Consider the following 57,391-nt stretch of genomic DNA (forward strand, 5'->3'; position numbering starts at 1 on the left):
GTTGGTGTTTTCCAGTCAGATTGATGTTCTTTTGCTCAGCGATCCGGTCACTGAGGTCAGCAAGCATGAATGCATCATTAAAACCCGGCTGGCGGTGTTACCCAGTCTGCGTGACACTTCTCAACTGACGCGTTTAATTAAAGCCGGCGAGCTTGAAGTGCAGGGCGAGTTGGCGATAGCCCAGGATTTTTCGGCGGTATTGCAAAACCTGAACATTGATTGGGAGGAGCATCTGGCGGTTAAAACCAATGATGTCGTTGCCCATGAGGTGTTTTCGCTAATGGCTAAATTTGGTGAACGGTTGAAGTTAATGTCAGGTAAAGCCGAAGCGATACTTGGCAGTGCATTAACCGATGAAAAGCAGATAGCCGCTCACCGCCTGGCGGTGATTCATTTTTCTGATCAGGTCAGTGCGCTGCGCGATGACACTGAACGGTTAGCAGCACGCCTTGCCAGACTTGAGCGGAGTAAACAGTAAATATTATGCAGTTACTGAGGATTTACCAGATAAACCGGGTCATGCTGGAGCATGGTTTGGATGAACTGATCCCAACCAAGTGGCTACCCTGGTATGCACGTATTCTGCGCAAATGTTTGTTTTGGATCCGCAACCAGCATAAAGACAAAAGCGCCGGTGTCAGACTTACTCTGGCTCTGCAGGCTCTTGGGCCGGTTTTCATCAAATTTGGCCAGATGCTGTCGACCCGTCGTGATCTGCTCTCAGTGGATATCGCCAATGAACTGGCAATGTTACAGGACCGGGTGAAGCCGTTTGACACCGAACGTGCTCAGGACATCATAAAGCAGTCACTACAAATTCAATCCTTAAATGAGGTGTTCGCCACCTTCGAAGCCACCCCTCTGGCGTCTGCCAGTATTGCTCAGGTTCACGCTGCCCGGCTTAAAGAAGGCGATATTGATGTGGTGGTTAAAGTGCTGCGTCCGGACATTCGTAAAACCATCAAAGCGGATACCGAACTGATGTTAACCCTGGCCAGGGTTTTACAAAAATGGTTGCCGGACGGCAAACGCTTGCGGCCGGTAGAGGTGGTCAGAGAATATGAAAAAACCATCGTTGATGAGTTGGATCTGACACGTGAGGCCGCCAACGGTATGCAGTTAGGCCGCAATTTTGACGGCTCTGAAGCCCTTTATGTGCCACAGATTTACAGTGATTACTGCCGGCCCAACGTGTTGGTTATGGAACGCATATATGGCATCCCTATTTCCGATATCGATGCGTTAATTGCCCAGAACACCAATTTACGCATTTTGGCCGAACGCGGTGTTGAAGTGTTTTTTACCCAGGTATTCAGAGACAGCTTTTTTCACGCTGATATGCACCCGGGCAATATCTTTGTATCGCGGGACAATCCGGGGAACCCCCAGTACATTGCCATTGATTTTGGTATCGTGGGCACGCTGAACCAGGAAGACAAGCGTTACCTTGCGGAAAATTTCATTGCCTTTTTTAATCGCGATTATCGCAAAGTTGCGCAGTTGCATGCCGATTCAGGCTGGGTACCCTCCGACACTAACATCGACGAATTTGAAGGCGCGATACGCACAGTTTGCGAGCCCATTTTTCAAAAACCACTGGCTGAAATATCTTTTGGTAACGTGCTGGTGCAGCTATTTAATACCGCCCGGCGTTTCAATATGGTAGTGCAACCGCAATTAGTGCTGTTACAAAAAACCTTGTTGTATGTGGAAGGTCTGGGCAGACAACTGTATCCGCAACTCGACCTGTGGCAAACCGCCAAACCCTTTTTAGAAAAATGGATGCGTGAGCAAATTGGTGTAAAGGCAGTATTGACCAAGGTAAAGGCAAACCTGCCTTATTGGAGCGAAAAACTACCGGACATGCCGGAGTTGCTCTACGACACGCTTAAACAGGCAAAATACTTTCCGGAAAAGCAACTGCGTGCCAATGCACTGCTGCTGCAACAACAAAAGCAGGCGCAAAAAGCGCAGCATCTGAGTATCGTGGGGGCAACCTTTATTATTGTGGCGGCCATTGCGCCGCTTTATCCGCTCCACTGGAGCGTGTCTGGCGGGCTTGTGCTGCTTGGTTGCGGCTGCTGGTTGCGAGCCTGGTTGAAGGGGCGAAGCTAGCTACACTAAGGCTTTGCCGATTACTTTTATGAGTAAAATCAGCATCCCGGATTAACTCTCTAAATTAAATTTTGATGAAAAGTGCTTACTTTTTGTGATTTTAGTATCAATTTCTGTAGTGTGTGGTTATAGTGGTAATGTTCTTTAAGTAGTTGTGCTTCCGTTCGTTATTAACGTGGCGTAGTTGCAACCGTCGGATTGTTCTGGCGATGTATGATCCTGTAGTTAGTTTTGCCGTGAATCACCCCTAATTAAAGATGCAAGTTAGTGTCACGTGACACAAAGGTTTTAAGAGTTTTTTTGAGGTTTTTCATGTCTAAAGTAACTGGTACCGTTAAGTGGTTTAATGCTGAAAAAGGTTATGGCTTTTTAACGCAAGACGACGGCGGTAAAGACGTTTTTGTTCACTTCCGTGCTATCGTATCCGAAGGATACAAAACGCTGGTAGAAGGTCAAAAAGTTCAATTTGAAGTTGAACAAGGACAAAAAGGTCTGCAGGCGGCTAACGTAGAAGCCATCTAATGATTTATGAGGCCTCTACCGTTGGTAGGGGCCTTTTCTATTCTGAATGACCAGTCTGGGAATTCATCAGGATAAACTTCACGTTACCTCGTGAGTCATCGTCCTTCGCCTCGCTCGGTGCGTACAAATAGAGTATTGCAATATGATACGGCGGCTTTCCTGTTTATTCTTTATTTATAGCGTATTTGTTTCTGGCTTGGTGGCCGGTCAAAGTGAAGTTGTGGTGTCTTTTGCGGGCCAGCAACTGACAGCACAAGATATTCAGCCTGATGAACCCACCCGGCAAGCATGGCAGGATGATCCCATGCGCGCGGCGCGGCTCAATATTTACCGTTTCAGTAAAGCCTCTGAATTTATAGAGCGTCAGCTAATTAAAGATTACGCTGTCCGTCATGATCTGAGTGCAAACCCGGCATTTGTTGAATCCTTTAAAGCGGCCTTTGCAAGTGACACCTTAACCGGTGAACGGCTAGCCAGTCTGGCAGAATTTTCAGCCTTGCAGTTCGCCGTTGACAAGCATTTGTACGAGCGCCACGGTGGCCGCGTGATATTCGACCAGGCGCACCCAATGATGCCTATTGAAGGCTATTTTAATGTAGTACAACAGTATGTGGCAGCTGAGCAATTGGTGATTAATGATGAAACCATAGCGAAGATGCTGTGGCAGAGCTTCGCCCGTCCGAACGCCATTACCATGCAGCCAGATCAAATTGACTACACTGCGCCATGGTGGAATAAGATCACCCGATAACACTCGCGCATGCCTGTATCGCAGCCATACTGTACAAGTGAAAACGGTTACTCACAAAATAACGCGGTTGAGAAATACCGCTCTGCACCATCGGCTAAAATGGTAACAATATTTTTGCCATGATATTGCGGCATCGCCGCCAGGCAAAGAGCCGCATGTACCACTGCACCTGATGACAGGCCTACGGCCAGTCCTTCCTTGCGCGCCAGTTGTCTGGCCATGCTGATAGCATCATCGTCACTTACGGTAATAACCCGGTCGAGTATTTCTACCTTCATCCCTGCCGGTATATGACCCGGATTGATGCCCTGAATCTTGTGCTCACCACCGCGCCCCTGACTTAACAGCGGGCAGCTTTCAGGCTCGGCGGCGACGATTTGAATTGCCCGGTTACGGGCTTTGAGAAAAGTGCCGATGCCCGTTAACGTACCGCCAGTGCCCATGCCGGCAACGACGACATCAACCTTCCCGGCGGTATCATCCCATATTTCCTGACCAGTGGATTGCTGATGCGCCAAGGCATTGGCCGGGTTAGCAAACTGATCCATCGATACCGCACCGTCAAGTTGCTCAATCAGGCGTTCTGCCCTGGCGATAGCGCCGGGCATACCCTGCTCACGCGGTGTGGTAATCAGCGTGGCGCCATAGTGGCTAATGAGCTTTTGTCGCTCCACCGACATATGCTCGGGCATCACAATGGTAACGGCTATGTCGTATACCGCGCCAAGCCAGGCGCAGGCCACACCACTATTGCCCGAAGATGCTTCGACAATATGAGTCACCGGCGACTGATTATCTTGTTGCAGCGCGTTCAGCATCGCCAGCGCAGCACGGTCTTTTATTGAGCCTGCAGGGTTAAAATACTCTAATTTAGCCAGAATAGAGGCAGGATTGCTGGTGCCATTATGGATCCGGTTAAGCTTTACCATAGGCGTATTGCCAATCGTCTCGACAACACTGTCGAGTACTCTGTCTTGTCTGATAGGTGTTGTAATATTTGGATTAAGCATAACACTCACTTATTCATGCAGGGTAACAAAGCATTATTATGAGGGGATAGGGTTAGAAGGATTTGCTAATCTTTTTTGTAAGTGGCAATATTTGTGCAATATATGGTCTTTTGGTGTTGTTAAATTGGAAAAATTTTCTATAGATAAAATTGATAGGGGAATTCTTAACCTTTTACAGCACGACGCGGATCTCTCCGTTCAGCATATTGCAGAGCAGGTTGGACTTACCGTTACACCGTGCTGGCGAAGAATACAGCGTTTACAACAAAAGGGCGTTATCACCCGCAAAGTAGCATTACTCGATGCAGCACTACTGGGGCTTAACCTAACCGTGTTTGTGCAGGTGAAAGCCGGCCGCCACGACGAGCAGTGGCTGGCCGAATTTGCCCATCACTGCGCAGCCTTCGAAGAGATTGTTGAGTTCTACCGGATGTCTGGTGAATATGATTATATGCTCAAGGTAGTAGTGGCCGATATGCAGCGCTTTGACCACTTCTACAAGCGTTTGATCAAGGGAATGCCCATGGGGGATGTCACCTCGAGCTTTGCGATGGAGCAAATAAAGTATACTACGGCACAGCCGTTAACCGGGTTATAAGTGGTGTGCGTCACTGACCGTGGCCGTTGCCACTAATTTAATTGCAATAATTGACAAAAATGAGGGCCCACTAATGTCGGTTAATCCCTATTGGCAGGATCTCCTGTTACTTGATAAGCAGCTTAACGAAGATGAACGCCTGTTGCGCGATGCAGCCCGGGAGTTTTGTCAGCAGGTGCTGCAACCCGGCATCTTACAGGCGAACCGCGAAGGGCGTTTTGACCCTTCCCTGATGCGCCAGTTCGGTGAGCTGGGATTGCTGGGTGCTACCATCGAAGGCTATGGCTGTGCCGGTGTGAGTTACATTGCCTATGGCCTGATAGCCCGCGAGGTCGAGCGTGTCGACAGTGGCTATCGTAGCGCTATGAGCGTGCAGTCGTCGCTGGTAATGCACCCCATTTACCAGTTCGGTAGTGACGCCCAGAAAGCACAGTATTTACCCCAGCTCGCCAGCGGCGAGCTAATTGGGTGTTTTGGTTTAACCGAGCCTGATGCCGGCTCAGATCCGGCGAGTATGAAGACCCGGGCGACGCCGGTTGAAGGGGGGTATCGGTTGAATGGCAGTAAGATGTGGATCACTAACTCGCCGATTGCCGATGTGTGTGTGGTATGGGCGAAAAACGCCGCCCTGGACGACGCCATTTGCGGATTCATTGTTGAGCGTGGCATGCAAGGGCTGAGTACGTCAGAAATTGAAGGCAAAATGTCGCTAAAGGCATCGATTACCGGTGAAATTGTTATGGATAACGTATTTGTGCCGGAGGCTAACTTACTCCCGAAGGTGACCGGTCTCAAAGGCCCGTTCAGTTGTTTGAACATGGCGCGCTACGGCATAGCCTGGGGCGCCATGGGCGCTGCAGAGTTTTGTTGGCATGCGGCAAGACAATATGGTTTGGACCGCACGCAATTTGGTAAACCGTTGGCGCAAACGCAGTTGTTTCAGACTAAGTTAGCAGACATGCAAACCGAAATAACTCTCGGTTTGCAGGCTGCGCTGCGCGTCGGTCAGTTAATTGACAGCGGGCAGTTTGATCCGGCGATGATCTCCCTCATAAAGCGCAACAATTGCGCTAAAGCGCTCGATATTGCCCGTAAAGCAAGGGATATGCACGGCGGCAATGGAATCGCCGATGAGTACCATATAATGCGCCATATGGTGAACCTGGAAACGGTTAACACCTACGAAGGCACCTATGATATTCATGGTTTAATTTTGGGCCGGGCGCAGACCGGGTTGCAGGCCTTTTTCTGACCGCCGGGCAATCACCTAAACCCACCCCGGGCCAGTGTGCTTTGCCGGCCCGGGGCTGTTTATAGCATTACCGTTGCATTCATTTGGCAACGCTCAATTGGCAGCCATCATGAGGGCCAGTCACCAGGCTATTTACCAGCGCTTTAACATTCCTTTGTACACTTCATGGTCGAGCAACGATGGGCGCGGCAACGCGCGTGTGTTGGATAAGGCCTGTTGGGCGGATTGCCAGTCAGGGTAGGCTTTACCATCAATATAAAATAACGATGCCGTGCCGGTAGGGGTCTTGTCGAGCGGTACCACCTCTTTCAGTGACATCGGCGCCGGACCTTCATGATGTGCGTCAGCTGTGGTAATCCAGTCTGCAGTGCCATCAGCGTTAATGTCTTTTGACGTCCAGGTGATAGCCATAATCTTATTAAAGCGCCCGTCTTTTTGTATGGTTGCTATGTAGGCGTCAAAGTCGTTGAGGATCTGTTGCGCATTGGGATAGTCTTTACGGATACTGAGAGTAAAACCGCTTGTAATAAGTGGTTTGGGCGATAAAAACAGCGGCTGCTCGGCGCTATCGGCCAGCAAGCGGTTAAATTCAGCGAGAATCAAACCATCCTCCAGGGCATAGTCTGCACGGCCTTCTGATAGCTGTTTAAACATATCCAGCACAGTGGGGTTGCGGGCCCATGAAACTGCTTTAACCCGGCGTAGTTCGGTTGAGTTAGCAATGCTATTGGTGGTGGCAACGCGACTGTTGGGGATGTGCGAGAACTGGCTTACCTCATCGAGCGTATGCTCACGACTGGCCAGATAAAGATGTGAAGGCAGGTAGGTCTTACTAAAGAGCAGATTGTCGCGGCGATCCTGAAGATTAAAATGGGCATACTCGCCATCATAACGGCCCGTCAGCAGGCCGCTGCCGGAGAAGGCCGGCCGGTCTGTCTCAAGGAGCACGTCCACATTGATGGCGGCAAATGCGTTGGTGATGAGTTGGTTAAGTCGTGCCGAGGGCGCACCAGGCTCTTCCGCTACCATCGTTGGCAAGGGGTTGGCCACTAACTTTAGTGGCGACTGGGCAATGCATTGAAAGCCCCACAGACTACATAAGAGCAGGCTGCCGAGCTTGCCAGCTTGCCTGAACTTACCAACCCATACCATGTTTATCATATACAGCCTATATCTGATTGTTTACTCACCGAAAGCACCTGCCGCGCCCGGGAAGACCACCGGACTTTCAAAGCCCTCTTTACTGACACTGGCGACCCCGAAAAAGTAGTTATCAATAACAATGTTTTTCAGGGTGAATTCATTGACGTCGCCAACGAAACGGCTGAACTGCCATTGCGGTGCATCGGTATATCGCCAGTAGATTTTGTAACCGGCTAACTGTGGGTTCTGGGATTTCTCCAGCGGTGCCCAGCTCAGGGTAGTCGAAGGCTGTACTGCGCCTTTTATCGACACTTCCTGTGGTGGGCTGGGGGCCCAGGCCATGCCCGCCAGACTTACTGCGTTAAGCGCGGTAAGTTTTGCTGCATAGTCAAAGTTAACGCCGTCGAGGGTATCGCCATACTCAATACCATTTTCGGTACGCAGATCCTGGTGTTGACGAGTGTAGTTTTCGTTGGTTTCCATAATTCGTACACCCGGGTAACCTAAATCGTTGAACGGGCGATGATGACCGCCGCGGCCAAAACGATCGAGCCGGTAAATTACCATGGTGTCGAGGTTTTCTATATAGCGGTCTGCCATTAAATCAATGTAGCGCGCCAAATTGCGGCTTGGCGAGTCAACTTCGCCACCGGTAAAGCGGCGGATCCGGCCTTCGCGCTCGGTTTCAGTCTGACGGGTACCTTCGGCAAAGATGCGTGCAGTGGTGTTATTTATCACCCCGTTAACGCCTTCAATATTGCCAATCATGTCATTATTAAGTACGGCTTTTAAACGCCAGCCTTCTTTTTGGGCTTGTTCGGCCAGAATTTTACCGCCAAATAAACCCTGTTCCTCACCGGAGAGGGCTGCGTAAACAATGCTGCCATTGAAGCGGTACTGACTCAGCACGCGCGCCGCTTCGAGGGTGCCGGCCACACCAGAGGCATTGTCATTGGCACCGGGGGAGTCCGCTGTGGCGTTCATCACATCGGAGACGCGCGAATCAATATCACCAGACATTAATACGTAGCGATCCGGATCGCTAATACCTCGTTGAATGGCAATGACGCTGACGACTTCTACGGGTTCAGGAATTCGACTTTCATTGTCGATGGTGGCTGAGCTGTAATACACCTCAAGGCAATTACCGCAGGCGGCTGATATCCGCTCAAACTCGGCTTTAACCCAGCGTCGTGCGGCGCCGATCCCGCGCGTGTCAGACTCGGTTTCAGAAAGAGTATGGCGGGTGCCGAAACTCACTAATCTGGTGATATCCTGCTCAATTCGTGCCGCTGATATATCCGCGGCAATATCGTGCAGCTGTGGTTGGTCAACGTAGTCAAGCTGATCTGCCTGCAGCGTTAAACTAACGCCAGCGGCCATGAGTAAGAGTGGGCGTATTATTGTCATTGTTACCACCTGAGTGTGTATAGTTTAAAAATTTAAATAAAAGCGTAAGCGTCGCCAAACAGCGAATCCTTGCCCAGGCCGCGGGCAAAGAAGTCGTCACGGGCGACCTTGGCCATATCGAAGCGGCCAGCAATATAAACCTGAATACCTGACATATCTGCATAGTCGGCGAGCACAGCATGGTGAACCCACCCTTTGCGGCCTTGCCAGTCGTCGCTGGCGTTTTCCACTACCGGAATAAAGGTAAGGTGTGGATGATGGGCTGCCAGTGACACCAGTTCGTCGTGGTAATACAGATCTTCAACGTGCTTAGCACCCCAGTACAAAGTGATGTCGCGCTGAGGATTATCTTTTAGTGATTGCATCAAAATTGAATAGGTGTACGAAAAGCCGGTTCCGCCCGCAACGAGTACAATCGGCGTATCGCCGTCTTGCAACACGGCCTGACCGTGACCGCCGGATACAAAAATGGCCTTTTCCTGACGCATACGTTCAAGCACTTCGCCAGCGTAAGCATTACCCGGCTCCGCCCCGATGTGTAATTCCAGACGGTTATTGTCGTGCGCCGCATTGGCAATTGAAAACGGGCGTTGATCGTTTTCGTCCATGTGTACTAAAACATACTGCCCTGACTGAAAATCGAAAGAAACGTCGGGGGTTAAATCCACCCGGAAAACAGTTTTGGTCAGTGGGGCTATTCCCTCAACCTGGCATCTAATTTGTGACATGTATACTGAATCTCTTAATGTTTATACCCGGCGCAAGGGCGGGTTGTTGTGTTTACTGTGTTCGTTATGACGTGACTAATCCGCAGTCGCTTTGCCCGGCATAATGCCAAGCTCGTCCCAGATCTCATCGACCCGGCGTTTCACCGCTTCATCCATCACAATGGGCGCTCCCCACTCCCGATCGGTTTCACCCGGCATTTTGTTCGTGGCGTCCAAACCCATTTTCGAGCCTAAACCAGAGACCGGCGAAGCAAAATCAAGGTAGTCAATCGGTGTGTTTTCAATCATTACTGTATCACGAGCTGGATCCATTCGGGTAGTAATCGCCCAAATCACGTCTTGCCAGTCTCTGGCGTTCACATCGTCATCGCATACCACCACAAACTTTGTATACATAAATTGACGTAAAAAAGACCATACGCCCATCATGACCCGCTTAGCATGGCCCGGATATTGTTTTTTCATGGTGACCACCGCCATACGGTAGGAGCAACCTTCGGGGGGTAAATAAAAATCGACAATTTCGGGAAACTGTTTTTGCAAAATAGGCACAAAAACTTCATTCAGCGCAACACCCAGAATCGCCGGTTCATCAGGCGGTCTGCCGGTGTAGGTAGAATGGTAAATCGGGTCGTGACGATGGGTGATATGCGTCACGGTAAAAACCGGGAACTCGTCTACTTCATTATAATAACCCGTATGATCGCCATAGGGGCCTTCGGGGGCGGTTTCATCTTGCGCGATGTAGCCTTCCAGCACTATTTCGGCGCTGGCGGGCACCTGCAGATCGTTGCTTACCGATTTTACGACTTCGGTTTTATCGCCGCGCAATAGTCCGGCAAAAGCATATTCAGACAGCGTATCGGGTACTGGCGTAACCGCCCCCAGGATAGTTGCCGGGTCGGCGCCCAGCGCCACTGATACCGGATAGGGTTCGCCCGGATGAGTTTGACACCACTCGCGAAAATCAAGCGCGCCGCCGCGGTGTGAGAGCCAGCGCATAATAAGCTTATTTTTGCCCAGTACTTGCTGGCGATAGATGCCCAGATTCTGGCGTTTTTTGTGCGGCCCGCGTGTCACGGTGAGTCCCCAGGTAATAAGCGGCGCCGCATCACCTGGCCAGCAGTGTTGTACCGGCAGCTTGGTTAAATCCACATCATCGCCGCTAAGCACAACTTGCTGACAAGGGGCTTTGCGTACTTCTTTGGCCGGCATGTTGAGTACCTGCTTAAACACCGGTAGCTTATCCCACAGATCTTTAAGCCCTTTAGGCGGCTCCGGTTCTTTTAAATAAGCGAGTAATTTACCGACTTCGCGCAGCGCCGATACCGAATCCTGGCCCATGCCAAGCGCCACGCGTTCGGGGGTGCCAAACAGGTTCATCAATACCGGCATATCAAAGTTCTCCGGATTTTCGAACAATAATGCCGGGCCTCCTGCACGAAGCGTTCTGTCGGCAATCTCGGTCATCTCCAGTTTGGTGCTTATCGGGCGGGTAATGCGCACCAGATCACCGTTTTTTTCCAGTTGACTAATGAAGTCACGTAAATCTTTGTATTTCATAGTGCGTGGTTACCCCAACCGCTGTTTTAAGGCTATCGCATGAGTATACCATTATTGCTGGTGAGCCGATCACCGCTGGTGGACAATTCAGCGTAAAGCCAAAAAATTTACCTTCGCATAATCAGCTTCTACACTTAGCTGTGAATGCATGTTTTATGCTGTCGTGTGTCTTTGATTTAGGTTAAATAAAAGTAAATATCATCATGACTTGTCACCTAAACAGGCGCATACTAAATAAAAATAGAATGACAATTACTGCCTGGAGTGCCTATGGCTTTTTCCCACGACGTTATCGAAGAATTAAACCTGCTGCTAAAATTTCCTGCTGAAAGTTTGATGCAGGGGCTGAAAATTCACCACGATGCTACGCAGTCGATAGTAGAAGCCGCCGCCCGGCTTTATTCAAAGGGATTGATTACCCAGGTTGATGGCGGTTACCTGACCGATTTGGGTATCGATGTGGTTGAACATACCCGCCGTATAAACAGTGCAATGAATATTAAATTTAATTAGGTTTTTGCGCCGCTGGCCGATAAAAACGGATGTCAGCGGTCATTAAACTGAAAGAAGGTGTTATGCAGAGCAAAACTTTATCATTATTGATCATTATATTATCTGGTCTGTGGTTGAGTAGTGCAGAGACGGTTAATGCACAGGAAATTAAAGCGGTTCAGCTGTATACCCAGGATGAGCTGATTAATTTGATTAACCGTAATGAACACCTCGATCGGGTTGTGCTGGACCGGTGTCAGCTAAATCGCGACATTGAGGCGCGCGCCGAAGTGTTAAAAGTGCCGGCATATCAGTTTTTGTGGGGCGATATGTTAGCGTGGGGCGTTTGCCTGGAAGCCGATCCTGAGCGCGGCGTCGACTTTATGCGCCAGGCGGCTAATCAGGGATTACCCGCTGCCCTGGAACAACTGGGACGCTACTACAGCCAGGGAAAGTTAGTGCAACAGGACCGCAAGCAGGCGGTTATTTACTTACGCGAAGCCTCCGCGCTGGGTAATCTCAAAGCACAAATGCAACTGGCAGAGTTATTCATTGATGGCCATGGCTCACCCTATGATTATCAGGATGCCTACCAATGGCTTTACAATGCGGTCACCAACGATAAACAAACCCATCAGACAATTGCGAATTATTTAGCACAACTCGAAAAGTTAATGCATCCGCGTGCGGTAAGGGCGGCGCGTACGCCGCTGGACTCATAGCAATTTACCCACTATCGCGCTGTTAAAGCCCGGCTAAACAGCAGGCGCTGGCGCATGCTACCAGATGTAATTTAACAACCTTGCAATTGTGTAAAAAATAGTCAATATTGAGTTTTATTACCACGTGACGATTTTAAGCAGGGAGCGAGACAATGGAACTTGGCGCATTTTCAGTGAGTTTGGCGGTTAAAGATATCAACGCGTCCAGGGCATTTTACGAAAAGCTTGGTTTTACTGAATTCGGTGGCAATCTTGCGCATAACTACCTGATTATGAAAAACGGCCCGCATGTTATTGGCCTGTTTCAGGGTATGTTTGAAGGGAATGTTTTAACCTTTAATCCGGGCTGGGATCAGGATTGCAACAGCCTGTCGTCATTTACCGATGTCAGAGATATCGAGTCCGCCCTGAAAGACGGTGGCGTGACCTTAACCAAATCAACCCAGCCAGGCACCACGGGGCCAGAAAGTATTGCCGTGCTGGATCCTGATGGTAATGCTATTTTAATCGACCAGCACCTGTAGCGACTGGTCATTGTTCACGACGCTCGTCATGGTAATCACACTTTTCCTCAGTTTAGCCAGCTGTTCGCTGGGTCCTATGCCGTAATCAAACTTTCGTGCCTTCAGGTCAGTCGTTTTACTGACATATTTGTTTACAATCGATTTATAAGCCAGAGTAGCGTGCTGCAATGCTTTAAATTATGGTGTGTTTTGGTAAGTACCCACCAATTTTTCAGAAAGTTGTAAAAGGTAACAATATACATGAACAAATTTATTATCGCCGGCGCTGCGTCGGTTGCTTTGTTAGCAGGCTGCGCAGCAGAAAAAGCGCAGCAAACACAAGGCGCAGGCACCGCACTTAAAAGCACACCGGCAAGCGTCATTGTGTCGCCTAACGATGACCGGCAATATGCCACTTTTACCCTGCCAAACCAGTTAGAAGTGATGCTGGTTTCCGATCCGGCGGCTGAGAAATCGGCGGCTTCTTTGAGTGTGAGTGTAGGGTTGTTGCACGATCCAATGACACAACAGGGGATGGCGCATTATTTAGAGCATATGCTGTTTTTAGGCACAGAGCGTTACCCTGATACCAAAGGGTATACAGATTTTATGACCGCCAACGGCGGTCAGCATAACGCCTACACGTGGTTAGATATTACCAACTATATGTTCAAGGTGAATAACCCTGCATTTGATGAAGCGCTGGATCGTTTTTCTGATTTTTTCAAAGCGCCCAAACTGTATCCGGAATATACCGATAAAGAAAAGAATGCGGTTAATGCAGAGTGGTCAATGCGCCGTGAAATGGATTACTTTGGTCAGTTTAAACTGGCCCGCAACCTGATGGGCGAGCATCCGGCAAACCGGTTTTTAATTGGCAACCTCGAAACCCTCGGTGACAAAGAAGGAAGTGTATTACACACGGAGACCGTTGAGTTTTACGAGCGTTATTATTCGGCCAATATCATGAAACTGGCGATGATCAGTAACCGTCCACTGGACGAAATGAAAGCGCTGGCCGCGGAATATTTTGGCGCCATTGAAAACAAAAATATTGAAGATCCCACGGTTACCGACAAGCTGGATTTTTCAGTTGTTGGCGGTAAGCGCATCCATTACGTCCCGAATGAAGATGTTAAGCAACTCAATATTGACTTTACCATCGAAGACAACAGCGATCAGTTCGCGTATAAACCAAATCGGTTTCTGTCTTATCTGATTGGTTCTGAGATGCCCGGAACGCCGGCTTATCAGCTTAAAGCAATGGGCCTTATTTCTAATTTAAACGCGTCGGCGTCGCCGACCATGTACGGCAATTATGGCTCTTTTAGTATCGCCATTGATTTGACCGATGCCGGTATGCAAAACCGTGAGGCGATCGTTGCCACGGTTATGCAGTACATCGAGTTGATTCGTGAGCAAGGTGTCGATGAAAAATACTTCAGCGAAATAAAAACCAGCCTCAATAACCGTTTCCGTTTCCTCGAAAAGTCCGATGAGTTTGGCTATGTGTCGAACCTCGCTGCGGCGATGCAGGAGGTACCCGCTCAGCTGGCGGTTGCCTCGCCTTATTACTACGAAGCGTTTGATGCCGATGCTATTGAGAATGTGCTGGATCAGCTAACGCCGGAGCGAGTGCGAATTTGGTACATCAGCAAGAATGAGCCGACCGACAGTCAACTGCATTTTTATGACGGTAAATATCAGGTCGCCACTATCAGTGAAGAAGAAAAAGCCAGCTGGCAACAAGCGCCGCAGATTGCGCTGAGCTTACCTGCAGTGAACACATTGTTGCCCGAAGAATTCACTGTGAAAACCCAACCGCCACAGGACAAACCCGAACTGGTTATTGATAATAATGACGTGAAGGTTTGGTATTACCCCAGTCAGGCGTTTGGTGAGCAGCCCCGTGGTGAAATGACGGTATATATCAATAACGGTATGCCCGAGACCGATGCCAAAGCCACTGTTATGACCGCATTGTGGACCGATTTATACAACCTGCAACAAAGTGCGCTGATGACGGAAGCGGGTATCGCTGGTATGTCGATGCGCCTTAGCGATGGCAACGGTATTAGTTTACGCATCGGCGGCTTTACTGACAAACAGCCAGAGCTGTTGACGACTGCATTGGATGCGCTGGTGGTCGACGTTAATGCGCAAAACTTTGCCCAGGCAGTGGATCGCTATATCCGCGGGCTGCAGAACCAGGGCAAACGGTTCCCGTTCTATCAGGCATTCGATGCGTACAACAACATTATCCGCGAGGGGAATTTTAATACTGAGCAATTAATTGAAGCGGCTCAGGGGCTGACTCCCAAGGATATGCAAGCGTTTATGCAAGTATTGCTGAGTCGTAATCAACTGCGCATTTTTGCCTTTGGCAATTATGACAAGGCTGATTTGAACAATGCGGTAGAACGTGTGTTAGCGGCGCTGCCGGACGAGCGCACCACAGTGCCCTACGATTTTCGTCAGTACTGGCAGCCGCAACCGGGCCAAAAGCTGGTGTGGCAGGAGGATCTTAGCGTCGCTGATGTGGCGGTCATCGATATGATGGTACACCCTGAACCAGGCTACGCGACGCGCGCCGCGGCGACCGTGTTACGTGGTCACTTCAGAAGTGCCGCGTTCGATAAATTGCGCACCGAAGAACAGTTAGCCTACGCAGTAGGCGGCTTAGCGGCGGGAATTGGTGATTACACGGGTTTTGCCATGTATATCCAAACCCCGGTTAAAGACGTAGCGGCCATGCAGCAACGCTTTGAGCAGTTTAAAACTGAGTACGTAGACATGCTGGGCGCACTGACCGAGGAAGAGTTTGCTCAGCTAAAAACCAGTGTATTGGTCACACTTAAAGAAGCGCCGAAGAATATGCGCGACGAGGTAGTGCCATTTATGACAGACTGGTATCGCGAAAAGTTTGACTTCGACAGTGAGCAGCAGCTGATTGATGCCGTTGAAAAGGTCACCATGGAAGATATTAAACAGTTTTATCAGCATACTATGCTAAATGATGAGGCTGCCCATGTGTCGGTGCAATTGCGCGGAACCAGTTTTGTTGAGCAACCCTTTGCCGATATTAAAGGCGCGACAAAGATAACCAGTCTCGCTGAATTTCATGCTGACATGAAAACACAATAGCCATTACTAACATGCTAAAAACACCCCCGGTACGCCGGGGGTTTTGTTATCCGGCGGTTATTTTCCCTCAATTCGCAAATTGTCTTGCTCATTGAGTGTTTAACCACCGCAATTAGTATTATACTGGCAGCAATTAAACAACAAATTGAGTTTATATGACTGATGATCCGCACTACGAGCGGGAAAAAGCGAAATATGAAAATCCTGTTGCCAGCCGAGAGTATTTGCTGGAAACGCTAAAAGAACATGGCAAGCCCATGAGCTTTATGGATATTTGCCAAAGTGTTAACGCACAAGATGAAGACAGCCGTATCGGCATTCAACGGCGTCTGCGGGCCATGGAACGCGAAGGCCAAATACAGTTTACCAAGCAAAAACGCTATGCTGTCCTCAAACAGGAGCAGTTGATCCGCGGGCGCATTATTGGCCACCGCGACGGGTTCGGTTTTTTACGACCCGATGACAATTCCGGTGACTTGTTTATCAGTGCCGGACAAATGCAAATGTATTTGCACGATGACAAAGTAGAAGCCCGCGAGAGCGGCACAGACCGACGTGGTAAACGTGAGGCCTATATTAACCAGGTGGTCGAGCCACGCAGCGAGCCAATCGTCGGCCGCTATTTTACTGAAGACGGTATGGGTGTTGTGATTCCCGACGACAGCCGCATTAACCACGAAATTATTATTCCCCCCGAACATACCCATGGTGCCCGACAGGGCCATGTTGTTGTGGTAGAACTTACCCAGCGCCCACGACGGCGGGTGAGCCCGGTGGGGCGCATTGTCGAAGTACTTGGCGAGCACATGGCGCCCGGCATGGAAATCGAAATGGCGTTGCGCAGTTTTGATATTCCTCACGAGTGGCCCAAAGGCATTCAGCGTCAGATCGAAGGGTTAACTGATTCGGTTAACGAAGACGACAAAATTGGCCGGGTTGATTTGCGCCAACTGCCGTTGGTAACTATTGATGGTGAAGATGCCCGCGACTTCGACGATGCAGTGTTTTGCGAACCGCTGGATGACGGCGGATGGCAGCTTTGGGTGGCAATTGCTGATGTCAGTCAGTACGTGACACCGGGCAGTGCACTGGATGCTGAAGCCATTAACCGGGGCAACTCGGTTTACTTCCCGGAACAGGTTGTGCCCATGTTACCGGAAGTACTATCGAACGGCTTGTGTTCACTCAACCCGCAGGTAGACCGTCTGTGTTTAGTGTGTGAAATGACCATAAGCGCCGCCGGTAAACTCGATAGCTATCAGTTTTACGAAGCAGTAATGAACTCGCACGCGCGTCTGACCTATACCAAAGTGGGCCAGATCCTCGACGGCAACAAAGAATTGCATCAACGTTATGCAGAACATGTTCCGCATTTACGGCATTTGCATGACTTATACCGGGCCCTTAAAAAAGCCCGTGCGCAGCGCGGTGCCATTGAGTTTGAAACGCAGGAAGTAAAGTTCGTCTTTAATGCGCAGCGCAAAATCGAGAATATTGTGCCGATCGAGCGCAATGACGCGCATAAGCTCATTGAAGAGTGCATGATCATGGCAAACGTCAGTGCGGCGCTCTACATTGAAGATAACAAGGCTCACGCGCTGTTTCGTGTGCATGATAAGCCCGATGCTGATCGCTTGACGACCTTTACGTCCTATCTGAGCGAAGTGGGTGTATCCCATCGCATTGTCGAAGGCGCAACGCCGGCCGATTTCACCGATGTGGTGAAAAAAACCCGGGACCGTCCGGATCAGGAATTGATCCAGACCATGTTACTGCGCTCAATGAAGCAAGCGATTTATGATGGCGACAATCTTGGTCACTTTGGCCTGGCGCTTGAGGCGTATGCGCATTTTACATCGCCAATTCGTCGTTATCCTGATTTGGTTGTACATCGCACCATTAAAGCCATTCTGAAGAAACACGGCCACACGGTGCATGGCGCAAAAGCCTACAGTGAGGCTGAGATCGATCAACTGGGCGAACAGTGCTCCATGACCGAACGTCGGGCTGATGATGCCACACGCGACGTTGCAGACTGGCTGAAATGCGAGTTTATGCAGGATCATGTCGGTGAAACCTTTGAAGGCGTGGTAGCTTCGGTCACTAACTTTGGTTTGTTTGTACGCATTACCGAATATCATATCGATGGCCTGGTGCACATTACCTCGCTGGACGATGATTATTATCGCTATGATGACGTCAAGCAGTGCTTAAGTGGCGAAAGTGGCGCAAGGCAATATCGCCTCGGTGACCAGCTTGAAGTCAAAGTGGCCGCGGTCAACCTGGATGAACGCAAGATAGATCTGGTGTTAGACAACAAATGGTTGCAGGCACAAGGCGGCAAAAAAGGTAAAGGCGGCGGCAGACGTGCAAGTGGTGAAACACCCCAAAAAGGGAAAGCGCCGGCTAAGCACAGCAGCAGTAAGCGTAAGAGCGAGTCAGGCGGTAAATCACGACCAGCCTCGAAGAAGCGTGGCTCCAGCAGTAAGAACAAGCAATCTAAAGGTACAAAGCGCTAATGGCACAGCAAGAATGGTTGTACGGTTTGCATGCAATGCAAGCCGTGGTGGAAAATGAGCCTGAAAGGCTGATCGAAGTGTGGGTACTGAAAGGCCGCAACGACGAACGTTTGGTTAATATTGTTAATCAGGCGCGCCGCTTTGGCGTGTCAGTTCAGTTTTGCCATCGTAAAGCACTGGATGAAAAGGTTAACGGCGAGCAGCATCAGGGCATTGTAGCCCGGGCTAAAGCGGCACGCACGCTGGACGAAAAAGACCTCGACAAGCTGATAAGTAATACCGCGTCCCCGCTGCTTTTGGTGCTCGACGGTGTCACCGACCCGCATAATATTGGCGCCTGTTTACGCACCGCTGATGCCGCTGGTGCGCACGCGCTCATCGTACCCAAAGATAAATCAGGTGGCTTAACCGCGACGGCGCGAAAAGTCGCCTGTGGCGCGGCCGAGATTGTGCCATTTATTCAGGTTACTAACCTTGCCAGAACCCTTAAAGAGCTTCAGCAGCAAGGGGTTTGGGTTATTGGTACAGCCGGCGAAGCAGAGCAATTGATTTATCAAACGAAAATCACTGGTCCGACGGCGCTGGTGATGGGCGCTGAAGGTAAGGGGATGCGTCGTTTAACCCGTGAAACCTGTGATGAACTGGTTAAACTGCCCATGGCAGGCAGCGTATCGAGCCTCAATGTGTCGGTGGCAACGGGCATCTGCCTGTACGAAATCGTTCGACAACGCAGTGTATAACGAATCCCAGAGAGTAGCAGTCAATGAAAACGCTTGTTGAACTTGAACGTTGGATTCATGCTATCGATGAGCCGCATATTGTATTGGGCTATGGCAGTCTGATGAACGGCGATTCGCGTCGCCGACACTCAGATATTCCCCATCAGGGCATTGAAGTAGAAATCTTCGGTTTTGAACGAGCCTGGATCACCCGCTCTCAATCAGAAATGCAAACCTATGTGGGTGCAACGGCAAAGCCAGACAGCTGGCTTAATGCACAGCTGGTGCCCACCCTGCTAGACCCGGCTTTACAAAAACGCGAGCAGGACTATCAGTTTACGCCGGTCGCGCTGGAGCAGCTTAACTTTGAGCTTGAAAGCGATGTTACCAAACGACTGACCGAGTGGTTAAGCCAACGTGATATCTGGATTTGCGAGTCGTTAGCAATGCAACCGCCTGAACCTGATTTTCCGGTTAATCAAAGCTATATCGATACCTGTCTGGCGGGCTGCCTTGAGCTGGGCGGTATGGCGGCAGCGCAGCGATTCATTGATTCAACCCGGGGTTGGGATCACAACCGCTGCAATGATCGCAGTGACCCTCGCTATCCCAGAGCCGCTAACGTCAGCAGCGAAATGCAGGCAGTCATTGATACCATGCTGCAAGCGAACGGATGATGGACAGTCATGAACGGATGACAGACAGTCATCATCACCATGGCCGAATCCGTTTGCGACGTCTGACCCGGCACGACATTGATTTTATTCTGGCTGTTACCAGTGACGCTGAGTGGCTTAAATTTATTGGTGATCGTGGGGTAAATGATAGCGTTGGCGCACAGCAGTACATCAGCGCCTCGGGTGACAGCTTTGCTGACAGTGGTTATGGACTATGGGTGGTTGAGACCGAACAGGTGGCCGGCGATAGTCGTATTGGCTTGTGTGGATTCATCCGGCGCCCATTTTTGGCCTATCCGGATCTGGGCTATGCGTTTTTACCCCATGGTCGCGGTCAGGGCTTTGCCACCGAAGCCGTGCAGCTGGTACTCAACTGGGCGAGGGACACGATACGCTGCCAGCGTGTAAGCGCAATTTGTCGCAGCGACAATACCGCCTCTGTGCGGCTTTTAACGCGCGTGGGATTTACCCGAATTGGTCAGCTATATCAACCTGATTTGCCTGTTCACGAGCTGTACCTGCATTCAAAATAAGCGCGTTGCTGTGCGTTTTTTGTTCATCTCGTATGCTACACTGAGATAAAATACCAGTCATTAATTGTTGTGGTGGGCTGCTACCTCTACCATTGTGTCTGCAAATCAGGAGCATGGATAGCCTTGAGTTTATTGATCGCTTTAAAAAATCGATTAACCCTCATAAGTCAGCAACATGGCCGCAGGCTGACACTGGTGGCAATATTGCTGTTTCTTACTTTCGACTTCATTGCCCTGTCGCTCAATGTCTGGCTGTCTTACCGAATCGAAAGTTCAGCCATAAATATCAATCTCGCCGGTCGACAACGAATGCTTAGTCAGCGGCTGGTAAAAGGGCTGTTGATGATGGAACAGTCTCGCCTGAATGAGCAGATGTACCTGTCTTCGCTTAGCGAAGTAAATGATGCATTTGTCCGCTTCGACCAGACCTTAGACAGCTTTTACCGTGGCGGGACTACGTTATCAGCCGCCAGAGATACGATTCAAATTGAGCCGCTCAAAAGTGATGCCACAGTAAAGCTTGTTCATGAAGCAATGCGGGAGTGGACACCGTTAAGACAAAAAGTGCGGCAGCTTATCGGCCGTGAGTTTGATGATCTGCTGCTGCGGCAGGCCATTGAGGTGGCACAGCAAAAAAATAATATTCTGCTAAAAATAATGAACCAGCTCACCATTGAACTGGAGCGGGAAACTAAGCAGGAAGCTATGGCAATCCGCTTTTATCAGGGGTTAGCGTTTTTCCTCGCCATCATCAACGTTTGTGTTGCTATTGTTATGTACCGACTGCGGGTGCAAGAGGCTGACCATTCCGTTGATTTGGTGCATAACATCATGAACCGGATTGCCTCAGGTATTATCGTTGTTGATCAGAACCAGACGATCATTCGGGCAAATACGGTAATTGCTGATATGTGCGGGTACGATCTCAATGAGCTCAGTGGTTACAAGCTCATTCGACTGCTGCAAGAGCATGACGGAGAAATGTACGGGGTCAAAAAGCAGGGCGAAAAGTTTCATTGTCAGGTAGAAAGCAGTGACGTATTTATTGGCAATAACCCCGTCATTGTTTACACCATTATCGACGATAGTCAGCAACTTGCCCAGCAACAAGCGTTGACGAAGCTGGCCTACCATGACCAACTCACCGGCTTACCCAATCGCTACCTGTTTCATGACCGTCTGTCGGTTGAAATCAAGCACGCTCGCCGGCGCGTCGAAAACATGGCACTGGTCTTTATTGATTTAAATGGCTTTAAGGTCGTCAACGATCGCTACGGGCATAAATTCGGCGACTTATTGCTGGCTAAAGTCGCCAGACGAATGAAAAAAACAGTCCGTAAATCTGACACGGTAGCCAGGCTGGGTGGCGATGAATTTACCCTGTTAATGACAGATGTGAATTCCCCGACACAGTGTAAACAAATGATTGAGAAATTGCTGGCTGCAGTGTGTAAACCTTATCTTATTAATGACGCTTTGGTAGACGTTGGCGCCAGTGTAGGGGTGGCTTGTTTTCCGGCAGATGCCGATAACGAACAGGATCTGCTCAGTCTCGCAGATAAGGCGATGTATGTGTCTAAAGCCACCGGCGAAAGCCGCATTACTTTCGCCAATGAGAGCCTGCTGCAATAATTCTGCTGCAGCGCGAGTGGTTGAGATAGTGGCACGCACCTACATGATTGGGGGCAGAACCGTGGCCTTTTTAAGGATGACATTTTCGACCGGGGCGTCGGCAAAGCCTAACAATGCTTTATATTCAGTTTCTACTTCGCCCATGGCGTCTACCACGTCATAACCCTCGACGACAGTGCCAAACACGGTATACCCCCACGTGCGGCCCGGATCCAGATTGTCGTTGTCATCAAGGTTAAAAAAGAATTGCCGCGTCGCGGTATGCGGATCGTTCTGACGCGCCATTGCCACAGTGTAGCGTTCATTTTTCAAACCATTTCCCGACTCGTTAAAGATAGCCGGATACGAGGACTTTTCTTCGTAATCAAGGGTGTACCCGCCGCCCTGAACGATGTAGCCGGAGATAATCCGTTGGAACAGCGTGTCGTCATAGCTGCGCTTATCGACATAGCGCAAAAAATTATTCACAGTGATAGGCGCACGACGGCGGTCAAGCTCGATTACGATGTCGCCCATGGAGGTTTCCAGCTTTACCCGTGGATAGTAATTGTCAGGCTGAACGTGAGAGCCATCGTCTGTTTTTTTGGCAGCGAGGCTCGGAGCGGAGAGTAGAATGAGCGAAAAAAAGAGTGCTTTTAGCATGGTTCGTCCTTATCGTTTTGCAGCGCTAAAAATAACAAATTTGTTGTGACTGGCCAGCGTGGTGACATTACCGAATAAACGCTTAAGTGTATGGTAATAATCCAAATGGCGGTTGGCTACTACAATCAGGTGGCCTCCCTTACCAAGCAGTTCGTAAGCATCGTGAAACATTTGCCAGGCTATATGATCGGTCACCGCATTTTGTTGGTGAAAGGGCGGATTACAGAATACCTTGTTAACCAGAGGCGCGTCGCTAAGCAATGTTTCCAGGCAGTTACTCACAACAAAGTGGCACTTTGCCAGCCGGTCAGGAAAGTTATCCTGTACATTTTGCCGGGCAGATTCAACGGCCATATAAGACTCATCGACAAACGTCACCCGACAATTCTCTGACATGCTCAGCGCATTGAGTCCCAGTACACCGTTGCCACATCCCAGGTCGACCACATTGTCGTGAGGGTTTACCTGCATGTTATCAAGTAAGAATCGCGCGCCAATATCCAGAGACTGGCGGGAAAACACATTGGCATGGTTGCTGACTGTTACAGACTGCGCGGTTGGCAGTTGGCATTGCCAGCGTGACGGGTAAGGGTTATTTACAGATTGGTTCAGAATATTCGCCTGCGGTTGGCAAAAAATCAGCCGTGATTTCTTTTTAGCCAGCGAAGTGGAAGTTGGGCCCAGCAAGCGCTCAAACAAGTTGAGTACCGAACGGGTAATGGTTTTTACTTTACCGCCGGCAATCATTACGGTGTCAGGCGTTGCCACCTCGCGCAGCGCCAGCAGTTGGCTTTCAAGCAAAGCCAGAGTGCGGGGTATTTTAATCATGACGATGGCTGGATTGGCTGGCAATGGCGCAAGACAGTCTTGTGTCGCGACAGAAGGTCGCTGATTATTAACCAGATTTTCGTTGAGCGACAGTTCTGCAATTTTAGAGTCGGACACCCACACCGGCTGCCTGTCGGCAAATACACAACCTAAAGCGCCAAAATCATCGTTAATAATTAGCCACGGCTTAGTGGCCAGGTTATTTAACTCTGGTTGGCTGTGCACCTGCTCAATGATATATTCATCAGCACTGTCCCACGCCTGCAAGCTCTTGTGCTGATGCTTTGCCGGGTAGCGAATCAACTCAAAGTCTTGATCAAACAGGCTAAATTTGGTTGTCATGATTACAAGTATTTCCGATGTTAGCGTCAATGCAATTTAATTTATTTGCCAATCAGGTGACCTCGCTGGCTGCACTGCCATTGCCCGATGCCGATGTGTTGTATCAGGCCGGCTGGCTGTCCGCAGTAGAAAGCAATCAGCTCGCGGCGCAATTGCAGAAAGAATTACCCTGGCGGCAGGATAGTATCAAATTGTACGGCAGAGAGGTAAAAATTCCGCGCCTGCAAAGCTGGCACGGAGCCCCCCATTGCCATTACCAATATTCTAATTTAAGCCTGACGCCACAGCGCATGACGGCATCGCTCAGTCACATTCAACAGCGGCTGCAGCGGGAATTAGCTTGTCAGTTTAATTGTGTATTGGCTAACTGGTACCGGGACGGCCAGGATGGCATGGGGATGCACGCCGATGACGAGCCTGAGCTTGGTGCACAGCCAGTCATCGCATCGTTATCATTAGGGGCGGCGCGTAAATTCAGCTTTAAGCACCTGGCCAGCGGTAAGCGCACAGACTTTATTCTGGAGCCGGGCAGTTTACTGGTGATGCGCGGGGCGACGCAACAACACTATCATCATGGTCTAGCCAAGACGCGCAAACCGGTAAGTGATAGAATCAACCTTACTTATCGATACATTATTGATCCCGGTGCTAACCAGTAGCCGGGTAACCCCACGGGCAATCTCACAGGTAACCCAATGCAAGTAAAAGTCTTTATTGAACAACAGCTCAGCGACAATCTGGCCCCGCTATTTTTAGAGGTGATTGACGAAAGTCATATGCATAATGTGGCCGCTGGTGCGCAAAGCCATTTCAACGTCACTGTCGTCAGTGATGTTTTTAGCGGTCAGCGTTTAATTGCGCGTCACCGTGAAGTCAACGGGTTATTGGCTGAGGCATTAGCGGGCCCGGTGCACGCTCTGGCACTGCATACGTATACGCCGGAGGAATGGCAGGCACGCCAACAGCAATCCGTTGCCTCACCACCTTGTATGGGTGGCAGTAAAGCCGGTTAATAAATAGCCGTGCAGCGCCTGCGCTATTTCAAAGTAGCCGAAGTGCCGACAGCCAGTCAAAGGCTAAAATAGTAAAGGGTAAAGACAGTAAAGTTGTTACGGCGATGATGCTGGCGGCAAGCCGGTGATCGCCGCCCAGCGTTCGCACCATCACATAACTGGCTGCAGCGGTTGGCGCAATCGTCATGAGCAGTACAATGCCCAATGGCATGCCACGCAAACCGGCCATGTACGCTAACCCGACCATCACCGCAGGATACACCACACACTTGCTGACGCTGCTCAGGCCGATATTAAACCAGTCAGCACTAAATGAGCGAAACTGCAATGACGCACCAGTGCACAACAGTGCCAGTGGCAGTGTGAGTTGAGCAAAGTAGCCTCCGGTCGCCGATACAATTGCTGGCAATGTCCAGTTAAAATAGGAAAAAGGCAACGCCAGTAATATAGCAATAATTAATGGGTTTTTAGCAATACTTGTGAGTTGTGAGGTAAGTGAGCGCTTGCCATCCTGGTAGAAGTTCAGGACAAATACCGACAGCACGTTAAATAAAATCGTGACCAGTCCCAAATACACCGAGGCCGCGGCTAGTCCGGCATTACCGTATGTCTGAGCACAATACGCCAAACCAATAATTCCCATATTGGCGCGAAAGCCTCCCTGAGTCACCACGCCTTTGGCGTCGCGTTTTTTGACCAGGTAGTGACTGACCAACATCAGGAGCACAAAGTAGCCAAAGGTACCAATTAAACCTGTGATAATAAGTAGAGGATTGGCGGCCTGGCTAAAGTCTGCCTGACTGATAGAAATAAACAGTAAGGCCGGTAAGGCAACCGTAAATACCAGCTTTGAGGCTGTTGCAACGAACTCGTGGTTTATTAGCCTGACTCTGAGCAGTATGTTGCCCATGAGCAGTAACATCAACACGGGACCGATGACCGTGACAGCGAAGTGTAAAGTAGAAGATTGCATAAAAAAGTGGGTCAGTTAACGATAACAACAAACGCCAAGCATATCACTTTCGCCTGCGATATGTGATGCATAGCCGGCCGCAACGCTCTCACTGATTAAATGCCAACGCTGACTGGCAGATAATTAGTGAGGTAGCTAAAGGAACAACAAAGTCAGCGTCGCCCGGCTGTTGGGTTTAGTGCTGGTCCGATGGTGTCAGTACCTGCTGCAAACCGCGCTGGATCAGGGCTTTGCGGCGTTGGTTGATCATTTGGCGGGAAATAATCAGGCCAATCACGAAAGCGGCCACGGGCAACCAACTGCTGTAACCAAACAGTGAATACAATAATCCACCCAGACCGATAATCATGAACACAGGCAGCAACCAGCAATACATTTGAAATAAACGCTTTGCCGCTGGTGTAAAGCTGGTATCACGAGCTTGTTCGAGCAAGGTAAATTGTTCGTGCCTTTCACGGTCGGCAATTTCCGGAAAGTAATCGATATATTCTTTAATATCCATAACCGTACATTTGTAGATTTTTGTATGCGGCTAAGAGTGTAGGGCTGACGCTGAAAATTTACAATTTAAAAGTAGTGCAAGCGCGGCGATGCGGAGAGATCAGGGGTATTGAGCGCGGAATTTAACAATCTGTTAAAGGACAAACGATACTGTCAATGGTAGAATCCGCGCCTGTTTTTTAATCACCTCGGTGCTGAGAAGTTAATGTTTGATATCATCACGAGTAAAGAGAGCAACGTAAAAAATGACGTGCTGTCGGGAATCACAGTTGCCCTGGCGCTGGTACCTGAAGCGGTTGCGTTTGCGTTTGTCGCCGGTGTAGAGCCAATGATTGGGCTTTATGCTGCATTTATGATGGGCCTGATTACGTCTGCTATTGGCGGTCGTCCAGGAATGATTTCAGGGGCAACCGGCGCGATGGCGGTGGTCATGGTTGCCCTGGTTGCCCAACACGGCGTGCAGTATTTGTTTGCGGCGGTGGTGTTAGCTGGCCTGTTGCAAGTCATGTGCGGCGTATTCAGGCTGGGTAAGTTCATTCGCCTGGTACCGTATCCGGTGATGCTCGGCTTCGTCAATGGCCTGGCGATTGTTATATTTCTGGCCCAGTTAGGCCAGTTTAAGGTTACCGGTCCACTGGGTAATCAGGAGTGGATGACTGGCAGCATGCTTTATATCATGCTGGGTCTGGTAGGCCTGACTATGGCAATCATTTATTTGCTACCAAAGTTAACCAAGGCAGTGCCTGCCTCGTTGGCGGCGATTATTACCATTACTCTGTTAGTTCACGGGCTGGATTTAGAAGCGCGCACAGTGATTGACTTTGTGCGGGATATGCTGCCGGCAGAGCAGCGGGATACCGCCACCCTGGCGGGGGAACTACCCAGCTTTGCGATTCCTATGGTGCCATTTACTATGGACACATTGATGATCATATTGCCGACAGCGGTGATCTTGTGTCTGGTGGGCTTAATTGAGTCCTTGCTTACGCTGACCCTCATTGACGAGATGACTGATACCCGTGGTCGTGGCAACAAAGAATGTATCGGTCAGGGCGTGGCTAATACCGTTAATGGTTTCTTTGGCGGCATGGGTGGCTGCGCGATGATAGGCCAGAGTATGATCAATATTAACTCTGGTGGTCGTGGGCGTTTGTCGGGCATTACCGCAGCGCTGGTATTACTGGGGTTCATTTTATTTGCCGCACCTTTGATTGAAATGATTCCGTTAGCCGCACTGGTTGGCGTGATGTTTGTGGTGGTTATTGGCACCTTTGAGTGGGCCTCTTTCCGCATTGTACGTGGTGTAAATAAGGAAGATGCCTTCGTGCTGTTTTTGGTAACAGCCGTGACAGTGATTGCCGATCTGGCGATTGCCGTAGTGGTCGGGGTGATTGTCTCTGCCCTGGTATTTGCCTGGAAAGCGGCGCGTTATATCGATTCCAATACGCATATTGATGATGACGGTTGGAAGGTGTACGACTTACGTGGCCCGGTATTCTTCGGCTCAGTTTCCCACTTTAAAGACCTGTTTGATGTGGCAGGTGACCCTGAAGACGTGGTTATCGATTTTAAGCGAAGCCGTATCTGGGATTCTTCGGGCGTTGACGCCCTTGACGGCCTGGCCGATAAGTATGAGCAGGCAGGTAAAAAGCTACACATTCGGCATATCAGCCCGGAATGTCGCTCGTTACTGAATAAAGCGGGTAAGTTTGTTGAGATTAACGTTAACGAAGATCCGCGTTACCGGATTGCCACAGATAAGCTTGCTTAATGGGCTATGAGGTTAAATAACAAGGGGGGCTGAGCAGCCCCCTTTTTTGTCTGTGCACGGATACGTGTTTGGCCGATTACTGCCTGGAAATGGTGATATCAACTAAAGCCGCGCTGTGGCGGGCTTTAGTAACGGCTTGCTCGGTTGAATCGGCACGGGCTAATGCCACGCCTAAGCGTCGTTTGCCGTTGATAGCGGGCTTACCAAATAATCTGATATCGGTCAGCGGTTCGCTGAGCGCCGCATCCAGATTACCAAAGGTAATATTGTTACCTTCACCATACCCTAAGATGACTGCCGAAGCGCTCGGACCGTAACAGCTGATGGCAGGAATGGGGAGTCCGAGAATAGCCCGGCTGTGCAAGGCAAATTCAGAGAGGTTTTGTGATATCAGCGTTACCATGCCGGTATCGTGGGGACGGGGAGAGACTTCACTGAAAATCACCTCATCGCCGCAGACGAACAATTCGACACCAAACAAGCCATAGCCGCCGAGCGCTGCGGTAATGTTATCTGCGATGTGCTGAGCGGCCTTAAGCGCTTGTTCTGTCATGGCATGAGGTTGCCAGGAATACTGGTAATCGCCGTCTTTTTGAATGTGCCCTATGGGCGGGCAGAAGGATACGCCCTGGCGGGTCCGTATTGTCAGTAGCGTTATCTCGTAGTCAAAGTCCACATGCCCTTCAACAATCACCTTGCCGGCACCGGCCCGGCCGCCTTCCTGGGCATACTGCCAGGCACTTTCAATGTCGTCAGTGCTGGTCAGACGGCTTTGTCCTTTGCCCGAGGAGCTCATTATGGGTTTTACGAAACACGGAAAACCAATGTCATTAACGGCCTCGACGAATTGCGCCTTATCCGCAGCAAAGCGATAGGGGGAGGTCGGTAAGTTTAGTGTCTGCGCGGCCAGAGAGCGAATGCCCTCGCGGTTCATGGTCAGATGCACGGCATTGGCACTAGGCACCACAGTAAATCCTTCCTGTTCAAGCTTGAGCAGTTCTGCGGTTGCTATGGCTTCGACTTCCGGCACAATTAAATCCGGCGCTTCTAACTCGACAACCTCTCGCAGTGCGCCGGCATCCAGCATCGAAAACTGATAGCTGCGATCGGCAACCTGCATTGCCGGTGCATTTTTATAACTGTCGCAGGCGATTACCTCGCAGCCCAGGCGCTGGCATTCAATCACTACTTCCTTGCCTAACTCGCCGCTGCCCAGTAACAGCACTTTCTTAGCCTGAGGCGTAAACGGTGTGCCTAGTCGTGTCATGCGTTATCCTCTTTTGGTAACACCCAGTATATGCCATGAAACTCTGCGACCGGTTGGGTATCGTCGAGCACTTCCACCTCCAGCTCTATCCGGCATTTTCGGCCTTTGCTGAGCGCGCTAAACTTGCCCTTGAGTCGTTCCACATTGCAGGTGGCACGTGGTTTCATAGTAATCGGTTTATGATAATGAATATTGCCATCGCCCAGTACGATATCGCCTTCAAGACCTTTGTCTTTAAGTTGCAAAAAGATCATGCCCCAGCCAGTCAGGGTCGCCAGGGAGAAAATACTGCCGGCAAACATAGTGCCATGAATATTAATGTTTTTATTCAATGACGCCCGGGTTTCAAGTGTCTTACCGGTATACTGGTGAAGCTTGATCCCCATATGTTCGGTTATAGGAATGGTTTCTGTCCAGGTATTCTGTAGCTCCTGACACCACTCAGGATGCAGCACCAGTAACGAAAAATCATTGAGTTTTTTAACCATCTGCTGACGTTTTAGCAGGCCCAGTTCATTCGGTGCTTCCCGCTCTACTTTAAAGCCACAGGCTTCAAAGAAGTCGATGGATATTTCGCGGCTGTTGGTGACAGCCCGGATAGCGCCTAACTCGCGGGCGACAGACTCCAATGCATTGAGCATAAACAGCCCAAGACCGCGGCGTTGATAATCGCTGTGGACTGCAATATGACGTATCTGAGCTTCTTCGGCGGTGTTTAAGTGAACCCGCCCGCAGGCGATAATCTGTCCGTCAGTATTGACGACCATGCGATGTTCGCTGACCTGTTCGTATTCATCTTTTTCTGAGCCTGGAGGAAAATTCCAGGGCTGGCGAAGGTACTGCCAGCGGAAATGATAATACGCGGTGAGCTGCTCTTCACTTAGTGGTGTAATAACTTTAAACACAGGGGCGCATTCTCATATCTGATCGGCAGTACATTAAATATTAAGCTCACCATGACAGCAAGGGGCAGGGCAAAGAAAAGTTGCCGTTATCGTCACACCTGAAGGTGGAAAGTCACAGGGCCATCGTTAACCAGCTGGACCTGCATGTCGGCTCCAAACTGACCACAGGCAACCGGAATCCCCTGGTGTTCAAGCTGGTCAACAAATGCTTTATATAACGATTCCCCCAATTCAGGCGGCGCGCCCCGGGAAAATCCAGGCCGGTTTCCTTTACGGGTATCGGCGACCAGCGTGAACTGCGACACCACCAGTACCGAACCGCCGGTTTGGCGAATATTGAGATTCATTTTACCGTCATCATCGCTGAACAGGCGGTAATTACCTATTTTAGTCGCCAGTTTCTCCACTTCGGCCTGGGTGTCTTGTTTTTCCACGCCCAGCAATAGCAACATGCCTGCGCCTATTTCGCCAATGGTATTGCCGTCAACGGTGACACTGGCCTCGCTGACGCGTTGAATTAGTCCAATCATAACTTCATTATTGTAATGTTGATTTAAAATCATTGATGGCATCCCGCAGGGCCATCCTTATACCTTGCTCTGTACTGCTGTGGCCAGCCCCGGCAATGAACTGAAGTTCACTGTTTTGCCAGTGCTGGTGTAAGGCAAAGGCGCCCTCAGGCTTGCATACGGAGTCACAGCGACCATGGATAATTTTGCCAGGAATATGGCTGATGTTACAGGCATGCTGCAGAATATAATTTTCTGCTATAAAACATTGATTAGCCACATAATGCCACTCAAACAACGCCAGGCTCAAAACGCCCCGGTGGCCATTTAGCTGGCCACTGTCAGTCGTTATTGGGTGAACCCGCGCCGTGGCTTCTTCCCATCGGTACCAGCGGCTGGCGGCTTCGTGACGTTGAGTGACATCAATGCTGTTAAATGCGTTGCCATAATAGGTAAGTACAGACGTCAAATCGGTTACCTGTGGTATGCCGGCGACAAATTGTTGATATGCATCCGGATAAACCTGTGCGGCACCACCTTCTGGCGCCAGAAACCACTCAAAGTCACTGCGCCTGGCCAGAAAAACACCCCGTAAAATCATGCCAGTAACTGTTTCAGGTTCGTTGATTGCGGCGAGTAAAGCGAGCGTTGTGCCCCATGACCCCCCGAACAGCAGCCATTGCTCAATGCCAAGTAGCTGCCGCAACCGGGTAATATCGCTGAGCAGATGCGCCGTGGTATTAGCGGTGGTGGATAAAAAGGGGGTAGAGCGGCCGCAGCCGCGCTGATCGAAGCCGATAACGTGGTAAGTGTCCAGATCAAACAACGCCGTGTAGTTTGACGCCAGTCCCGCGCCGGGGCCACCATGCAGTACCAGTACTGGTATGCCAGACGGGTTGCCGTTAAGCTCATAGTAGACCTCATGCCCATCGTTGGTAGGCATAGTGTTGCGCTGGTAGCAGGTCGATGACATGACAAGAACTCTTACAAATGAAGATACCGAAATAATTGTAACTTAACCCTAATTCATTTAATTTAATCAGTAAAATTGTATTTAATGTTTGGAGCAATTATGGCTGGTCAAGGTTCTGGTGGTAATGTTATCGCCGCGATATGTAGTTTTTTTATCCCCGGACTGGGGCAGTTAGTACAAGGTCGGATCCTTGCTGCCCTGTTCTTTTTTGTTGTTTGCGCAGTGAGCTATGCCCTGGGGGCAACGGTGATCCTGTTCTTCATGTGGCTGGTGGGGGCAATTTTCCATTTATGGGCGATTATTGATGCTGCACGTTTCAGGGGCTGATTAAGGCCATGATTAAATTAGTAAGCGCGGTACTCTTGTTAACGGTAATAGGTGCCCTGGCGGGCTGTCAGAGTGCCTACTATGCTGCGTGGGAGAAAGTTGGCGTAGAAAAACGCGAAATACTGGTCGACCGGGTTGAAGATGCCCGTGAGTCTCAGGAAGAGGCAGAAAAGCAGTTTTCGTCAGCCTTAGAAGAGTTTTCTGCACTGTTACAATTTGATGGCGGAGAACTTGAAGACGCCTATCAATCCCTCAGTGATCAGTACGAAGCGAGTAAGAGCGCGGCCGATGACGTGACTACCCGCATCGATAAAATTGAAAGCGTTGCCGAAGCGCTGTTTGATGAGTGGGAAGCAGAGCTTGAAGAATATTCCAATGCGGGTCTGAAACGTTCGAGCCAGCAAACGCTTAATGAAACGCGCTTAAAATACAATAAAATGCTGCGTGCAATGCGCCGTGTTGAAAACAGTATGCAGCCGGTATTACAAACGCTGCAAGACAACGTGCTGTATCTGAAGCATAACCTCAATGCCAGCGCGGTAGGCGCATTACAGGGCGAACTATCGACTATACAGCGTGACGTAAAAAGTCTGTTGGCTGATATGCAAACGGCGATTGCCCAATCTGATGCGTTTATTGCCGGTATGGGCCGATAGTAATCATAATCGCAGAATGGTAAATGCAGACATGCGCCTGTAGCGCATCGCAGGAGCTCAAAGAGTGACCGAACGATAGCGCTTTTGGCTACTTTAATTGCAAAAAGTTGTTCTTAGTCAACATCTTTGGGCAACGTTTAAGGCACATTACGCGACATTAAATTTTGTCGGTGTGCGAGTTTGTATGAATCAGTTAGTGACTAAGTTAAAAAAGTTTTCGGGTTTTGTTGGTCAGGCCCGGGGACAGGAATATTTTGAACTTGTTGTTTTAGCTTTATCCGAAATTATTGACTGTGATTATGTTCTTATAGGCCGGCCAAACGAATCCATCGGAACCTGTTCGACGGTTGCCATGGCAGCATTTAACCGGCTTGAAGAAAACTTTACCTACCCGCTTAAAGGCTCACCCTGTCACGTTGTGACGCAAAGTGGTGCCTGTCGATATGATTGTAACGTAGCAAAGCTTTATCCTGATGATACGACCCTGACAGAGTTGAATATTGAGGCATATATCGCCATGCCCTTGTATGATGCTCACGGTCAAATTAATGGCTTGTTAGTGGCAATGAATACGATTCCCTTAAGCAGCGGCGAAGAAATCTCCGCGCTGTTTGAGATGATTGGTTATCGCATTGCAGCAGAGCTTGAGCGAATGGATCAAGACCGCTCTTTGAACATGTTGTCGTCCATTTTTAAACATTCAGCAGAAGCCATGCTGGTAACGGACTCAGAGCGCAACATCATAGAAGTCAATCAGGCATTTTGTGATATGTTTGGCTATTCCAAAAAGCAGGTTATTGGACTTAACCCGCAAATAGTGTCGTCCGGCGTTCAGGATCAAGCGTTTTTTCGCGACTTTTGGCATAAGTTGTTTAAAACCGGTGTGTGGCAGGGTGAAATAAAAAACCGTCATGCAGATGGCTCGATACTGGAGCAGTGGGTGTCGGTGAGCCAGATACGTGATGGTAATGGTCACATCCATCATTATACTGCTATTTATACCGATCTTACTGAGTTCAACCAAACCCAGGCTGAAAATCTCTACTTAGCCAATACTGACCCCCTCAGTCGCTTATCCAGTAAATCTTTCCTCGTGGAGATGCTCAAATCGCCCGGCCGTAAAAGTTTGTTGATGATTGGTATTGATGGTCTGCGTTACCTCAACGATGCATACGGTTTTGACCTTTGTGATGAATTGATTCGTCAAACCGCCGCTATTATTAAATCGCTCATCGTGGCGGATTGTTATGTTGGCGCAGGGCCTGGTAAATTTGCATTGCTGTTCAACAGTACCACTGATTTAAATGCGGTGGCGGAGCAAGTGGGTCAGTACTTTCGCCATCAACAGGTGGTCACTGGTGATGTCAGAGTCTTTGTGTCGCTATCCTTTGGTGGTGCCAGAGGCCGGTCTGACCTGTTAAGGTTGGCTGGCGCTGCTTTGCGCCAAAGCCGCGATAGTGGCGATTTAACCTGCGTCATACTCGACGAGGAAACGCAGAGCCAGCAATCGAACCATCGCTTACTGTTTGTGGAAGCGAATAATATTGTTCATAACGCAATCAATCAGCAACTGGTAGTGCCCTATTTCCAGGGAATTCATGATAACCACAGTGGCACAATAACGCATTACGAGGCACTGGCCAGGATTCATTATAATGACCAGGTGTTATCGCCATACAGCTTTATTGAGGCGGCGCAGGTGGCCGGAGTGTTGCCGCTGCTAACGCGACAGATCATACAACAAGCCTTTAAAGCCATGTCTCAATATGACTATAGTTTTTCACTGAACATCACCGAGTATGATTTGAATGCACAGTACCTTCAGCGCTTTTTAATGGCGCAGTGTGATGCGTATCAAATCGCTCCGCAACGAGTGATTCTTGAGGTGCTCGAAGGTATTAGCAGTTCCGGTAAGCAGAATCACCTGAAACAACTCAAAATGCTCAAACGTTGTGGATTTAAGCTGGCAATCGACGACTTCGGCACAGAGTACTCAAACTTTGAGCGCATTCTGGATATCGAAGCTGACTATTTGAAAATTGACGCCAAGTACATAAAGCGCATTGATACCGATAAGAAAAGCTACGAAATTGTCAAAGCGCTGAGCTTTTTTTGTCAGAATAGCGGCATAAAGTGCGTAGCCGAGTACGTTCACTCCCTAGCGGTACAGCAATGTTTGCTGGAGTTGGGGATTGATTACAGTCAGGGGTTCTTATTTTCAAAGCCAGCTCCCTTTGGCGAAAAATCAATGCAGGGAACAATGGCGTTTCGAATCGATGATGACTTGCCTGTGATAGTACACTTTACGCTGAACGGCCATATTCCCAAGGAAATGCGCTTTACCAAAGCGTTTCGCAATTTTATTGCAACCATGGCACAACCGGTTCGGCTCGGACTATTTGATTTCCGGCACTGTGATTACTTTCAAATGGGCGAGGCTGATCTGATTGACCGGGCGAACCTGGCCAGTATCGAGCCGTTATATCAACAGTTTCGCAAAGTCGCAGTGTTGATTGACGGCCAGTATGCAGAGAAGATGGCGGCAATATGGTGTCAGCACATAGATGCAATCTTCGAGGTACGTTGTTTTCACAGTACCGCTGCTGCCAAGCGTTGGCTGTATCAGCCGCTATTGCTCAACCAGCCCTCTTTATCGATGATACCAGAGTTGAGTAATGGGATAGGTTTATCCTGCTAAGCGCCTTACGTTTGAACGTTAAAGGCTCGCATTGGCCGGTGCTATATCTTAAACAGATACTCGTGCCGGGCAACGATCGGATGTGTTGTCTCGTGATAAATTTACCGATAATCCCTGCAATATAAGTGAGTACAGACACCTAAATAAACTCCTGTTTTTGTGAAAATACATAATCAGTATCGGTAGCCTTTAGTTAACGGTTATGGCGCACAATAGACTATACTCCCTTAGACTTTGGCTAAGAGTGCGGAGTAGTAGTGACTAAAGTCATATTGTTGTTAATGTATCTGTTGCTTGCCTCGGTGTTGGCAGGGACTCCTGCCTATGCCAGAACCAGTGAGATTCTGCAGGTGCGTCACCCTGTGAATTCAGACAATCCTATTTATCGTCAGCGTGACGAATATTTTTTGGCGCAGTTAGAGCAGGCATTAAAACTGACTGAGCAACCCTATCAGCTCATTCCTTCGCCGGTGCCCACCATGCCCGAAGATCGCAGCATTATGTTGATTGAAAATGGCTATTATAATGTGCATTGGATGAATACCAGTGAGAGTCGGGAAGACAATCTTCGCGCTATAAAAATTCCCTTGGCGAAGGGCCTGATCGGCTGGCGTTTAATGCTCGTACACGCCAGTAATGCGCAGCAACTGGCCGAGGTTAAAACCGCCGCAGAATTAAAAAATCTTGTTGCTGGCGTGGGACACGACTGGCCGGATATGGCTGTGTTCCGCCATCACAAATTCAGTGTTTTTCCTGCATCAAGTACGGCCGGTTTACAACAGATGCTAAGTTTGCGCCGCATCGATTATTTTCCACGCTCAATATTAGAAATATGGCAGGAACATGCTACTACCGAGCATCCTGAGTTGGTTATTAATGAGAGTCTGGTTCTTCAGTATCCCGCGGCAATGTATTTTTTTGTTGCTAAAGACAACGTTGAGTTACACGACAAAATTAAATACGGGCTTGAGATTGCCATCCAAACCGGCCAGTTCGACGCGTTGTTTTATCAATATTTTGGCGAAGTCATTAAAAAAGCCAGGTTGGAACAAAGACATTTAATCAAAGTCAGTAACCCGCTTTTAAACGATCAGGAATACCTAGCGAACGACGCCCTTTGGTTTAAGCCAGCAGCAATCCTCAATGAGCAATAACCGGTGTTTCTTTGATTTTTTGATGCCGCCGGCGCTTACTGGGTTATTTGGATGGCGGGGGCACTTTAGATGACTCTGCGTCGTCATCGTCGTTCAGCGTATCGCTGAGACTACAGGTAAACTCAGCGCCTAATAACACCACTATCCACGACAAGTAAATCCAAAGAAACAGCAATGGCAGTGCCGCTAATGCGCCGTAGATCACCTGATAAGACGGAAAGTTGGTCACATAAAAGGCAAAGCCTTTTTTACTCAGTTCAAACAGCAATGTTGCCAGCACTGCGCCGCCCAGTGCATGTTTAACCGGGACTCGTTTGTTGGGGACCAGCATATATAAAATAATGAACGCCGCTAATGCAGCAAAACTGGGTACCAGCTTAAGCAAAAAGGTGCCTAATCCGGGCGTGTATTCTTCGGCGAATTGTGCCAGGCCAGTAAGGTAGGATGTCATCGCAACGCTGGCGCCCATCAGCAGCGGTCCAAGCGTAATCACCATCCAGTAAATGGCAAAGGTATAAATAATCGGACGTTCGCCGCGGGAGCGCCATATGCGGTTAAGTGTTTTATCGACATTGGAGATTAGCAATATCGCCACCACAAGTAGCGATAGAATGCCCACAGCGCCCATTTCTGATGCGTTGCCAACAAAGTCACTCATATATTCATGAACCACATCGCTCGCAGTCGGTACAAAGTTACTAAAAATAAATTGTTCTAACTTTGTCCGCACTGAGGCGAAAGCCGGAAAGGCCGATAAAATGGTAAAAAATACCATAATGAAAGGAACCAGCGAGAGCAGGGTAACATAAGCAAGGTGACCTGCAGATATGGTAATGCTGTCTGACTTGCAGCGCGCAACGAATATTTTGCCAAAGCGAATAAGCTGTGGTTTGAAATCAGTCCAATTTGCTTGCCATGCCGATAAATTCACTCACGCTCCTCACGCTAACAACTATCAGGATAGTCTACCTGTTGAGCGATGCGGAGCAACCGTTTTCTTTACTGCGTCACTTGCTATCAACCGCCGTTTTGAGGCTTAACACCCAGCATGTGACAAATTGCATAGCTGAGTTCGCTGCGGTTCAGGGTATAAAAGTGAAAATGTTTCACGCCTTCTTTGGCGAGTACCTTGACCATTTCCATGGCGATATTGGCACCCAGTAAATTACGCGTGGTCTGGTCATCGGCATCGAGCCCTTCGTACAGTTTATGCAACCAGCCAGGCACATGAACGTTGGTAAAACCGGCGAATTTTACCAGGGTCTGGTAGTTCGTTACCGGTAGAATGCCCGGTACGATGTCCAGATCAATGCCAGCGGCGGCGGCACGGTCGCGAAAACGCAAATAAACGCTGGTATCAAAAAAGAACTGTGTGATGGCTTCGCTGGCGCCAGCTTCAGCTTTTCGCTTGAGGTTTAGCAGGTCAAATTGAGCGTTAGGCGCTTCGGGGTGTTTTTCCGGATAGGCGGCAACGGAGATGTCGAAGTCTTCAACCTCTTTGAGCAAGGCGACTAAGTCGGAGGCGTACATATCGGTCTTGTTGACCCCCGGCGGTAAATCACCGCGTAGCGCTACTATGCGGCGAATTCCTGAGTCCCAGTAGTCACGGGCGATTTGCTTTAACTCCGTGGCGCTGGCATCGACACAGGTTAAATGGGGCACTGCCGCCACACCTGTTTGCTGCTGAATACGTTTCACCACGTCGTGAGTCCGATCGCGCTCGCCACTGTTGGCCCCGTAGGTGACCGACATATAAGCAGGCTTTAAAGGCGCCAGGCGTTCCACTGACTTCCAAAGGGTTTTTTCCATGTTTTCGTTACCCGGCGGAAAAAACTCAAAAGACACGTCAATGTCGCGTAATTCTGATAACGATTGATTAAGGGCATCGATTCCCTGCGCGTAAGACACCATGGTATATTCTCAGTTAGCTCAAACGGACGTTTAGACGTCTAAACTAAATAATATATGTCTAGACGTCAAGCAGTTTACACTGCTCAATTGACCTTTTCTGTGGTTTGTTTAGAATTTCTTATAACAATAATGATAGTAAAGCTGGGAATAAAGCATGGCAGAGTGGGACGGAAAGTATATTTACCCGTACGCGGAGCACGGTAAAAAAAGTGAACAGGTTAAAAAAGTCACTGTTTCAATTCCGATCAACGTATTAAAAGTGTTAACCGACGAGAGAACCCGGCGGCAAATTAATAACTTGCGTCACGCCACAAATTCCGAGCTGTTGTGTGAGGCTTTTGTGCATGCCTTTACCGGTCAGCCCTTGCCTGATGATGAGGACTTGCGTAAAGATAATCCAAACCGCATACCGGCTGAAGCACGCCGAATTATGCAGGCGATGGGTATCGATGTGGATCTCAAGGAAAATGAACTGGATAAAGACGCCGACTAAACACGTCTTTGTTCAATAATAAAAAGGCCGCTTTATAGCGGCCTTTTAAGTTTCTGTCGAAAGGTGCGGCCCAGGGACCGGTATTATCAAACCCGGGCTGGTTACCAATGAGGTGGTAATGCGCCTTGGTTTGCTATTTAAAGTTATGCTTTGAGTTTATACATCTCTTCTAATGCTTTTGGCATTGCTGCCGCATATTTCTTAACGTCTTCAATTCGACCAGTACTGACACGTGACCATTGATAATACGTACGGTACTGTCCGCGAATTAACACATCCTGTTGCTCCATTGCCTGGCGGAATGCGTTGGCGTCACCGTCATCACCTAAATTAACAAACACAAAGTTTGTGGTGGATGGCAAAGCAGTCAGGCCATTGGCTTTTACTGCATCAAGGATAATCTCACGGCCTTCTTTGACTTTTTGACGTGAGAAGTCTTTAAACGCTTCATCATTGTAGCTGGCGATGGCCGCGGCTAAGCCTGCCTGGTTAATTGAATATCCACCCAGGCCAAACTTATTGATGAACTCCATATTCTCTTCACTGCCCAGCATGTAACCAACACGCATACCTGCCAGACCGTAAATTTTTGAGAATGTCCGCGCAACAATGATGTTGTGACCTTCATTAATTAACGGAATCATGGAATGCTTAGGGCCATCTTCGATAAGTTCGTTGTAGGCCTCGTCAACTAATACCATGGTTTTCTTCGATGCTTTAATGCAGAACTCACGCAGCTTCTTCGGGTCAAGCAACTTACCGGTTGGATTGTTAGGGTTACACACGTGTACCATGGCAATGTCATCATCGATGGCGGCGTACAGTGCGTCGAGGTCAATATCCAGCTCCGCGGTATTCGGTACGCGAACAATTTCCGGACCGCCCTGACTAATGGGTGCCTTAGAGGTGGTATCCCAGAATAAATCCGGGCCAAGGATTTTACCTTTACTGGTTGCCGCAAAGGCCGCAAAAGCCAGGATCAGGCTTGAACCTGCAGTGATAGAGACATTTTCGGGCTTCAAACCATTTGATTCAGCCAGCATATCACGTAAATACATGCCTGCGCGGTAGGCATAGTAAGCACCGCCCGAGCGGCTTGCCTCAGCAATGGCTTTCAATGCCAGGTCGCTCGGACCATACGGGTTTTCATTGGCGTTCAGCTTTGCTACCCCAGGCGTTGGGCCATACATAATTTGCGGTGACTTCATAGGCTGGGCGGCCAAGCCTGCAGGGGTAATAATACCCGTTGCGCCAGCGGCTGATGCTGCGAGTGAGCCTCCTAAGAAAAGTCGTCTTGATGGATTATAAGTCATTGAGTGTTCCTCTTATTGGAGTATGTGACCGACTATAATGCTTTACTAAACATGGCTACGGACACGATCACCAGGTAAACGCCAAACAAGCGTTTAAGCATTTTTTCGCTAAAACTGTGGGCCATCGATGCGCCTATTGGGGCAGTCATGATGGAACCGATACTAATCGCTATTAAAGCGGGCAGGTTGATGTAACCTACGGTACCAAACGGCATGGTGGCCGGGCTGGCATTGGTCATGAACAAAAAGCCAATGGCGCCAGGTAAGCCTATTAAGAAGCCGACGCCCGCTGCGGTGGCTACCGCTTGCTGAATAGAGCGTTGGCACATGACCATGGTTATGACCATTGGCGTACCGCCACCGATACCCAGCAGGGCTGAAAAGCCGCCGATCACAAATGCCAGCGCGGCTTTGCCAACCCCTGTTGGCATGCTGAAGGTCACCCCTGGGCGAACCACAAAGTCCGGGAACAGGAAGTAGACTGAGTACAACAATACACCGGCAGCAAAGACGATGGTGAGTCCGCCGCTACTGGTATGGTTGGCAATTGCTAAGCCACCTAACACACCCAGCACGATCCAAATAAGCCAGGATTTCAGAATGACAAAGTCAACTGCGCCGCGTTTTTTGTGCGCCAATACTGAGCGTGCACTGGAAATTACGATAGATGCCAAAGAGGTACCTATTGCAACCTTTACCAGTTCGTCAGAGGCAGGGGTAAAAAAAGGAAAGACCGCGAGTAGGGCTGGTACAACAACAAAACCTCCGCCATTACCAAAAAGGCCGGAAGTAATGCCGGCGACAGCGCCCGCTACACACAACGTGAGGACGAACCAGACGAGTTCAATCTCCATAACAACAGTGCTCCACTTGAGTTCAACAATTATAGGTTATTTATTATTATTATAAGGTAGAAATTATAATGTTTTGGGCGGATTGTCGCGTTCATAGCGATGAGTTACCTGAATAAGTCGACCAGCCATTTGGCTGGTCGACGACAGGTTAATTAACTGCGTTGAAGTGCAGTTTAGAAAGAAGCATTAAGCTTCATGTAGTAGAAACCACCTTGCCAGTCAACGATAGAATCAGAGCGGTAGATACGCCCACAACAGGTTTCGCCGATTTCACCTGGATCAGGATAGTTGTCGAACAGGTTGCGTACACCGGCAGATAATGACAACGTATCTGTCAGGAAGTAAGTACCTTCCAGGTCGAACATAAACTCAGGCTCAAAGATCTGAATAGCTGAAACTGTGCTGCCACCTTCAGAGTTTGAATAACCACCAAAGTAGTTCATGCGGGCAGTGAATGACATGTCTTCATAAGCGTGTTTAACAGACAAAACACCACGTGTTTCCGGTAAACCATTGAGGAAGTCATAAACGGCTTCGTTGTTGAAATACACCTGTGGGTCAGAGTTAAATTTCTGCGTACCATAGTTCATCGAACCTGTGATAGTGGTATCACCAGCTTCAGACTCAAAGTTATAGGTAGCAACAATATCAACACCCTGCGTTACTGTATCGAAGGCATTCTGGAAGTAGAATACACCACCGATGGTGTTGGCACCCTGAACACCTGCAGCATCAAGCGCTAAGTAACGCTGGTAAGCGTCATAACCAGCGGCATCCGGGTCGGTGACTTCGGTAGATGACACATCAAGCGTTGAAATCGCATTTACGCGGTCTTCAAGTAAAATACGGTAGAAATCCACAGTTAATGTGAAATCACCGATGTCAGCAGTCGCACCAAGCGTAAAGTTAGTTGATTTCTCTGGCTTAAGTTCTGAAGCACCCAATGCCTGAGCAACTACACTGCCCGCCGGGAACAAACCGGTTGCAACCGGGAAACCATTGGGCAAACGGGTTGATACGTTAGTGGTACCTTGCTGACCAGGAGTAGGCGCGCGGAAACCTGTACCGAATGAAGAACGTACTGCAATTTCATCGGTAACCTGGAAAATACCGGCAATCTTGTAAACAACTTCTGAACCAAAGTCAGAGTAATCTTCATAACGGATAGCCGCCTGGGCAAACAATTTATCTGTGATGTCACCCGAAATGTCACCGTATACAGCGAATGAATCGCGTTCATAGGTGCCAATGTAATCAGCTGAATAACCAGGGAAACCGTTTGAGCCTACACCTACAGCGGTATAAACCGGATCGTTTGGATCGCTACAATCCAAACCGTTAGAGACTGCGGTAGCAACAGCTTCTGCTGAGGCGGTGCCGTCACAGAATCCCCATGGATCGGGTGACGAGTATGGACCTACCCGGTAAGAGTCCGGGTCACCTGCTGAAATCTCGTAAGATTCTTCCATGTAGCTGGCACCAAAGGCCAACACATAAGCGGCCATGTCGTAGGTAAAGTCAGCCTGGAATTGTAATTCGTCGTTGGCTAGATCGCCCGGCTTAAACGAGGTGGGTGAGTCCGGTCCCATTGACGGGTTGATGGTGTTTTTCAGGGTATAAGAAATTTCGTTATAACCGTAACGACCACTGATGTCATAGCCCAAACTTCCGGTCATGCCTTTCAGGCCGCCCACAAAAGAGTAATCGGTGATATCACCAAAGAAACGCGGGGTAAAACCACCTGGGAATTTTTCTAATGGTGTATAAATTGTGCCATCAGGTTCACGCAGATCTTCAATAGTACCGTTACCTGGATAACGGTAGAAGAACGAACCGTCACCTTCACTTTCTGAGTAGTTAGCAAAGGCATACAATTCCATATCATTGCTAATCGCGTAACCACCATTTACAAATACTTTGGCACCGCTGTAATTAGGTTGACCCCAGGGTTGTACCTGCGATGAACCGTGCACTGTGCGTCCTTGCTCTTCTGCGGCGGCGATATATTCAGGTGACTGTTCGTCAACACAGAACCAGCTTTCACAGTACTGCTCACCACGGTAAGTAGCTTTGGAGTCGGTCACCTCAGCAGAGATACTCAGGAAGCCATCATCACCCAGCGAGAAGCCTTTGTTACCGCTAATGGTATATTGCTCACCGTCGCCTTCGAAGTAACGACCAGTGTCCAGTGACAATGAGCCGCCTTCGGCATTGCGTTTAAGCTGGAAGTTCATTACCCCGGCAATCGCATCTGAACCATACTGAGCGGCGGCACCATCACGCAGAACTTCGACGCTGCCAAGAGCGGCGGCAGGAATGGTTGCCAGGTCAGGACCCTGGGTACCGGAGCCACCAATTTCAACTAATGAGGCGCGGTGACGACGTTTGCCGTTTACAAGCACGAGGGTTTTATCCGTTGGCAGACCACGTAATTGCGCCGGACGAATAAAGGTACCACCATCAGAAATTGGCTGACGAGCGATGGTGTAAGATGGAACGAGCGTCATCATAATGTCATTCATATCTGAAGAAGCGACACCATTAATATCTTCGGCGCTGAGTACATCAACCGGAACTGGTGAACTCGTTACAGAGCGAGGTGCACCACGGGCTCCCACAACGGCGATTTTCTCAACGTCTTCTTCCGCGGCTTCTTCTGCCATTACATTGGTAGCAACGGTCATCGATAGCGAATAACCGGCAAGACCTGCCAGTATTGCTGCATTTAATTTTTTGAGTTTCATCATGTGTTCCCTAAATTGTCATATCGCTATGATCTTTTTAAGTGCAACTACGAATGGACGTGAGAAGACGCCTCTGGCTAAAAGTGCCCCAAATTGGTTCGTAATAGCACCAAATTTAAACATTATTTGGACTTAATGAGCGCGTCAGACTTTACTGACAACACTACAGAGACTAAGAAAAGTGCAGCTATTTCCGGAAGAAAAAAGAATATTGAGGGCTATAAGTAAAATATAGAGCTATCATTATTATTCATATTAAACAATGACTTAATCCTCATTTGCTGCAATAAAATATTTTATAAAATATATGCAGATAACAACCTGTTAACACTTGGGTATTAAAACCTGACCATTTGGTGGCATGTAACTTGCTGAATTCGAAGTAGAAATCATTTAATTTCGAAATAATGAATGATTTGTTACAAGCCATTGATTTGCTGTGTTATTCAAAACAGTCGGCAAGTCGCTATCAATCAGTTGAGTAATGCGTAAATGAATTCAAAACAGCTTCAGTATTTTCTTGTGACAGTACAAAAAGGAAGTATTGCCGCTGCAGCGCGTGAGCTTGATATTGCTCAGCCTGCGATCAGTCAGCAACTGGCAAACCTCGAAAGAGAAATGAGCTGTGCATTGTTTGATCGAAGCTTTAAAGGCGTTAGTCTCACCGCGGCAGGAAAGATGTTCGAAAAGCATGCGAAAAAGCTCATCGATGATATTAATGTGGCCAAAATGGAATTGCAGCAGCTGGCGTCTAATCAGCAGGGGACGGTAAGGGTTGGTATGTTGCCGTCAATTGGTAATGTATTATCCATGTCGCTGATTGCTCAGGTCTCACAATGGCATCCACAATTAAAACTGGAGATCAGCACTGGCCCTTCGTACGCGGTAAAAGAATGGTTGCAAAGCAACCAGGTTGATATCGCCCTCACTTATGAGCAGGAGATCGAAGCGGGTTTTATGTCGCTTTATCCGCTGATCGAAGAATACATGTATCTGGTGGTCGGCGTTAATGATGCGTCTGCGTATTATCAGCTGTTAAAACATCGGGAAACCATTTGTTTCTGGGAATTAAGTGAGTTTGAACTATTAACGCCAGGACCTAAAGATGCACTGGGACGGCTCATTGACCAGTACGAGCACGATACTGGTGTTGGGTTAAAGCATGATAAAGCCTATTCAGGTCAGCTTATGACCGGGCTGCGCCAGGTAATCCAAGGCGAAGGACTGATGATATTACCCTCAGCCGCCATGTACCACCTTGAGGAAAGTAAGGTGGTGCAGTCGATTAAAATTATTCAGCCTGAAATGAAGCGTAAGGTATTGGCTGCCACTAACAGTAATTTCGCAATGACGGATGCCATTGTGAAAATGCTCGCGATTATTCAGGAAGTTACTTCCAAAGAACAGCAAGTGGGTCATTGGCGCGGCAACCTTGTAGGTCAATTAGTTCAGGATGATGCTAAGTTACATGTGCCGGGTTCAGTCGCTATCTAAGGGCTTAGGTTACCGCATTCGGTTTGCGACGACGTTGCTGCAGCCATAATAATGGTGCACAAAGGGCAAATAACCCTAATGCATAAAGCATCTTACTGCCCAGCCCTACGGCGATGACGCCACAAAACAGAGCACTGAAACAGACCTGCGGGCGGTGACGCCGCGACAGCAATTTGTAAGCAGCCAGCATACTGGCCAGATAAATAAGTACAAAGACACCATTCACCCAGCCAATTAAATCTTCAAGATTGTACGCACTCATATGAGTGAAGATAAGGGTTGCAGAGATGACGGCCAGAATGGTTTGTAACGCTCGCTGTGGAATACCATAGTGATTTAAAGTGGTAAAATAAGCGGGGAGTACCCCATCCTGACTCAAACTCCAGCAAAGGCGCGATAAACTCGCGGTATAAACATTAACGGTAGCAAGGCCACCCAATACGCCCAGCACGCCAATCACGTACCCACCATATCCTCCTACCGACTGATCAAACACGGCAGCCATCGCCAGCTTACTCTCTGGTGTGCCAGTGACCAGATAAGTGCAACCCAGGTATATGCCGCCCACTAACAGCGTGCCGGTCATGATCGCCGGTATCAGATCCTTTTCTGGCTCGCGAAAATCGCCGGCTAAGTGTGACAGCGCTTCAATACCCAGAAAGCTCCAAAAAGCCAGTCCCATGGCTGACAGCATGTCGCTGACATTCAGTGCGGTGTGCGTGTTTAATTCGGGCGGGGTTGCCGGTGTTAGCAGGCCTATGCCCAGGAGTGTCAATACCACCAGTGTAATCAGCAAGGTGAGGCCAAGTTGTAAGGCGGCAGAAAACTGAATGCCACGAAAGTTCAGGCACCACACTAAGCCAATAATTGCCAGTTGAACAGGCAGGCTGAACGCCGGACTCAGTTGAAATAAAGACTCAACAAACCAATAGGTCATGATAATGGCCGCCGGCGCGCCAATGGGTACTACACATAAAAACAGCACCCCAACCGTACGCCCAGCGGTGAGGCCATAGGCTTTTTCTACAAAGTAGGCGGGACCACCGGCGTGAGGATATCGCGCAGACAAGGTGGCAAATACCAGCGCAACAGGCAGTATCGCAAGTGTCAGAAGCAGCCAGGTCAACAATGCCCAGTCGCCGGCAACAATCACCGTCATTTGCGGTAAAATAAAGACACTGGTACCCAGTAATGTTGTGGTGAGTAACCCCGCTCCATGCCAGCGGCCAATTTTTTGTTGACTGGAACTCATAAATGAATGACTTAATGATGGCGAAATTGTGATTATACCGCGCATTGTCGGAAAACGGACGGGCTATTTTAGGCGCTGGCACTGAGCATGCTGTGACCAAAGTGTTACTGTCGTGCTAGTATCGGTGTCAGTGTTTTTGACACTGTGACGCAGAACCTTTGCTAAGTAAAAGTTAATTCTTTGAAATTCAGTGCAAAAGTACCTATGGCCTGAATTATGCTGCAGTGAAGCATAAGTCATAAAAGCAATGGGCTTTTAGGTACTCAAGGGAGTTAAACGAACTCTGGATGGTACAATGCCAACACAGGAAGAGTAGTAGAGGTATTTTATGTCTTGTTTAACCCGGCAGTTACAACACAAACTTGCTCGCTATATTCAGAAAAAACTTAATGTTGAATCGCCCTGCGATCCGTCGGTTGTGAGGGATGAGCTGATCAATCGCGGCGTGTGTCCGTGCAGCGTCACCGAGGGGCAGGTCAGGCAAATCTTAGAAGTCGCAGGGTATAAGTAGCCAATCCCGCTGTGCAAGGTCTCACCGACCTTTTTTAAGTATAAAAAAAGGCGCCTCATCAGCAATGATGGGCGCCTTTGTTGTCGGGTTTTAGCGATTTACTTAAGATCGAAACGGTCGTTTTGCATTACTTTTACCCACGCATCAACGAAATCGTTGATGAACTTGGTGTTGGCATCGGCTGACGCATACACCTCAGCTATGGCGCGTAACTCTGAGTTAGAACCAAAAATCAGATCAACCGGAGTCGCCGTCCATTTCAGCTCGCCAGAGGCGCGATCACGTCCTTCGTAAACACCTTCATCGTCAGTTTTACTCCACTTGGTGCGCATATCCAGCAGGTTAGTAAAGAAGTCATTACTTAAGCTGCCTGGCTTGTCGGTAAATACACCGTGGTCCATGCCTTTATAGTTGGCATCCAGCGTACGCATACCGCCCAACAGTACAGTCATTTCCGGCACCGTCAGGTTCAGCAGGTCAGCTCGTTCCACTAACATCTCTGCTGGCGACAGGTAGTTCATCTCCGGCGCGTAATAGTTACGGAATGCATCAGCGGTTGGCTCAAGTACCGCAAAGGATTCAACGTCGGTCATATCCTGTGAGGCATCCATACGACCCGGTACAAAGGGCACGGTGATATCGTGACCTGCATCTTTAGCTGCCTTTTCCAGTGCCGCAGCACCCGCCAGGACGATAATGTCAGCAGTTGAAATTCGCTTGTCACCCGCTGCACTGCGGTTAAAGTCGCGTTTTACTTTCTCAAGCGCCATCAGCACTTTGTCCAGCTCTGCCGGGTTGTTCACCGCCCAGCTATTTTGCGGTGCAAGACGAACGCGGGCACCGTTTGCACCGCCGCGCATATCAGTACCACGATAGCTTGCGGCTGACGCCCAGGCCACTCTCACCAGTTCAGGAACCGTTAAACCGGTATCCAAAATGGTGTCTTTTAACTTCGCCACATCCGCATCGTTCACCAGCGTATGATTAACGTCTGGAATCGGATCCTGCCATATCAGCGCTTCTTCTGGCACTTCATCACCCAGGTAGCGCGCACGCGGTCCCAGGTCACGGTGATTCAGCTTAAACCACGCTTTGGCAAAGGCCAGCTCATATTCGTCCGGGTTGGCGCGGAAGCGCTCGGCAATCTTGCGAAACTCCGGATCTTTTTTGATGGCGATGTCAGTAGTAAACATTATTGGAGCGTGACGTTTACCTTTTACATGCGCATCGGGTACCATCTGGGCAGCAGACGGATCATCCGGCACCCACTGAATTGCCCCCGCCGGGCTTTTCGTTTGAACCCAGTTAAAGCTAAACAGGTTATCCAGGTAGTTGGTTGTCCACTGAGTTGGTGTCACCGTCCAGGCGCCTTCTAAACCGCTGGTGGTGGTGTCTTCAGAGTGGCCTTTGCCACACTTGTTTTTCCAACCGAAACCCTGCTCTTCAATATCGGCAGCAGCCGGCTCAGGGCCAACGCAGTCTTCTGGCTTTTTCGCACCGTGGGCTTTACCAAAGGTGTGGCCACCGGCTATCAGGGCGACGATTTCCTCGTCGTTCATGGCCATACGACCAAAGGACATACGAATGTCTCTGGCGGCGGCCAGTGGATCAGGTTTGCCGTGCGGCCCTACCGGGTTTACATAAATAAGGCCCATCTCCACAGCGGCTAATGGCCCCTTGAGCTTGCCATCTTTACCACGGCGCTCGTCGGTGAGCATTTGTTCTTCGGGACCCCAGTAAACGTAATCCGGCTCCCAGTCGTCTGCGCGACCGCCAGCATAACCGTAAGTTTTAAAGCCCATGTCTTCCAGGGCAACATTACCGGTCAGTGCCATTAAGTCAGCCCAGGAGATGTTGCGGCCATACTTTTGCTTTACCGGCCAGAGTAAGCGGCGGGCTTTGTCGAGGTTGGCATTGTCCGGCCAGCTGTTAAGCGGATCAAAACGCTGTTGACCACCCCCGGCTCCGCCGCGACCATCATGAACGCGATAGGTACCGGCAGCGTGCCAGGCCATACGTATAAAAAATGGACCATAGTGGCCATAGTCTGCTGGCCACCAGTCTTGTGACTGTGTTAGCACTTCACGAATATCCGATTTGACCGCTTGTAAATCAAGCGCGTTAAACGCTTCGGCATAATCAAAATTGTCACCGTAAGGATTAGATTCGACGCTGTGCGCACGTAACTGCGTTAAGTCCAACTGTTCCGGCCACCAAAAACTGTTTTTCTTTGCTTTGCCAGCTTCTGCCGATACGGTTTCGGCGTGGACTGTTGGTGTCAGTACAACCGGCGACAGTGCAAAGGCAACTGCTGCGGCGATGGATAAGGTCTTTTTCATTGTCATAATTGCTCTCCTCGTTACTGGACGATCCCAGCGTGTTAACAACTTAATTGTTAGCGAGAATGGCCGATTTAGATAATTGAAAAATCAGATTGTCATGATTGGAAAATGCGTAAGTGAAATAAAACATTTTAATAACAATGGCTTCTATTTAATTTTTAGCGGCGTAAAAAATTCGTGCGCGGTGGTGAAGATAACGCCGAAAAGATGAGCTAAGGCGGCGGTTTCAACATTGCGATTGCTTTTCTGAGCTAAAGCGTGGTGTTTTCCCGACTTTTAAACCGGTCTTACAAACGCTGTTGAAATTAAAGTAATGCAATACATCCTGTTGATAATAAATTACTAATTGGCTACTACTGAGTAGCAGGTTGATTATGGTATGCTCATTCTTCGTACCCCGGCTGCGCGCCATTTACTTCGTTTATGATTATGGGAACAACACAACGACATTTGGTCAATTTGGATATGCTGCTGGCTGATGTAGAAATGCTCGATACATCACAGTACAGCAATCACGCGCATCAAAAGTTGCTATTGGAAATACAAAGTGTGCTGGAACAGCTGGAAATAGCTGTTCAGCACGAAACCGTATCGTCTTTTCAAAAAGCCGTGGCGGCCACTGGTTTGGCTAAAGCGCTCGAAGATAAGCGCATGCCAGGTATTTACAAGCGTTTGATTGGTTATGTTTTGCAATACTGGCAAGCAGATAAAAAAGCGGCAGAGATACTCGCCTCAGAGTTTGACGGTAATGCAGATAAACGTTTGGAATTACTGCAGGTGAAAGGTATCAAAGCTAAATCACAGTTTAAAACAGTTGCCCGCGCAATGGGACGAACCGATTACGAGCATTTTATTAAAGCTCTGGGGTTAGTTCATGATGACTGGCTATGGTCCTGACCCTCCGGATGCAAGCTCCACTGCCGTAAGCTGAGCTGATTAACGGTGTTTTTTAATCTGAGCCCGGTAACTTAACGGGATGCTGAAACAAGGGGCCAAAACACTCCCTGCCCACAACTCACGCACCAACATTAATTCGCTGTTGATGTCATCCGGTAAGCTCGCTGCTGACGTATCAGGATTTATTTGGTAACAACAAGGAGCGCGCGTGCCTGAGGGGCCGGAAATACGTCAAAGCGCTGATGCGCTTGCGCAAGCATTGGTTAACCAGCGTTTAGAGCGCGTAACCTTAGGGCTTGACGCCCTGAAGCCATTTCACAGCCAGCTCACCGGACAGCTGGTTAAAGCGGTTACCTGCAGAGGCAAAGCCATGCTGATTCATCTGGCGAACGGCTTGTCGGTATATTCGCATAACCAGTTGTATGGCTTGTGGGTAATCGCAAAGCGGGGCGAGATACCAGACACCCGGCGCTCGCTGCGTTTAGCGCTGCATACAAAAGAGCGTAGCGCGCTGTTATACAGCGCCTCGGATATCAGTGTGTGGCAGACAGAGCAGTTATCACAGCACCCCTTTCTGCGTAAGCTTGGTCCCGATGTACTCAGTGAGCAACTGGATGCCAGCGTTATTGCTGAGCGGTTGCTGAATAAACGTTTTAGTGGCCGGCGCTTGTCCGCGTTGTACCTGGATCAACACTTTGTTGCAGGGCTCGGCAATTACCTGCGTAGCGAAGTGCTGTTTTTTGCCGGGCTGCATCCGGATAAAAAACCCAGAGAACTCACTCACGCAGCTATCCATCAACTCGCCGAACAAACCATTATCGTATCGAAGCGCTCTTATCACACCGGCGGCTATACCGTACCTGTTAAAGCAAAGCAGGTACCTGCGCCATCCCGCACCGATTACGAAGCCAGCCGCTTTATGGTTTTTGGCCGTGACCAAAAGCCTTGCCGGGTTTGTGGTGAGCTGATTGTGCGGGCTGAACGCAACAGCCGTCGCGTTTATTTTTGTCCGGCCTGCCAGCAAGTTTGAACATTCTGGCTAGGGTGTTATTCGGGGATGCCCAGCGGTGTTGGCGTCAGCGGCAAAAATGGTATAGCGGCGCAAAAGCGTTGCCAGCTATTATCACGGGGATGCCTGAGTATTAATGTTTCGGCATGCAGTTGCAGTCGGGGTAATGATGTTGCGCCATTTGTATTAAACGAGTGGGCGTACAGACGATCGCCCATTATCGGATGGCCAATGGCTTGCATATGCACCCGGAGTTGATGAGAGCGGCCTGTTACCGGGCGTAATTCTACCCAGCTCTCACCGCCCCATTGATTATCCTCGGTATGCAGCACGGTGTAGTGGGTGAGAGAGGGTTTGCCCTGCTCGGTATCAACCCTTTGGGTTGGTCTGTCCGATGCATTTGTACTGAGCGGTAAATCGATACTGCCTTGCTGTTGGCTGACGATACCGTGCACTCTGGCGAAATAGCGCTTGTGGGTAATACGGTGATGAAATTGATGCGACAGACTGCGGTTGGCAGCTTTGTGCATAGCCATAACGATGACACCGGACGTGGCCCAGTCGAGCCTGTGCACCACCGATGCAGTCGGGAATACCCGCTGCACACGGCTACTTAAGGCATCTTTATGACTGGGGCGATTACCCGTTACACTTAATAACCCGCTGGGTTTATTCAGTACAATGATATCGTCGTCCCGGTGCAACACCGTCAAATAAGGTGACATTGGCGGATCGTACACAAAAGGCTGTCGCACGTTGATGGCTCGCAATGTCAGCTTAGCGCAGCGTGCGTTGAAATAGAGCGGTTGCCTGTTGATACATTTGCAGCGCCAACGCACCATCATAACGTTCGCCCTCGTCACGCATAAATGCATGTACAGCGTTGACTTCCAGCCACTGATAGTTGATACCACTGGCAATACAGTGCTGATATAGAGTTTGCCGACCTTCATGGGGCACATGGGGATCCTGCTTACCCCACACAAAAAAGATCTCACCCTGAATATCTTTCATTCTGGCCAGGCTTTGTTCAGCGTCAGGGGCGGGTAAGGTATTGCTGTGAATATCCGTTGCATACAAACAAAAAGCGGACTTGATCGCCGGATTAATGGCAGCGCGGTAAGCCAGGTGACCGCCCAGGCAGACTCCCATAGCGCCAATATGACCATTGCAATAGGGCGATGTCTGGCAAAATTCAATCATGGCTGCCGTATCGCTGTCGTGGTCAGCCAGGGGCTTGGTCCACTTATCATTGTTGCCCTTATCTTTGCCGGCATCATCATAGCCAAGTACAGTGCCGATAGGATTTAATTCATGAAATACCTCCGGCACAATCACCACGAAGCCCTGGCAGGCCATCATTGCCGCAGAGCGTGCAATAGGCGCTGTATGCTGGAAAATTTCTGAATAAAAAATGATAGACGGGAAAGCGCCTTCCATAGCGGGACGATAGATATAACAGCGCATAAGACCGGTTGCGGTATTGAGATCGCGAGTTTCCTGAGTAATTTGCATAATTTACGTTTTCTTGTTGCATGATAATACGGTGATGGCGTTACTTTAGCATTAAATTCGGACCTGCGCCGTGGGATTAATATAATCAGTGATCGCCCGTCCAGCCTCACAGAAGCACTGCGTTGACCACGCAGGCAAGCCCCCACATCACCACAACATAATGCCAGTTATTTTTGATGATCTGACGAGACGATATACCGTAACGCCCGGTCATGACCAGGCCAATTCCCGAAAGCGGGCCCGAGCCGGTAGAAATGGCCCATGTGCTTAAAAACATAAAACCAAGGCTGGCTGGATCGGGTGACAGCGGTAAAAGGATGGGGCTGACGACGGCGATACTAATTAACGGGTGCACGCCCACCAGGCCTGCGCCTATCATCGCGGCACTGAACAGGGCAAACATGCCGGCATCAAATGGATAGCGGTGTAAGTCGATGAGCCCGGGATGGATTGCCAGTAAGGTTTTGATACCGGCAGAAAATACCCCGGCCGCCAAAAATAACGCAAATTGCGCCCCGGCACTTAACAACCGGTGCTCAATAAAATGCCGGATGACAGGCCCGCGCGGGCGCTCGCGCATGAACAGCAAGGAACCCAACACCGACAAAATACTGATTAATACAATAATACTCACATCCGGAAAATAATGGTGCAAAAGCAATACTGAAGCCGCCATGAGAATGGGGATCACCAGGCTCTCTGCTTGCAACGGATAGCCCTCAAATTGCGCCGGGTCGCGCCGTCTGATATCTAACAAGGTATAACCTATCGCCAAAATGGTCATCACAACACCGGGTATGATGGTTGCTGTCCAGGTCATTCCGGGGGCGTACATCAGGGCGACGCCGGTAGCTATAAAAAACGGCGACCACCAGGCTGCAGCCGTGAAACAACGTGTCAGGGCAATTTGCTGGGCATTACTAAGTGTTCCCTGGCGCCTGAGCCTGTCACCAAAAACCAGTACCACCGACAAATTAATCACTGCTCCCAGCAAATTCGTACCAATAGTGGTAATCACCGCGGCCCGGTTGCCACGGGGAAGGGGGGCATCAGCATCTGGCGCATTGGTCAGTGATAAAAAGGAAATTGCAACAAACATAGTGAGCAACGGCACATTAGCCGCAAATACTGCCTGCCAGTCTATGTCGACCTGCAGCGCTATACCGACCACCAGACCTGCCAGGCCTAATACAAACAGACTCAGCGATTGCTTGCGGGCTGAGCGGTTCAGCGTCGGTAGCATGGCTGCCATAGTCAGCCAGGCCAGTACCACCGCAACAGATCCTGATAACCAACCGGCAACGGCCATTAGCTGGCTGGCCAGGGTAACAATGGCCAGCCAGCCACCGGCTTTACTGAGTGAGATTGAAGTCATTATGACGATTGGATTTTTAATGGTTAAACGGGCTTGTATCTTATCACTGTGCAATACGACTCGCAGCCCTGTTGAACGCAGAGGATACCTTTAAACTGATATCAGTTTTTTCAGCACGCCAAATATTACACCTGCAACCTGGTGTAGTCTTGCGCCGCCAGGTAATTGGGAGATGAGGGGGGCCAGCGCAAACTGGCACCCTGAGGCATCAAGCTTATCCGTCCAAGGTGTAATCAATGGCGATTTTGCCGAAATGGCCGGCCGAAACTTCATATTTAAATGCTGCGGTTAAATGTTCAAGCGGAAAGGTTTTATCGATCACCGGTTTAAAACCCATTTGCTCCACCGCTTCAACCATGTTTTGTTGCATTTCACGGTTGCCGACCACAATACCCTGCAGGCGGATCTGTTTTAGCATCATTGCCGCCGTGGGGACCTCGCCATTAAAGCCGGTTAATACACCAATTAACACAATGGTACCGCCCACCCGGCAGGCGTTGATTGATTGGGTGAGTGTGGCAGGCCCGCCGACTTCCACGACCACATCAACGCCGCCGCTGGACCACTGCGCTACGGTGTCGCCCCAACTGGTGTCGTCTTTATAATTGACGGTAAAGTCGGCGCCCAGCGCTTTGGCCTTGTCGAGTTTTCTGTCGCTTGATGAGGTAATAGCGACCTCGGCGCCCATGGCCTTCGCCAGCTGCAATGCAAAAATTGACACACCACCGGTGCCCAGCAATAACACTTTGTCGCCGGCTTTTATGTTGCCTTCTGTGACCAGAGCACGCCATGCTGTGAGTCCGGCGGTGGTAATGGTGGCCGACTCTGGCGCGCTCCAACCCTGCGGCGCCTTGGTAAACCAGTGTTGCGGGGTTACTACCATGTCCCGGGCATAGCCATCGATGCCATCACCAGGGGTGCGACTAAAGTCGCCGACCGTGGGCCCGCCGGTTTGCCAATCGGGGAAAAAACACGAAACCACGCTGTCACCGACGTTAAAATCGGTCACCTCATCGCCAACGGCAACCACGATGCCAGCGCCGTCGGCCAACAGGATTCGGTCTTTGGTCTCATTCGCTGTACCCATGGCAACACCTAAATCATGGTAGTTCAGTGAGCTGCCCTGTAGTTTTACCATGATTTGCTCGCCGGTCGGCGCCTGTGGTTCGTCAATATCCGTAAGGGTAAGGCCGTCGAGGCCGTCTTCTGGTTTTGCTGTAATTATCGCTCTCATAAATGTGTTAACTCCTTTTTATGGATGTCTGTCATTGCATACGCACAGTAGCGTATTTAGTTCGATGTTTTTATCTGGCTGCGGTATAAGCGTAAAAACAATCATTTTGTGCTGCAATACAGGGGCGTTGAGCAGTCAACACGGTATGCGTTCGTATACCTTTTAGGTGTTATCCATAACTTAGATATGGGCTAATGGTCAGACTTCGTTGGTATAGTGACTGATAGTGATTACTAAAAGTGTCGGAATGGAGCGTATTGCATAGTATGGCGCTACCAATAGCGACCAGTGTTGCCACGGCCTTTATTGTCAACTTGCTGGTTTGTATTTATTTTTATGCCATGTATAAGAAGCAAAATGGTCATTGCTCTTATCTGCACTGGTCAAGATCCTGCGGGCTGTTTGCCAGCGGGATACTCTTGTGTGTGGTTGCGCACCAGTACAATAATTTCCAGGTGCTCAATGCGTTATCATGTTTTCTTCTGTATGGGTCGACCTACGGCTTATTTTTTGGGCTTAACTTATTTGAGTTGACGCGTCATTCCTCAAAACTGTTTCAAAAAGCGCAAATACTGTTCTTCGCGGGCGCGGGCGCTATCCTCATTACCAGCTTTTATGGACAGCTCGTTAACGCTGTGGCGTCGGTATTCATGGCGATCATGTTTTTGGTAACAGAAGGGTATTTCCACGATCGCAAGTCGCCTTATCAAACTGCTTACAACGCCATGCGTGCGGTGCTATTACTACATTCTTTTATCATGTTTCTGCAAGGTGCTGTGCTTTTCGCGAAGACTTTTTCAGGTCACGACAACGCCACGAATCAGTTATTTGAAGCCGCATTGCTGTCACATTTGATACTGGTGATTGTTACTGCATTATTGTTACCGGTATTACATCTGTTGCGTCAACGCCGCTACTGGCGGGAAAAAGCGGATACAGATGATCTGACGCTCTTACTGAGTCGGCGAGCGTTTATCCAGAGAGCCTATTTGTCGCTGGCCGATCGCAACATACCCAGCCATTCATTGCTGATGGTGGATATCGATCATTTTAAAAACATCAATGACAAATATGGTCACCCCCTGGGTGACAAAGTGCTGAAACAAGTTGCCAGTGTTATGACAAAAGTGATTAGACAGTCGGATATCATTGGCCGACTGGGAGGCGAGGAGTTTGTTATTCTTATGCCCGGCGCGTCTTCAGATGAGGCCCTTCGAGTGGCTGAGCGCTTACGGCATGCGATATCAAAAGTTGTCATTACCGAGCACAGTGAGTCAGTGACCACTACCGTTAGTATTGGCATCTCTGCCTCATCGGAATTGCTGGATACCTGGGATTTATTACTGGAAAATGCTGATCAGGCGCTGTATAACGCCAAGCGACAGGGGCGCAATATGGTGTGTAAATTTGACTCTCCACAGCCCTTTCTGGGTACCTGAAAAACGCTTTTTTCAGCGCCTGTGTATGGCCTGCGGCTGGAATAACAGCCATACTGGCTAGGCTTTGGTACAAACCCTTTAACACTTCAATTATATCGCACGGCAATTGACGATGAATCACCAACAGTTTAATGCTTACTGCGCGAGCTTTTCAGCGACGACTCATGTAGTGCAGTGGGGAAATTCTGATGTGTGGAAAGTGGGCGGAAAAGTCTTTGCTATTGGTAGTCTGAGTAAAAGTCAGTCGCCTGCGTATACCTTCAAAACCTCTGCTTTGAACTTTGAGTTTTTACTTAACGCCCCGGGCTATATTCCGGCCCCCTATCTGGCCAGCAGGGGGCTGAAATGGATTCAACAGGTGGATACCGCTGGCCATCTGGATGATGATCTTAAGTATTACATCGCAGAATCTTACC

53 protein-coding genes (2 of these 53 only partly in view) are annotated in these 57,391 nt (G+C 49.3%); 29 read left to right on the forward strand and 24 right to left on the reverse strand.

Annotated elements, in window-relative coordinates; translation table 11 throughout:
- From OIK42_RS16615 to OIK42_RS16630, 4 genes are all read left to right on the forward strand, one after another.
- Positions 1–478: the 3' portion of a ubiquinone biosynthesis accessory factor UbiJ gene (locus OIK42_RS16615; RefSeq protein WP_273642202.1), read on the forward strand. The gene continues 146 nt to the left of window position 1, outside the view; the window shows 478 of its 624 coding nt (coding positions 147–624); the start codon falls outside the window, past its left edge; it ends in the stop codon at positions 476–478.
- A 5-nt stretch (positions 479–483) separates the two neighbouring features.
- Positions 484–2,115 (forward strand): ubiquinone biosynthesis regulatory protein kinase UbiB, encoded by a 1,632-nt coding sequence (gene ubiB / locus OIK42_RS16620; protein WP_273642203.1) that lies wholly within the window; start codon positions 484–486, stop codon positions 2,113–2,115.
- 312 nt (positions 2,116–2,427) lie between these two features.
- Complete coding sequence (gene cspE / locus OIK42_RS16625) at positions 2,428–2,637, forward strand: transcription antiterminator/RNA stability regulator CspE (protein WP_273642204.1); 210 nt, start codon at positions 2,428–2,430, stop codon at positions 2,635–2,637.
- 142 nt (positions 2,638–2,779) lie between these two features.
- Positions 2,780–3,388, forward strand: coding sequence for a hypothetical protein (locus OIK42_RS16630; protein WP_273642205.1), 609 nt, complete (start codon positions 2,780–2,782; stop codon positions 3,386–3,388).
- A gap of 47 nt (positions 3,389–3,435) precedes the next feature.
- On the opposite strand, the gene cysK is transcribed toward OIK42_RS16630, so the two are convergent.
- Positions 3,436–4,398: a cysteine synthase A gene (gene cysK, locus OIK42_RS16635; protein ID WP_273642206.1), complete on the reverse strand. Its 963-nt coding sequence runs from the start codon at positions 4,396–4,398 to the stop codon at positions 3,436–3,438.
- Positions 4,399–4,537: 139 nt separating this feature from the next.
- Here cysK and OIK42_RS16640 point away from each other — a divergent pair, with 139 nt between their 5' ends.
- Positions 4,538–4,996 carry an Lrp/AsnC family transcriptional regulator gene (locus OIK42_RS16640; RefSeq protein ID WP_273642656.1) on the forward strand — a complete coding sequence of 153 codons (459 nt, stop codon included), beginning with the start codon at positions 4,538–4,540 and terminating at the stop codon, positions 4,994–4,996.
- A 73-nt stretch (positions 4,997–5,069) separates the two neighbouring features.
- Entirely contained in the window at positions 5,070–6,248 is a 1,179-nt protein-coding gene (locus OIK42_RS16645; RefSeq protein ID WP_273642207.1) for an acyl-CoA dehydrogenase, read from the forward strand.
- A gap of 132 nt (positions 6,249–6,380) precedes the next feature.
- On the opposite strand, the gene OIK42_RS16650 is transcribed toward OIK42_RS16645, so the two are convergent.
- From OIK42_RS16650 to ubiD, 4 genes are all read right to left on the reverse strand, one after another.
- Positions 6,381–7,409: a substrate-binding periplasmic protein gene (locus tag OIK42_RS16650; protein WP_273642208.1), complete on the reverse strand. Its 1,029-nt coding sequence runs from the start codon at positions 7,407–7,409 to the stop codon at positions 6,381–6,383.
- 21 nt (positions 7,410–7,430) lie between these two features.
- Positions 7,431–8,774 (reverse strand): M28 family metallopeptidase, encoded by a 1,344-nt coding sequence (locus tag OIK42_RS16655; RefSeq protein WP_273642657.1) that lies wholly within the window; start codon positions 8,772–8,774, stop codon positions 7,431–7,433.
- 59 nt (positions 8,775–8,833) lie between these two features.
- A complete protein-coding gene (gene fre, locus OIK42_RS16660; protein ID WP_273642209.1) occupies positions 8,834–9,529 on the reverse strand; it encodes an NAD(P)H-flavin reductase in 696 nt (231 codons plus the stop codon).
- Positions 9,530–9,604: 75 nt separating this feature from the next.
- Positions 9,605–11,092 (reverse strand): 4-hydroxy-3-polyprenylbenzoate decarboxylase, encoded by a 1,488-nt coding sequence (gene ubiD / locus OIK42_RS16665; protein ID WP_273642210.1) that lies wholly within the window; start codon positions 11,090–11,092, stop codon positions 9,605–9,607.
- A 270-nt stretch (positions 11,093–11,362) separates the two neighbouring features.
- Here ubiD and OIK42_RS16670 point away from each other — a divergent pair, with 270 nt between their 5' ends.
- From OIK42_RS16670 to OIK42_RS16710, 9 genes are all read left to right on the forward strand, one after another.
- Positions 11,363–11,605 carry a TIGR02647 family protein gene (locus tag OIK42_RS16670; RefSeq protein WP_105932794.1) on the forward strand — a complete coding sequence of 81 codons (243 nt, stop codon included), beginning with the start codon at positions 11,363–11,365 and terminating at the stop codon, positions 11,603–11,605.
- 62 nt (positions 11,606–11,667) lie between these two features.
- A complete protein-coding gene (locus OIK42_RS16675; RefSeq protein WP_273642211.1) occupies positions 11,668–12,306 on the forward strand; it encodes a tetratricopeptide repeat protein in 639 nt (212 codons plus the stop codon).
- Between the two features lie 152 nt (positions 12,307–12,458).
- Complete coding sequence (locus OIK42_RS16680; RefSeq protein WP_273642212.1) at positions 12,459–12,830, forward strand: VOC family protein; 372 nt, start codon at positions 12,459–12,461, stop codon at positions 12,828–12,830.
- Between the two features lie 240 nt (positions 12,831–13,070).
- Positions 13,071–15,953 (forward strand): insulinase family protein, encoded by a 2,883-nt coding sequence (locus OIK42_RS16685; protein ID WP_273642214.1) that lies wholly within the window; start codon positions 13,071–13,073, stop codon positions 15,951–15,953.
- A gap of 155 nt (positions 15,954–16,108) precedes the next feature.
- Entirely contained in the window at positions 16,109–18,472 is a 2,364-nt protein-coding gene (gene rnr / locus OIK42_RS16690) for a ribonuclease R (protein ID WP_273642215.1), read from the forward strand.
- On the forward strand, positions 18,472–19,212 hold the full coding sequence (gene rlmB, locus OIK42_RS16695) for a 23S rRNA (guanosine(2251)-2'-O)-methyltransferase RlmB (protein WP_273642217.1): 741 nt from the start codon (positions 18,472–18,474) through the stop codon (positions 19,210–19,212). The genes rnr and rlmB overlap by 1 nt, the downstream gene beginning before the upstream one ends.
- 23 nt (positions 19,213–19,235) lie before the next feature.
- Positions 19,236–19,868, forward strand: a complete 633-nt coding sequence (locus OIK42_RS16700) for a gamma-glutamylcyclotransferase (RefSeq protein ID WP_273642218.1) — start codon at positions 19,236–19,238, stop codon at positions 19,866–19,868.
- Complete coding sequence (locus OIK42_RS16705) at positions 19,865–20,401, forward strand: GNAT family N-acetyltransferase (protein WP_273642220.1); 537 nt, start codon at positions 19,865–19,867, stop codon at positions 20,399–20,401. Before OIK42_RS16700 ends, OIK42_RS16705 begins: the two co-directional genes overlap by 4 nt.
- A gap of 123 nt (positions 20,402–20,524) precedes the next feature.
- Positions 20,525–22,033 carry a diguanylate cyclase domain-containing protein gene (locus tag OIK42_RS16710; RefSeq protein ID WP_273642222.1) on the forward strand — a complete coding sequence of 503 codons (1,509 nt, stop codon included), beginning with the start codon at positions 20,525–20,527 and terminating at the stop codon, positions 22,031–22,033.
- Positions 22,034–22,072: 39 nt separating this feature from the next.
- On the opposite strand, the gene OIK42_RS16715 is transcribed toward OIK42_RS16710, so the two are convergent.
- Both OIK42_RS16715 and OIK42_RS16720 read right to left on the reverse strand, forming a co-directional pair.
- Positions 22,073–22,675, reverse strand: a complete 603-nt coding sequence (locus OIK42_RS16715) for a peptidylprolyl isomerase (RefSeq protein WP_273642223.1) — start codon at positions 22,673–22,675, stop codon at positions 22,073–22,075.
- Between the two features lie 9 nt (positions 22,676–22,684).
- On the reverse strand, positions 22,685–23,845 hold the full coding sequence (locus tag OIK42_RS16720) for a methyltransferase (RefSeq protein WP_273642224.1): 1,161 nt from the start codon (positions 23,843–23,845) through the stop codon (positions 22,685–22,687).
- 29 nt (positions 23,846–23,874) lie between these two features.
- Between OIK42_RS16720 and OIK42_RS16725 the strand changes: the two genes are divergently transcribed.
- Complete coding sequence (locus OIK42_RS16725; protein ID WP_273642225.1) at positions 23,875–24,504, forward strand: alpha-ketoglutarate-dependent dioxygenase AlkB family protein; 630 nt, start codon at positions 23,875–23,877, stop codon at positions 24,502–24,504.
- A gap of 36 nt (positions 24,505–24,540) precedes the next feature.
- Complete coding sequence (locus OIK42_RS16730; protein ID WP_273642226.1) at positions 24,541–24,858, forward strand: BolA family protein; 318 nt, start codon at positions 24,541–24,543, stop codon at positions 24,856–24,858.
- A 28-nt stretch (positions 24,859–24,886) separates the two neighbouring features.
- On the opposite strand, the gene OIK42_RS16735 is transcribed toward OIK42_RS16730, so the two are convergent.
- Positions 24,887–25,831: an AEC family transporter gene (locus OIK42_RS16735; protein WP_273642227.1), complete on the reverse strand. Its 945-nt coding sequence runs from the start codon at positions 25,829–25,831 to the stop codon at positions 24,887–24,889.
- A 175-nt stretch (positions 25,832–26,006) separates the two neighbouring features.
- Positions 26,007–26,333: a hypothetical protein gene (locus tag OIK42_RS16740; RefSeq protein ID WP_273642228.1), complete on the reverse strand. Its 327-nt coding sequence runs from the start codon at positions 26,331–26,333 to the stop codon at positions 26,007–26,009.
- A gap of 204 nt (positions 26,334–26,537) precedes the next feature.
- Between OIK42_RS16740 and OIK42_RS16745 the strand changes: the two genes are divergently transcribed.
- On the forward strand, positions 26,538–28,103 hold the full coding sequence (locus OIK42_RS16745) for a SulP family inorganic anion transporter (RefSeq protein ID WP_273642229.1): 1,566 nt from the start codon (positions 26,538–26,540) through the stop codon (positions 28,101–28,103).
- Between the two features lie 76 nt (positions 28,104–28,179).
- Here the strand turns inward: OIK42_RS16745 and purT are convergent, their stop codons facing one another.
- The 4 genes from purT to pip form a co-directional block, all read right to left on the reverse strand.
- The gene (gene purT / locus OIK42_RS16750; protein WP_273642230.1) at positions 28,180–29,370 is read right to left on the reverse strand and encodes a formate-dependent phosphoribosylglycinamide formyltransferase; all 1,191 of its coding nucleotides are present in this window, start codon (positions 29,368–29,370) and stop codon (positions 28,180–28,182) included.
- Positions 29,367–30,275 carry a bifunctional GNAT family N-acetyltransferase/hotdog fold thioesterase gene (locus OIK42_RS16755; protein WP_273642231.1) on the reverse strand — a complete coding sequence of 303 codons (909 nt, stop codon included), beginning with the start codon at positions 30,273–30,275 and terminating at the stop codon, positions 29,367–29,369. Before OIK42_RS16755 ends, purT begins: the two co-directional genes overlap by 4 nt.
- A 92-nt stretch (positions 30,276–30,367) precedes the next feature.
- Positions 30,368–30,805, reverse strand: coding sequence for a D-aminoacyl-tRNA deacylase (dtd, locus tag OIK42_RS16760; RefSeq protein ID WP_273642232.1), 438 nt, complete (start codon positions 30,803–30,805; stop codon positions 30,368–30,370).
- 7 nt (positions 30,806–30,812) lie between these two features.
- Positions 30,813–31,757, reverse strand: a complete 945-nt coding sequence (gene pip / locus OIK42_RS16765) for a prolyl aminopeptidase (RefSeq protein ID WP_273642233.1) — start codon at positions 31,755–31,757, stop codon at positions 30,813–30,815.
- Positions 31,758–31,856: 99 nt separating this feature from the next.
- On the opposite strand from pip, the gene OIK42_RS16770 reads away from it, so the two are divergent.
- The 4 genes from OIK42_RS16770 (at position 31,857) to OIK42_RS16785 (ending at position 36,592) form a co-directional block, all read left to right on the forward strand.
- Positions 31,857–32,084: a hypothetical protein gene (locus OIK42_RS16770; RefSeq protein WP_273642234.1), complete on the forward strand. Its 228-nt coding sequence runs from the start codon at positions 31,857–31,859 to the stop codon at positions 32,082–32,084.
- Between the two features lie 8 nt (positions 32,085–32,092).
- Positions 32,093–32,740 carry a DUF2959 domain-containing protein gene (locus OIK42_RS16775; protein WP_273642235.1) on the forward strand — a complete coding sequence of 216 codons (648 nt, stop codon included), beginning with the start codon at positions 32,093–32,095 and terminating at the stop codon, positions 32,738–32,740.
- Between the two features lie 196 nt (positions 32,741–32,936).
- The gene (locus OIK42_RS16780; protein WP_273642236.1) at positions 32,937–35,438 is read left to right on the forward strand and encodes a sensor domain-containing phosphodiesterase; all 2,502 of its coding nucleotides are present in this window, start codon (positions 32,937–32,939) and stop codon (positions 35,436–35,438) included.
- Between the two features lie 257 nt (positions 35,439–35,695).
- Positions 35,696–36,592, forward strand: coding sequence for a transporter substrate-binding domain-containing protein (locus OIK42_RS16785; RefSeq protein WP_273642237.1), 897 nt, complete (start codon positions 35,696–35,698; stop codon positions 36,590–36,592).
- Positions 36,593–36,635: 43 nt separating this feature from the next.
- Here the strand turns inward: OIK42_RS16785 and OIK42_RS16790 are convergent, their stop codons facing one another.
- Positions 36,636–37,523, reverse strand: coding sequence for a virulence factor BrkB family protein (locus OIK42_RS16790; RefSeq protein WP_273642238.1), 888 nt, complete (start codon positions 37,521–37,523; stop codon positions 36,636–36,638).
- Between the two features lie 86 nt (positions 37,524–37,609).
- Complete coding sequence (gene metF, locus OIK42_RS16795; protein WP_273642239.1) at positions 37,610–38,503, reverse strand: methylenetetrahydrofolate reductase; 894 nt, start codon at positions 38,501–38,503, stop codon at positions 37,610–37,612.
- A 154-nt stretch (positions 38,504–38,657) separates the two neighbouring features.
- Between metF and metJ the strand changes: the two genes are divergently transcribed.
- A complete protein-coding gene (gene metJ / locus OIK42_RS16800) occupies positions 38,658–38,996 on the forward strand; it encodes a met regulon transcriptional regulator MetJ (RefSeq protein ID WP_273642240.1) in 339 nt (112 codons plus the stop codon).
- Between the two features lie 143 nt (positions 38,997–39,139).
- Here metJ and OIK42_RS16805 read toward each other — a convergent pair whose 3' ends face one another.
- The 3 genes from OIK42_RS16805 to OIK42_RS16815 all read right to left on the reverse strand — a co-directional run bounded on the left by OIK42_RS16805 (position 39,140) and on the right by OIK42_RS16815 (position 43,907).
- Complete coding sequence (locus tag OIK42_RS16805; RefSeq protein ID WP_273642241.1) at positions 39,140–40,309, reverse strand: pyridoxal phosphate-dependent aminotransferase; 1,170 nt, start codon at positions 40,307–40,309, stop codon at positions 39,140–39,142.
- Positions 40,310–40,341: 32 nt separating this feature from the next.
- On the reverse strand, positions 40,342–41,163 hold the full coding sequence (locus OIK42_RS16810) for a sulfite exporter TauE/SafE family protein (protein ID WP_273642243.1): 822 nt from the start codon (positions 41,161–41,163) through the stop codon (positions 40,342–40,344).
- A gap of 173 nt (positions 41,164–41,336) precedes the next feature.
- On the reverse strand, positions 41,337–43,907 hold the full coding sequence (locus tag OIK42_RS16815) for a TonB-dependent receptor plug domain-containing protein (protein WP_273642658.1): 2,571 nt from the start codon (positions 43,905–43,907) through the stop codon (positions 41,337–41,339).
- 492 nt (positions 43,908–44,399) lie between these two features.
- Between OIK42_RS16815 and OIK42_RS16820 the strand changes: the two genes are divergently transcribed.
- A complete protein-coding gene (locus OIK42_RS16820; RefSeq protein ID WP_273642244.1) occupies positions 44,400–45,401 on the forward strand; it encodes a LysR family transcriptional regulator in 1,002 nt (333 codons plus the stop codon).
- A gap of 4 nt (positions 45,402–45,405) precedes the next feature.
- Here the strand turns inward: OIK42_RS16820 and yjeH are convergent, their stop codons facing one another.
- A complete protein-coding gene (gene yjeH / locus OIK42_RS16825; RefSeq protein ID WP_273642245.1) occupies positions 45,406–46,653 on the reverse strand; it encodes an L-methionine/branched-chain amino acid transporter in 1,248 nt (415 codons plus the stop codon).
- Positions 46,654–46,981: 328 nt separating this feature from the next.
- Here yjeH and OIK42_RS16830 point away from each other — a divergent pair, with 328 nt between their 5' ends.
- On the forward strand, positions 46,982–47,164 hold the full coding sequence (locus OIK42_RS16830; protein ID WP_273642246.1) for a hypothetical protein: 183 nt from the start codon (positions 46,982–46,984) through the stop codon (positions 47,162–47,164).
- A gap of 98 nt (positions 47,165–47,262) precedes the next feature.
- Here OIK42_RS16830 and katG read toward each other — a convergent pair whose 3' ends face one another.
- Positions 47,263–49,503: a catalase/peroxidase HPI gene (katG, locus tag OIK42_RS16835; RefSeq protein WP_273642659.1), complete on the reverse strand. Its 2,241-nt coding sequence runs from the start codon at positions 49,501–49,503 to the stop codon at positions 47,263–47,265.
- 432 nt (positions 49,504–49,935) lie between these two features.
- Between katG and OIK42_RS16840 the strand changes: the two genes are divergently transcribed.
- Positions 49,936–50,403 (forward strand): hypothetical protein, encoded by a 468-nt coding sequence (locus OIK42_RS16840; RefSeq protein WP_273642247.1) that lies wholly within the window; start codon positions 49,936–49,938, stop codon positions 50,401–50,403.
- A gap of 208 nt (positions 50,404–50,611) precedes the next feature.
- Positions 50,612–51,433, forward strand: a complete 822-nt coding sequence (gene nei / locus OIK42_RS16845; RefSeq protein WP_273642248.1) for an endonuclease VIII — start codon at positions 50,612–50,614, stop codon at positions 51,431–51,433.
- A gap of 17 nt (positions 51,434–51,450) precedes the next feature.
- On the opposite strand, the gene OIK42_RS16850 is transcribed toward nei, so the two are convergent.
- From OIK42_RS16850 to OIK42_RS16865, 4 genes are all read right to left on the reverse strand, one after another.
- Entirely contained in the window at positions 51,451–52,137 is a 687-nt protein-coding gene (locus OIK42_RS16850) for a pseudouridine synthase (protein WP_273642661.1), read from the reverse strand.
- Between the two features lie 52 nt (positions 52,138–52,189).
- Positions 52,190–52,927, reverse strand: coding sequence for a dienelactone hydrolase family protein (locus OIK42_RS16855; RefSeq protein WP_273642249.1), 738 nt, complete (start codon positions 52,925–52,927; stop codon positions 52,190–52,192).
- 106 nt (positions 52,928–53,033) lie between these two features.
- A complete protein-coding gene (locus OIK42_RS16860; RefSeq protein WP_273642250.1) occupies positions 53,034–54,302 on the reverse strand; it encodes a hypothetical protein in 1,269 nt (422 codons plus the stop codon).
- Between the two features lie 214 nt (positions 54,303–54,516).
- Positions 54,517–55,536, reverse strand: a complete 1,020-nt coding sequence (locus OIK42_RS16865; protein WP_273642251.1) for a zinc-dependent alcohol dehydrogenase family protein — start codon at positions 55,534–55,536, stop codon at positions 54,517–54,519.
- A 266-nt stretch (positions 55,537–55,802) separates the two neighbouring features.
- On the opposite strand from OIK42_RS16865, the gene OIK42_RS16870 reads away from it, so the two are divergent.
- Both OIK42_RS16870 and OIK42_RS16875 read left to right on the forward strand, forming a co-directional pair.
- On the forward strand, positions 55,803–56,975 hold the full coding sequence (locus tag OIK42_RS16870) for a GGDEF domain-containing protein (protein ID WP_273642252.1): 1,173 nt from the start codon (positions 55,803–55,805) through the stop codon (positions 56,973–56,975).
- 112 nt (positions 56,976–57,087) lie between these two features.
- On the forward strand, positions 57,088–57,391 hold the 5' portion of the coding sequence (locus OIK42_RS16875) for an MmcQ/YjbR family DNA-binding protein (protein WP_273642253.1). Its footprint extends 59 nt past the window's final position; the window shows 304 of its 363 coding nt (coding positions 1–304); its start codon is at positions 57,088–57,090; its stop codon lies off the right edge, out of view.

The sequence above is a fragment of the Alteromonas gilva genome, from assembly GCF_028595265.1.
Lineage (GTDB): Bacteria > Pseudomonadota > Gammaproteobacteria > Enterobacterales > Alteromonadaceae > Alteromonas > Alteromonas gilva.

What these genes read in the sequence shown, in the direction of transcription:
- OIK42_RS16715 (WP_273642223.1), bottom strand. Translation starts at nt 22,675, where the DNA reads ATGCTAAAAGCACTCTTTTTTTCGCTCATTCTACTCTCCGCTCCGAGC.
- OIK42_RS16670 (WP_105932794.1), top strand. Translation starts at nt 11,363, where the DNA reads ATGGCTTTTTCCCACGACGTTATCGAAGAATTAAACCTGCTGCTAAAA.
- katG (WP_273642659.1), bottom strand. Translation starts at nt 49,503, where the DNA reads ATGAAAAAGACCTTATCCATCGCCGCAGCAGTTGCCTTTGCACTGTCG.
- OIK42_RS16860 (WP_273642250.1), bottom strand. Translation starts at nt 54,302, where the DNA reads ATGACTTCAATCTCACTCAGTAAAGCCGGTGGCTGGCTGGCCATTGTT.
- fre (WP_273642209.1), bottom strand. Translation starts at nt 9,529, where the DNA reads ATGTCACAAATTAGATGCCAGGTTGAGGGAATAGCCCCACTGACCAAA.
- cspE (WP_273642204.1), top strand. Translation starts at nt 2,428, where the DNA reads ATGTCTAAAGTAACTGGTACCGTTAAGTGGTTTAATGCTGAAAAAGGT.
- OIK42_RS16820 (WP_273642244.1), top strand. Translation starts at nt 44,400, where the DNA reads ATGAATTCAAAACAGCTTCAGTATTTTCTTGTGACAGTACAAAAAGGA.
- OIK42_RS16735 (WP_273642227.1), bottom strand. Translation starts at nt 25,831, where the DNA reads ATGCAATCTTCTACTTTACACTTCGCTGTCACGGTCATCGGTCCCGTG.
- OIK42_RS16730 (WP_273642226.1), top strand. Translation starts at nt 24,541, where the DNA reads ATGCAAGTAAAAGTCTTTATTGAACAACAGCTCAGCGACAATCTGGCC.
- OIK42_RS16685 (WP_273642214.1), top strand. Translation starts at nt 13,071, where the DNA reads ATGAACAAATTTATTATCGCCGGCGCTGCGTCGGTTGCTTTGTTAGCA.
- OIK42_RS16805 (WP_273642241.1), bottom strand. Translation starts at nt 40,309, where the DNA reads ATGACTTATAATCCATCAAGACGACTTTTCTTAGGAGGCTCACTCGCA.
- OIK42_RS16720 (WP_273642224.1), bottom strand. Translation starts at nt 23,845, where the DNA reads ATGACAACCAAATTTAGCCTGTTTGATCAAGACTTTGAGTTGATTCGC.
- OIK42_RS16850 (WP_273642661.1), bottom strand. Translation starts at nt 52,137, where the DNA reads ATGTCACCTTATTTGACGGTGTTGCACCGGGACGACGATATCATTGTA.
- OIK42_RS16705 (WP_273642220.1), top strand. Translation starts at nt 19,865, where the DNA reads ATGATGGACAGTCATGAACGGATGACAGACAGTCATCATCACCATGGC.
- OIK42_RS16745 (WP_273642229.1), top strand. Translation starts at nt 26,538, where the DNA reads ATGTTTGATATCATCACGAGTAAAGAGAGCAACGTAAAAAATGACGTG.
- OIK42_RS16700 (WP_273642218.1), top strand. Translation starts at nt 19,236, where the DNA reads ATGAAAACGCTTGTTGAACTTGAACGTTGGATTCATGCTATCGATGAG.
- metF (WP_273642239.1), bottom strand. Translation starts at nt 38,503, where the DNA reads ATGGTGTCTTACGCGCAGGGAATCGATGCCCTTAATCAATCGTTATCA.
- OIK42_RS16815 (WP_273642658.1), bottom strand. Translation starts at nt 43,907, where the DNA reads ATGAAACTCAAAAAATTAAATGCAGCAATACTGGCAGGTCTTGCCGGT.
- OIK42_RS16650 (WP_273642208.1), bottom strand. Translation starts at nt 7,409, where the DNA reads ATGATAAACATGGTATGGGTTGGTAAGTTCAGGCAAGCTGGCAAGCTC.
- ubiB (WP_273642203.1), top strand. Translation starts at nt 484, where the DNA reads ATGCAGTTACTGAGGATTTACCAGATAAACCGGGTCATGCTGGAGCAT.
- OIK42_RS16830 (WP_273642246.1), top strand. Translation starts at nt 46,982, where the DNA reads ATGTCTTGTTTAACCCGGCAGTTACAACACAAACTTGCTCGCTATATT.
- OIK42_RS16680 (WP_273642212.1), top strand. Translation starts at nt 12,459, where the DNA reads ATGGAACTTGGCGCATTTTCAGTGAGTTTGGCGGTTAAAGATATCAAC.
- yjeH (WP_273642245.1), bottom strand. Translation starts at nt 46,653, where the DNA reads ATGAGTTCCAGTCAACAAAAAATTGGCCGCTGGCATGGAGCGGGGTTA.
- dtd (WP_273642232.1), bottom strand. Translation starts at nt 30,805, where the DNA reads ATGATTGGACTAATTCAACGCGTCAGCGAGGCCAGTGTCACCGTTGAC.
- rnr (WP_273642215.1), top strand. Translation starts at nt 16,109, where the DNA reads ATGACTGATGATCCGCACTACGAGCGGGAAAAAGCGAAATATGAAAAT.
- metJ (WP_273642240.1), top strand. Translation starts at nt 38,658, where the DNA reads ATGGCAGAGTGGGACGGAAAGTATATTTACCCGTACGCGGAGCACGGT.
- rlmB (WP_273642217.1), top strand. Translation starts at nt 18,472, where the DNA reads ATGGCACAGCAAGAATGGTTGTACGGTTTGCATGCAATGCAAGCCGTG.
- OIK42_RS16810 (WP_273642243.1), bottom strand. Translation starts at nt 41,163, where the DNA reads ATGGAGATTGAACTCGTCTGGTTCGTCCTCACGTTGTGTGTAGCGGGC.
- OIK42_RS16740 (WP_273642228.1), bottom strand. Translation starts at nt 26,333, where the DNA reads ATGGATATTAAAGAATATATCGATTACTTTCCGGAAATTGCCGACCGT.
- OIK42_RS16655 (WP_273642657.1), bottom strand. Translation starts at nt 8,774, where the DNA reads ATGGCCGCTGGCGTTAGTTTAACGCTGCAGGCAGATCAGCTTGACTAC.
- OIK42_RS16770 (WP_273642234.1), top strand. Translation starts at nt 31,857, where the DNA reads ATGGCTGGTCAAGGTTCTGGTGGTAATGTTATCGCCGCGATATGTAGT.
- OIK42_RS16855 (WP_273642249.1), bottom strand. Translation starts at nt 52,927, where the DNA reads ATGCAAATTACTCAGGAAACTCGCGATCTCAATACCGCAACCGGTCTT.
- purT (WP_273642230.1), bottom strand. Translation starts at nt 29,370, where the DNA reads ATGACACGACTAGGCACACCGTTTACGCCTCAGGCTAAGAAAGTGCTG.
- OIK42_RS16725 (WP_273642225.1), top strand. Translation starts at nt 23,875, where the DNA reads ATGCAATTTAATTTATTTGCCAATCAGGTGACCTCGCTGGCTGCACTG.
- cysK (WP_273642206.1), bottom strand. Translation starts at nt 4,398, where the DNA reads ATGCTTAATCCAAATATTACAACACCTATCAGACAAGACAGAGTACTC.
- OIK42_RS16630 (WP_273642205.1), top strand. Translation starts at nt 2,780, where the DNA reads ATGATACGGCGGCTTTCCTGTTTATTCTTTATTTATAGCGTATTTGTT.
- pip (WP_273642233.1), bottom strand. Translation starts at nt 31,757, where the DNA reads ATGTCATCGACCTGCTACCAGCGCAACACTATGCCTACCAACGATGGG.
- OIK42_RS16675 (WP_273642211.1), top strand. Translation starts at nt 11,668, where the DNA reads ATGCAGAGCAAAACTTTATCATTATTGATCATTATATTATCTGGTCTG.
- OIK42_RS16865 (WP_273642251.1), bottom strand. Translation starts at nt 55,536, where the DNA reads ATGAGAGCGATAATTACAGCAAAACCAGAAGACGGCCTCGACGGCCTT.
- OIK42_RS16775 (WP_273642235.1), top strand. Translation starts at nt 32,093, where the DNA reads ATGATTAAATTAGTAAGCGCGGTACTCTTGTTAACGGTAATAGGTGCC.
- OIK42_RS16870 (WP_273642252.1), top strand. Translation starts at nt 55,803, where the DNA reads ATGGCGCTACCAATAGCGACCAGTGTTGCCACGGCCTTTATTGTCAAC.
- OIK42_RS16840 (WP_273642247.1), top strand. Translation starts at nt 49,936, where the DNA reads ATGGGAACAACACAACGACATTTGGTCAATTTGGATATGCTGCTGGCT.
- OIK42_RS16645 (WP_273642207.1), top strand. Translation starts at nt 5,070, where the DNA reads ATGTCGGTTAATCCCTATTGGCAGGATCTCCTGTTACTTGATAAGCAG.
- ubiD (WP_273642210.1), bottom strand. Translation starts at nt 11,092, where the DNA reads ATGAAATACAAAGATTTACGTGACTTCATTAGTCAACTGGAAAAAAAC.